This window comes from Hoeflea sp. (assembly GCF_984452065.1).
The window spans coordinates 28,652-75,220 of the sequence record NZ_CFHWAF010000002.1; the positions used below are offsets into that span (position 1 = coordinate 28,652).

The 46,569-nt window shown below is 61.5% G+C and carries 46 protein-coding genes; 28 read left to right on the forward strand and 18 right to left on the reverse strand.

The window, feature by feature from the left end; genetic code table 11:
- The 5 genes from AC5E6N_RS00745 to mnmE all read right to left on the reverse strand — a co-directional run.
- Positions 1-505: ParB/RepB/Spo0J family partition protein (locus AC5E6N_RS00745; protein WP_491746005.1), on the reverse strand; the 505-nt coding region annotated here is incomplete at its 3' end.
- A 35-nt stretch (positions 506-540) separates the two neighbouring features.
- On the reverse strand, positions 541-1,335 hold the full coding sequence (locus AC5E6N_RS00750) for a ParA family protein (RefSeq protein ID WP_491746006.1): 795 nt from the start codon (positions 1,333-1,335) through the stop codon (positions 541-543).
- Positions 1,336-1,395: 60 nt separating this feature from the next.
- Entirely contained in the window at positions 1,396-2,025 is a 630-nt protein-coding gene (rsmG, locus tag AC5E6N_RS00755) for a 16S rRNA (guanine(527)-N(7))-methyltransferase RsmG (protein WP_491746007.1), read from the reverse strand.
- Positions 2,026-2,049: 24 nt separating this feature from the next.
- Positions 2,050-3,945: a tRNA uridine-5-carboxymethylaminomethyl(34) synthesis enzyme MnmG gene (gene mnmG / locus AC5E6N_RS00760; RefSeq protein WP_491746008.1), complete on the reverse strand. Its 1,896-nt coding sequence runs from the start codon at positions 3,943-3,945 to the stop codon at positions 2,050-2,052.
- Positions 3,946-4,050: 105 nt separating this feature from the next.
- Positions 4,051-5,391 carry a tRNA uridine-5-carboxymethylaminomethyl(34) synthesis GTPase MnmE gene (mnmE, locus tag AC5E6N_RS00765; protein WP_491746009.1) on the reverse strand — a complete coding sequence of 447 codons (1,341 nt, stop codon included), beginning with the start codon at positions 5,389-5,391 and terminating at the stop codon, positions 4,051-4,053.
- Between the two features lie 18 nt (positions 5,392-5,409).
- Between mnmE and AC5E6N_RS00770 the strand changes: the two genes are divergently transcribed.
- A complete protein-coding gene (locus AC5E6N_RS00770; protein WP_491746010.1) occupies positions 5,410-7,431 on the forward strand; it encodes a thioredoxin domain-containing protein in 2,022 nt (673 codons plus the stop codon).
- Here AC5E6N_RS00770 and rho read toward each other — a convergent pair.
- From rho to hemE, 3 genes are all read right to left on the reverse strand, one after another.
- A complete protein-coding gene (rho, locus tag AC5E6N_RS00775; RefSeq protein WP_267992787.1) occupies positions 7,428-8,693 on the reverse strand; it encodes a transcription termination factor Rho in 1,266 nt (421 codons plus the stop codon). The genes AC5E6N_RS00770 and rho overlap by 4 nt on opposite strands.
- A 183-nt stretch (positions 8,694-8,876) precedes the next feature.
- Positions 8,877-9,422, reverse strand: coding sequence for a protoporphyrinogen oxidase HemJ (hemJ, locus tag AC5E6N_RS00780; RefSeq protein WP_491746011.1), 546 nt, complete (start codon positions 9,420-9,422; stop codon positions 8,877-8,879).
- Positions 9,423-9,438: 16 nt separating this feature from the next.
- Entirely contained in the window at positions 9,439-10,461 is a 1,023-nt protein-coding gene (gene hemE / locus AC5E6N_RS00785; protein WP_491746060.1) for a uroporphyrinogen decarboxylase, read from the reverse strand.
- Between the two features lie 406 nt (positions 10,462-10,867).
- Between hemE and AC5E6N_RS00790 the strand changes: the two genes are divergently transcribed.
- Genes AC5E6N_RS00790 through dnaQ form a run of 5 tightly spaced genes read left to right on the forward strand, consistent with a single transcriptional unit; the run spans position 10,868 to position 14,459 of the window.
- Positions 10,868-11,689 (forward strand): pyruvate, water dikinase regulatory protein, encoded by an 822-nt coding sequence (locus tag AC5E6N_RS00790; protein WP_491746061.1) that lies wholly within the window; start codon positions 10,868-10,870, stop codon positions 11,687-11,689.
- A 39-nt stretch (positions 11,690-11,728) separates the two neighbouring features.
- A complete protein-coding gene (locus AC5E6N_RS00795) occupies positions 11,729-12,328 on the forward strand; it encodes a Maf-like protein (RefSeq protein WP_491746012.1) in 600 nt (199 codons plus the stop codon).
- On the forward strand, positions 12,321-13,163 hold the full coding sequence (locus AC5E6N_RS00800; RefSeq protein ID WP_491746013.1) for a shikimate dehydrogenase: 843 nt from the start codon (positions 12,321-12,323) through the stop codon (positions 13,161-13,163). Before AC5E6N_RS00795 ends, AC5E6N_RS00800 begins: the two co-directional genes overlap by 8 nt.
- Complete coding sequence (gene coaE, locus AC5E6N_RS00805; RefSeq protein WP_491746062.1) at positions 13,163-13,762, forward strand: dephospho-CoA kinase; 600 nt, start codon at positions 13,163-13,165, stop codon at positions 13,760-13,762. The genes AC5E6N_RS00800 and coaE overlap by 1 nt, the downstream gene beginning before the upstream one ends.
- Positions 13,755-14,459, forward strand: coding sequence for a DNA polymerase III subunit epsilon (dnaQ, locus tag AC5E6N_RS00810; RefSeq protein ID WP_491746014.1), 705 nt, complete (start codon positions 13,755-13,757; stop codon positions 14,457-14,459). The genes coaE and dnaQ overlap by 8 nt, the downstream gene beginning before the upstream one ends.
- Before the next feature lie 74 nt (positions 14,460-14,533).
- On the opposite strand, the gene secB is transcribed toward dnaQ, so the two are convergent.
- Complete coding sequence (secB, locus tag AC5E6N_RS00815; protein WP_491690688.1) at positions 14,534-15,061, reverse strand: protein-export chaperone SecB; 528 nt, start codon at positions 15,059-15,061, stop codon at positions 14,534-14,536.
- 134 nt (positions 15,062-15,195) lie between these two features.
- Positions 15,196-15,705 carry an FxsA family protein gene (locus tag AC5E6N_RS00820; protein ID WP_491746015.1) on the reverse strand — a complete coding sequence of 170 codons (510 nt, stop codon included), beginning with the start codon at positions 15,703-15,705 and terminating at the stop codon, positions 15,196-15,198.
- Between the two features lie 276 nt (positions 15,706-15,981).
- Between AC5E6N_RS00820 and AC5E6N_RS00825 the strand changes: the two genes are divergently transcribed.
- The 4 genes from AC5E6N_RS00825 to AC5E6N_RS00840 are packed head-to-tail and all read left to right on the forward strand — an operon-like array spanning position 15,982 to position 18,721.
- Positions 15,982-16,689, forward strand: a complete 708-nt coding sequence (locus AC5E6N_RS00825; RefSeq protein ID WP_491746016.1) for a Tim44/TimA family putative adaptor protein — start codon at positions 15,982-15,984, stop codon at positions 16,687-16,689.
- Positions 16,690-16,701: 12 nt separating this feature from the next.
- Positions 16,702-17,805, forward strand: a complete 1,104-nt coding sequence (gene mltA, locus AC5E6N_RS00830) for a murein transglycosylase A (protein ID WP_491746017.1) — start codon at positions 16,702-16,704, stop codon at positions 17,803-17,805.
- Positions 17,802-18,368, forward strand: a complete 567-nt coding sequence (locus tag AC5E6N_RS00835; protein WP_491746018.1) for a Smr/MutS family protein — start codon at positions 17,802-17,804, stop codon at positions 18,366-18,368. Before mltA ends, AC5E6N_RS00835 begins: the two co-directional genes overlap by 4 nt.
- A complete protein-coding gene (locus AC5E6N_RS00840; RefSeq protein WP_491746019.1) occupies positions 18,365-18,721 on the forward strand; it encodes a helix-turn-helix domain-containing protein in 357 nt (118 codons plus the stop codon). The genes AC5E6N_RS00835 and AC5E6N_RS00840 overlap by 4 nt, the downstream gene beginning before the upstream one ends.
- 24 nt (positions 18,722-18,745) lie before the next feature.
- Here the strand turns inward: AC5E6N_RS00840 and AC5E6N_RS00845 are convergent, their stop codons facing one another.
- From AC5E6N_RS00845 to hslV, 3 genes are all read right to left on the reverse strand, one after another.
- Positions 18,746-19,720: a DUF1402 family protein gene (locus AC5E6N_RS00845; RefSeq protein WP_491746020.1), complete on the reverse strand. Its 975-nt coding sequence runs from the start codon at positions 19,718-19,720 to the stop codon at positions 18,746-18,748.
- 135 nt (positions 19,721-19,855) lie between these two features.
- Positions 19,856-21,163, reverse strand: coding sequence for an ATP-dependent protease ATPase subunit HslU (hslU, locus tag AC5E6N_RS00850; protein WP_491746021.1), 1,308 nt, complete (start codon positions 21,161-21,163; stop codon positions 19,856-19,858).
- 142 nt (positions 21,164-21,305) lie between these two features.
- Positions 21,306-21,884: an ATP-dependent protease subunit HslV gene (hslV, locus tag AC5E6N_RS00855; RefSeq protein WP_491746022.1), complete on the reverse strand. Its 579-nt coding sequence runs from the start codon at positions 21,882-21,884 to the stop codon at positions 21,306-21,308.
- Between the two features lie 196 nt (positions 21,885-22,080).
- On the opposite strand from hslV, the gene hisB reads away from it, so the two are divergent.
- From hisB to coaA, 7 genes are read left to right on the forward strand one after another with little or no spacing between them, the layout of a single operon-like run.
- A complete protein-coding gene (hisB, locus tag AC5E6N_RS00860; RefSeq protein ID WP_491690680.1) occupies positions 22,081-22,689 on the forward strand; it encodes an imidazoleglycerol-phosphate dehydratase HisB in 609 nt (202 codons plus the stop codon).
- 13 nt (positions 22,690-22,702) lie between these two features.
- On the forward strand, positions 22,703-23,194 hold the full coding sequence (locus AC5E6N_RS00865) for a DUF2628 domain-containing protein (RefSeq protein WP_491690679.1): 492 nt from the start codon (positions 22,703-22,705) through the stop codon (positions 23,192-23,194).
- A 5-nt stretch (positions 23,195-23,199) separates the two neighbouring features.
- Positions 23,200-23,850: an imidazole glycerol phosphate synthase subunit HisH gene (gene hisH, locus AC5E6N_RS00870; RefSeq protein WP_491690678.1), complete on the forward strand. Its 651-nt coding sequence runs from the start codon at positions 23,200-23,202 to the stop codon at positions 23,848-23,850.
- Positions 23,847-24,590 carry a 1-(5-phosphoribosyl)-5-[(5-phosphoribosylamino)methylideneamino]imidazole-4-carboxamide isomerase gene (gene hisA / locus AC5E6N_RS00875; protein WP_491690677.1) on the forward strand — a complete coding sequence of 248 codons (744 nt, stop codon included), beginning with the start codon at positions 23,847-23,849 and terminating at the stop codon, positions 24,588-24,590. The genes hisH and hisA overlap by 4 nt, the downstream gene beginning before the upstream one ends.
- Positions 24,587-25,390, forward strand: a complete 804-nt coding sequence (gene hisF / locus AC5E6N_RS00880) for an imidazole glycerol phosphate synthase subunit HisF (RefSeq protein WP_491690676.1) — start codon at positions 24,587-24,589, stop codon at positions 25,388-25,390. Before hisA ends, hisF begins: the two co-directional genes overlap by 4 nt.
- A complete protein-coding gene (locus AC5E6N_RS00885) occupies positions 25,387-25,710 on the forward strand; it encodes a phosphoribosyl-ATP diphosphatase (RefSeq protein ID WP_491746023.1) in 324 nt (107 codons plus the stop codon). Before hisF ends, AC5E6N_RS00885 begins: the two co-directional genes overlap by 4 nt.
- Positions 25,707-26,699: a type I pantothenate kinase gene (coaA, locus tag AC5E6N_RS00890; RefSeq protein ID WP_491690674.1), complete on the forward strand. Its 993-nt coding sequence runs from the start codon at positions 25,707-25,709 to the stop codon at positions 26,697-26,699. Before AC5E6N_RS00885 ends, coaA begins: the two co-directional genes overlap by 4 nt.
- Before the next feature lie 30 nt (positions 26,700-26,729).
- Here coaA and AC5E6N_RS00895 read toward each other — a convergent pair whose 3' ends face one another.
- From AC5E6N_RS00895 to AC5E6N_RS00915, 5 genes are all read right to left on the reverse strand, one after another.
- Entirely contained in the window at positions 26,730-26,948 is a 219-nt protein-coding gene (locus AC5E6N_RS00895) for a hypothetical protein (RefSeq protein WP_491746024.1), read from the reverse strand.
- 17 nt (positions 26,949-26,965) lie between these two features.
- The gene (locus AC5E6N_RS00900) at positions 26,966-28,459 is read right to left on the reverse strand and encodes an NAD(P)/FAD-dependent oxidoreductase (protein WP_491746025.1); all 1,494 of its coding nucleotides are present in this window, start codon (positions 28,457-28,459) and stop codon (positions 26,966-26,968) included.
- 178 nt (positions 28,460-28,637) lie between these two features.
- Complete coding sequence (locus tag AC5E6N_RS00905; protein ID WP_491746026.1) at positions 28,638-29,270, reverse strand: alpha-ketoglutarate-dependent dioxygenase AlkB family protein; 633 nt, start codon at positions 29,268-29,270, stop codon at positions 28,638-28,640.
- Positions 29,271-29,285: 15 nt separating this feature from the next.
- Positions 29,286-29,720 carry an alternative ribosome rescue aminoacyl-tRNA hydrolase ArfB gene (arfB, locus tag AC5E6N_RS00910; protein ID WP_491690671.1) on the reverse strand — a complete coding sequence of 145 codons (435 nt, stop codon included), beginning with the start codon at positions 29,718-29,720 and terminating at the stop codon, positions 29,286-29,288.
- Between the two features lie 110 nt (positions 29,721-29,830).
- Positions 29,831-31,453, reverse strand: a complete 1,623-nt coding sequence (locus AC5E6N_RS00915) for a phosphoenolpyruvate carboxykinase (protein ID WP_491746027.1) — start codon at positions 31,451-31,453, stop codon at positions 29,831-29,833.
- Positions 31,454-31,781: 328 nt separating this feature from the next.
- On the opposite strand from AC5E6N_RS00915, the gene AC5E6N_RS00920 reads away from it, so the two are divergent.
- From AC5E6N_RS00920 to AC5E6N_RS00970, 11 genes are all read left to right on the forward strand, one after another.
- Entirely contained in the window at positions 31,782-32,489 is a 708-nt protein-coding gene (locus AC5E6N_RS00920) for a response regulator transcription factor (RefSeq protein ID WP_491746063.1), read from the forward strand.
- Positions 32,490-32,506: 17 nt separating this feature from the next.
- Positions 32,507-34,318, forward strand: coding sequence for a stimulus-sensing domain-containing protein (locus tag AC5E6N_RS00925; RefSeq protein WP_491746028.1), 1,812 nt, complete (start codon positions 32,507-32,509; stop codon positions 34,316-34,318).
- Between the two features lie 17 nt (positions 34,319-34,335).
- Complete coding sequence (locus AC5E6N_RS00930; RefSeq protein WP_491746029.1) at positions 34,336-34,815, forward strand: HPr kinase/phosphorylase; 480 nt, start codon at positions 34,336-34,338, stop codon at positions 34,813-34,815.
- 156 nt (positions 34,816-34,971) lie between these two features.
- The gene (locus tag AC5E6N_RS00935; protein ID WP_491690666.1) at positions 34,972-35,373 is read left to right on the forward strand and encodes a PTS sugar transporter subunit IIA; all 402 of its coding nucleotides are present in this window, start codon (positions 34,972-34,974) and stop codon (positions 35,371-35,373) included.
- 3 nt (positions 35,374-35,376) lie between these two features.
- Positions 35,377-35,667, forward strand: a complete 291-nt coding sequence (locus tag AC5E6N_RS00940) for an HPr family phosphocarrier protein (RefSeq protein ID WP_491690665.1) — start codon at positions 35,377-35,379, stop codon at positions 35,665-35,667.
- Between the two features lie 155 nt (positions 35,668-35,822).
- On the forward strand, positions 35,823-37,223 hold the full coding sequence (gene ahcY, locus AC5E6N_RS00945) for an adenosylhomocysteinase (protein ID WP_491746030.1): 1,401 nt from the start codon (positions 35,823-35,825) through the stop codon (positions 37,221-37,223).
- A gap of 274 nt (positions 37,224-37,497) precedes the next feature.
- Positions 37,498-39,960, forward strand: a complete 2,463-nt coding sequence (locus AC5E6N_RS00950; RefSeq protein WP_491746064.1) for a PAS domain-containing sensor histidine kinase — start codon at positions 37,498-37,500, stop codon at positions 39,958-39,960.
- Positions 39,961-39,982: 22 nt separating this feature from the next.
- Entirely contained in the window at positions 39,983-41,488 is a 1,506-nt protein-coding gene (gene tsaE, locus AC5E6N_RS00955; RefSeq protein ID WP_491746031.1) for a tRNA (adenosine(37)-N6)-threonylcarbamoyltransferase complex ATPase subunit type 1 TsaE, read from the forward strand.
- A gap of 24 nt (positions 41,489-41,512) precedes the next feature.
- A complete protein-coding gene (locus AC5E6N_RS00960; RefSeq protein ID WP_491746032.1) occupies positions 41,513-42,256 on the forward strand; it encodes a nucleotidyltransferase family protein in 744 nt (247 codons plus the stop codon).
- Entirely contained in the window at positions 42,253-45,411 is a 3,159-nt protein-coding gene (gene addB, locus AC5E6N_RS00965; protein ID WP_491746033.1) for a double-strand break repair protein AddB, read from the forward strand. Before AC5E6N_RS00960 ends, addB begins: the two co-directional genes overlap by 4 nt.
- A partial coding sequence (locus AC5E6N_RS00970) for a UvrD-helicase domain-containing protein (protein WP_491746034.1) occupies positions 45,411-46,569 on the forward strand: 1,159 nt, incomplete at its 3' end. The genes addB and AC5E6N_RS00970, both read left to right, overlap by 1 nt.

Below are 46,569 nucleotides of genomic sequence, written 5' to 3' on the forward strand. Positions count from 1 at the left end.
TTGCGACATGGCTCCGGCTCTTGCCGATAATGTCCCCGAGATCGTTTTGGGTGTAACCGTGATCGGCGATGAGTTGCTCATATCCAAGTGCTTCGTCCAGCGGATTGAGATCCGACCGCTGCACGTTCTCGACAATCGCGATCTCGAGCGCCATGCGGTCGTCCACATCGCGGATGAGGACCGGGATCTCGACAAGACCCGCCCTTTGAGCCGCACGCCAGCGCCGTTCTCCCGCGATGATTTCGTGGCGTCCCTGCCCCATGGGTCGCACGACGACCGGCTGGACAATGCCATGCTGGTTGATGGAGCGCGCCAGATCCTCCAGATCCGATTCGTCGAAATGCCTTCGCGGATTGTTCGGGTTGCGGCTGACGAACTCGATGGGAACGAACTGGTCGGCCGTCTCCGCGACCGGTGTTTCCTGGACCTCATAGGGCTGATCCATTTCGCCGATCAGCGCGGCAAGTCCCCGGCCCAACCTCTTCCTTGAATTGTCGTCGCTCATCTATACACCGTTAAGTGTTTGATATAAAAGCATTATCATGCCGCTTTCCGCTCGCGTTCCCGCTGAATCACCTCAGACGCCAGCTTCAGATAGGCCTGGCTGCCCGAACACCGCAGATCGTAAAGAATAGCCGGCTTACCATAGGATGGCGCCTCCGAAACACGGACATTACGCGGAATCAGCGTACGGTAGACCTTGTCGCCCAGATAGGAGCGGACATCGTCGACAACCTGCTGCGCCAGATTGTTGCGCGAATCGTACATCGTCATGACGATGCCCTGGATGTCCAGATTGGGATTGAGCGTCGAGCGGACCTGGCCGACCGTTTCGAGAAGCTGGCTGAGGCCCTCAAGGGCGAAGAACTCGCATTGCAGCGGAACGAGGACCGAGTGGGCCGCGGCCATGGCGTTGATGGTCAGAAGGTTCAGCGATGGCGGACAGTCGATCAGGATGTAGTCGTAATCGCCGGCCCGGTAGGCCGCGATCGCGTTCTTGAGGCGGAACACCCGGTCTTTCTGCCCGGATATCTCCATCTCGACACCAAGCAGGTCCATGGTCGAAGGCACGATGGAGAGATTTGGAACGTCGGTCTTCATGGCCGCGTCGGCAATTCCGGTTTCGCCGAGCATCAGATGGTAGGACGATTTGACCCTGTCCTGGCGGTCGATGCCGAGACCCGTGCTGGCATTGCCCTGCGGGTCGAGATCGATGATCAGAACGCGCTCGCCGATGGCGGCAAGCGCCGTTGCGAGATTGATCGCGGTCGTCGTTTTCCCGACGCCACCCTTCTGGTTGGCGACGGTGATAATTCTCTTGCCATTACCCAACATCTGTCAGCGCCTCGTCAGATTGCCTTCGCTCGGCAATTTCACCAACACCTTGATCATCCGTCACATGCGCGTCAGTTTGCCGATCTGCAGGATGACGGAATCCGCATCAACGATACTCTTGTGTTCTATCAGATCGAACGACCAGCTTCTACGGGCTTTATCGATCTCGCGCCGATAATCCCGGCCTTTGTGAAAATAGGCCTCCGCCCCCTGCTCCAGCCAGGGCGCGCAATAGGCGAGCAGCCTGTCAAGATCGGCAACCGCCCGGGCCGAGACCGCATCAAACCCGTCGAGCGTCTGTTGCGCCTGCTCGATACGGATCGCATGAACCGCGCCACACCCGCCGGTCTCGGCAAGCGCCCGCCGCAAGAAGGCGGCCTTTTTCTGATTGCTTTCGATCAGGTCGACATGTCCGCCGCCCGCATCAGCAAGCAGGATCGCTGTCACAATGCCGGGAAAACCGCCGCCGCTGCCCACGTCCAGCCAGGATCGCGGGCCGGGGTTCAAGGCATATATCTGCGCGCTGTCCAGAATGTGACGTTCCCAGATATGCGGCAAAGTCGAGGGTGCGGCGAGATTGATACGGCGCGACCATTTCTCGAACAGCGCGACAAAAACCTCTAGCCGACTCAGTGTTTCACGTGAAACAGGCAGCAGGGACTGCAGGCGATCCTCAATCTGTTTCTGCAAATTTGCCGGCATCGCAATTGAAGATCAGGACACTTTGGCAACATCGGCAGACAGGGACGTCTCCATCTTGCGCAGGCGTGCGAGAATGAGCGTGATGGCCGCCGGTGTCATGCCTTCGATTTGTGACGCATGCGCAATGGTCCTTGGTCTCGACGTGTTCAGCTTCTGACAAAGCTCGTTCGACAAGCCCGGCAGATCGTCATAACTGAACGTTTCGGGTATGAATCGTTCCTCTTCCTTGCGTTGTGCGGCGATGTCGCGCATCTGCCGTTCCAGGTAGACCGCATAGGCTGCCTCCGTCCGGACGGTCTCGGCGATCGTGCTGTCCGCATGCGCCAGTTCCGGCCATATGGCCGACAGGCGCGCGACATCGTTTTCCGTATAGGACAGCAGCGCATAGGCGGAACGCCGCTGACCGTCCTGATTGACCTTGAGCCCGTGCCTTCGCGCCTCGGCGGGCGTCAGCGACAGGGTCCGCAAGCGGTCACGAAACGCATCGACGTCGCTCTTCCAGGCCTCGAACCGTTCACGCCGGGCGGTGCCCACGAGACCGCACGCCATGCCCGCCGGTGTCAGCCGGAGATCGGCATTGTCCGCCCGCAGGGTCAGACGGTATTCCGCCCGCGATGTAAACATGCGATAGGGCTCGGAGACCCCGCGTGTCGTCAGGTCATCGACCATGACGCCGAGATAGGAATCCGTCCGGCTGAAGATCCAGGGATCCTTGCCGGCCACCGCGAGCGCCGCGTTCAGTCCGGCGACAAGACCCTGGCCGCCAGCCTCCTCATAGCCCGTGGTTCCGTTGATCTGGCCGGCAAGATAAAGGCCGGACACCTTTCTGGTTTCGAGTGTCGGATGCAGCTCCCGCGGATCGATATGATCGTATTCGATCGCATATCCCGGCTGCAGGATGGCGACGTGCTCCAATCCGGGAATGGTCCGGATGAAACGGTCCTGGACCTCTTCGGGCAAGGAGGTGGAGATACCGTTTGGATAGACATTGATATCGTCGAGACCTTCCGGCTCAAGAAAAACCTGATGCCGCTCCCGGTCGGCGAAGCGAACGATCTTGTCCTCGACGGACGGACAATAGCGTGGCCCGGTTCCCTCGATGCGTCCCGAATACATCGCCGACTCACCGATATTGTCCGCAATGATCCGATGCGTCTCCGGCGTTGTGTGCGTGACGCCGCAATCGATCTGCGGAACGGTGATACGGTCCGTCATGAAAGAGAACGGCACAGGATCGGTATCGGCGGACTGACGGCCGACGGAGTCCCAGTCGATGGTCCGGGTATCGAGCCGGGCAGGGGTTCCGGTTTTCAACCGGCCGAGCGCAAATCCAAGCCCGGCCAGCGTGGCTGAAAGTCCGGATGCCGGCTTCTCGCCCATGCGCCCGGCCGGTATCTGCTTCCTGCCGATATGAATGAGACCGCGCAGAAACGTCCCGGTCGTCAGCACCGCCGCGCCACAACGCACCACTCTGCCGTCGGAAAGAACGACGCCGGAAATCCGCCCGTCAGCGATGGTGAAATCGTCGACCTCGGCCTCGACAATCTCAAGATTGTCGGTCTCCTCGACCGCCCTGAGCATGGCCTCGCGGTAGAGCCTGCGGTCCGCCTGGGTCCGCGGGCCGCGCACCGCCGGCCCCTTGCTGCGGTTGAGCAGGCGGAACTGAATACCCGATTGATCCGCCACGCGCCCCATCAGGCCGTCGAGCGCATCGATCTCGCGGACCAGATGGCCTTTTCCAAGGCCGCCGATCGCCGGGTTGCAGGACATCACACCGATCGTATCGCGCCGGTGTGTCACAAGAGCTGTGGACGCGCCAAGACGGGCCGCGGCCGCGGCCGCCTCGCAGCCCGCGTGACCGCCGCCGATGACAACGACGTCATAGCCGGATGTGTCCTGTTGCACCATCGTCAACTCCTGTAAGGCCTGAATTCGGATTCCGCGAGGCGTTTGTCAAGGCCTCTGTTTCACGTGAAACACGCAGCCGGCAAAGGAAGAGGGCCGGGGAGCGGGTCATTTCCCGACGCAGAACTCGCCGAAAATCAGATCGAGAAGGTCCTCCACATCGATCCGGCCGGTCAAACGACCGAGAGCATCGCCCGACCGCCGCAGCGCCTCCGCCCGCAATTCTAACGGATCCGAATCGTTTCTGACAGCCTCTTCAAGGGCCTGACGGCAGGCCTGCAGAGACTCCCTGTGCCGCTGCCGGTTCGGCAGCGCACTGGACACACGGCCCGCGGCATCATGCACCCGCTCGCGCAACAGATCGATCAGCGGCGAAAGACCATCGTCCCGTTTGACCGAGATGACGCAGTCCATATCATCCCGCTCCGGACCGGAAACAAGGTCGTGCTTGGTGCCGACACGAAGGCTGCGCACGTCCCGGTCAGGCGCCGACACCGCCTGCGCCGCGCCGCTCAAATCCTCCAGCAGAAGAACGAGATCGGCCCGGCGGGCCGCATCGATCGCCCGGCGGATGCCCTCCCGTTCAACGGCGCCGGCATTGTCCCTTATCCCGGCTGTGTCCTGGAGAACCACCGGATATCCATCGATGTCGAGATGGACCTCCAGAAGATCGCGCGTCGTGCCCTGTTCGTCCGAGACGATCGCGATGTCGCGTTTTGCCAGCGCATTCATCAGGCTGGACTTGCCGGCATTCGGCGCGCCGAGAATAACGACACGATATCCGTCGCGTATGATCTCGCCCGCCTTCGCCGATTGCAGATGGTCGTCAATCTCGGCAAGCAGATCGCGAAGATCCGGCCAGATCGTATCGGCGACGGATCCGGGAATATCCTCCTCATCGGCAAAATCGAAATCGGCCTCAATCAGGGCCCGCGCCCGCACCAGCCTGTGGCGCCAGTCTTCATAAAGGCCGGACAGGGAACCGGATGACTGTTCCAGCGCCAGCCGGCGCTGCACTTCCGTTTCGGCGGCGATCAGGTCGGCCAGCCCTTCAACCTCCGTCAGATCCATCTTGCCGTTCTCAAAAGCGCGGCGCGTGAATTCTCCGGGCTCGGCACTTCTGAAGCCATCAAGCTCCGAAAGGCTTTGAAGAACCGCCTCCACGACAGCCCGGCCGCCATGGACCTGAAACTCCGCGCAGTCCTCGCCGGTAAAGGAGTGCGGGGCGGGAAAATAGAAAACCAGTCCGCGGTCGAGTTCCGTTTTTTGTGCACTATATACGGAGCGAAGGGTGGCGCGACGCGGCTTCGGCACGTCTCCGATCATTGTTTCGAGTCCGAATCGGACACTGGGGCCGGACAGGCGGATAACGGCAACGCCGGAAATGCCCGCGCCACTCGACAACGCAAAAATCGTATCCCTATAGTGATCGTTCCGTTCCACCTTCAACCCCAAAACCGGTGAACCATGACCTCTTCCGAACTGACCAATGTGCTCGGCCAATCAGCAAGCCCCTATCTTCGCCAGCATAAGGACAATCCGGTCCATTGGCAGATATGGGGTGACGCCGCCTTAAAGCAGGCCAAACGCTCCGGCAAGCCCATATTGTTGTCCATCGGCTACGCCGCCTGTCACTGGTGTCATGTCATGGCCCATGAGAGCTTTGAGGATCCGGAGACGGCCGATCTGATGAACGAGCTCTATATCAATATCAAGGTCGATCGCGAAGAGCGTACCGATATCGACCAGATCTATATGGCGGCGCTCCACGCCATGGGCGAGCAGGGCGGTTGGCCGCTAACCATATTCCTTAACCCGGACGGCGAACCCTTCTGGGGCGGAACCTACTTTCCCAAAACCGCCGCCCATGGACGTCCCGATTTCAAAACCGTCCTGAAAAGCCTTTCCAGGATCTATCACGAAGAGCCCGGCAAGATCGACAGCAACACGCACTCCATCCGCGATCACCTGCAGCAACAGCTGGCATCCGACGGCGATGCGCAGCCGCCGGGCGACGATACGCTGCAGCGCCAGGCTGCCGGCATCCTGTCGATCGTCGACCGCAAAAACGGCGGCATCGGCCGTGCCCCCAAATTTCCCAATGCCTCGATGCTGGAATCACTGTGGCGCGACTGGCGTCGCAATGGATCCCGGCATGCGCGGGATGCGGCCCTGGACTGGATCCGCGTTCTGTCCAATGGCGGCATTTACGATCATCTCGGCGGCGGACTGGCGCGCTATTGCGTCGGCGCGATCTGGCTCGTTCCGCACTTCGAGAAGATGCTCTATGACAATGCGCAGTTCATTCGCGCCCTGCTGTGGGCCCATGGCGAGACCGGCGAAGCGCTGTTCCGCCTGCGGATCGAGGAAACCGTCGACTGGCTTGTGCGGGAGATGCGGCTGCCGGACGGCGGTTTTGCCTCCAGCCTCGATGCCGACAGCGAAGGCGAGGAGGGCCGTTTCTATGTCTGGCGGAAGGCCGAGATCGATGCCGCGCTCGGCAGTGACGCGCCGCTCTTTTGCGAGCATTACGACGTCAGCGAAAACGGCAACTGGGAAGGCAAGAATATCCTCAACCGCCTGCGGGCCACCGCCACCGACAATGCCGTGGAAGAAAAGCTGAGCGCCTGCCGCGACATCCTGATGAAGGCCCGCTCGTCCCGCATCCGGCCCGGGCTCGACGACAAGGTTCTGGCCGACTGGAACGGTCTTCTTATCCGCGCCCTGGCGGAGGCCGGAGACCGGCTTGGCAGGCGAGACTGGATCGATCTTGCCGCAGGCGCCTTTGATTTCGTCTCCGAATCAATGTCGAAAGACGCTCGCCTTGCCCATGCCTGGTGCAATGGCGCCGTGACCTACCCGGCACTTGCATCGGACTATGGCGCCATGATCAATGCCGCCGTCGCCCTTTACGAGGCGACCCTGGATGACACCTATCTTGCAAAGGCCGAGGCGTGGCTGTCGCTGCTTGACGATCACTATAGCGACGGGGCAGGCGGCTACTACTTCACTGCCGACGACGCGGACGATGTTCTCCTGCGCGCCCGGCATGAACATGATGACGCCGCGCCGTCCGCATCGGCGCAGATACTCGAAGCCATGGCGCGGCTTTCGGTTCTCTCCTCGGATTTCGACCTGCCGCAGAAGGCGTCGGCTTTTTCCGCCGCGCTATGGGGCCGCATAAGGCAGATGCCGATGGCGGCAAGCGGAACGATCAACGCAATCGATACGGTCGCCGGCCCGAGGAAGCTGGTCCTGATGAATCCGGCCAAGGACATGCTCGACGTCGTTCGCCGCCATATGGACCCCGCCCGTATCGATCTGATCGCCAAGACCGAAGACCAGCTTGCCGGTCTGCTTCCCGGCGGCGGCGAATATGAACCAGGCAAACAAAAAGGGACCGTCGCCTTCCTTTGCAACGGTCCCGTCTGTCTGCCTCCGGTTACCGACGCAAAGGCCCTCGAAGAGCTTTTGCGCCCGATTCTCTAAGCGTTCATCGAATCGAAGAAATCGGAGTTGTTCTTCGTCTGCTTGAGTTTGTCGATCAGGAATTCGATCGCATCCGTGGTGCCCATCGGCGCGAGAATGCGGCGCAGCACGAAGATCTTCTGAAGGTCCTGTTTCGGAATGAGCAGGTCTTCCTTGCGTGTTCCCGATTTCAGGATATCCATGGACGGATAGATGCGCTTGTCGGCGACCTTCCGGTCGAGCACGATTTCCGAGTTGCCGGTTCCCTTGAACTCCTCGAAGATGACCTCGTCCATGCGGCTGCCCGTGTCGATCAGGGCCGTGGCGATGATCGTCAGCGATCCACCTTCCTCGATGTTGCGCGCGGCGCCGAAGAAGCGTTTTGGCCGCTGCAGGGCATTGGCGTCGACGCCGCCCGTCAGCACCTTGCCCGAGGACGGCACAACGGTGTTGTAGGCGCGGCCGAGCCGGGTGATGGAATCGAGCAGAATGACCACGTCACGGCCATGCTCCACCAGCCTCTTTGCCTTTTCGATGACCATTTCGGCCACCTGGACGTGCCGCGCGGCCGGCTCGTCGAAGGTCGAGGAAACAACCTCGCCATTCACCGAGCGCTGCATGTCCGTGACCTCTTCGGGCCGTTCATCGATCAAGAGAACGATGAGATAACATTCGGGATGATTGGCGGTAATGGAATGGGCAATGTTCTGCAGAAGGACGGTCTTACCGGTCCGCGGCGGCGCCACGATCAGTCCGCGCTGCCCCTTGCCGAGCGGCGCGACAAGATCGATGACCCGTGCCGACAGATCCTTCGATGTCGGATCGTCGAACTCCATATTGAAGCGCTCGTCTGGATAGAGCGGCGTCAGATTGTCGAAATGGGTCTTGTGCCTGATCTTTTCCGGATCTTCGAAATTGATCGTGTTGACCTTGAGCAGTGCAAAGTAGCGCTCGCCTTCCTTCGGTCCGCGGATGGGACCTTCGACCGTATCGCCCGTCTTCAGTGAGAACCGCCGGATCTGCGACGGCGAGATATAGATATCGTCCGGGCCGGGCAGGTAGTTCGCGTTGGCCGAGCGCAGAAAGCCGAACCCGTCCTGCAAAATTTCGACGACGCCTTCGCCGATGATCTCGATATCCTGAGCCGCAAGCTTCTTCAGCATCGCAAACATCAGCTCCTGCTTGCGCATGGTGCTGGCGTTTTCCACCTCGAGCGTTTCGGCGAATTCGAGCAGTTCCGTCGGCGTTTTGTTCTTAAGCTCTTGAAGCTTCATTTCCTGCATGAGGTTTCCAGATTCTGAATGGGGCGCTGTAGTCATGGGTATCGGTCAGGCTTGGGGAAATTCTATGACGGTCGAGGATCGTCGCCATATGCAAGGTAGGAATGGGGACGGGCGATTCACGTGAAACGCTCTCAAATGCATATAGTCATCCGCCTGTCGCATATTTTGCGGCAAACGGCAAGCTCAAAACGGTTTGACGATCACCATGATGACGATGAAGACCATCAGCACCGTCGGGATTTCATTCACCTTGCGCCAATGGGCCGCATCGCGGTCGCGGTGATCCGAAGCAAACCGGCGCAGCGACTTGCCGAAATAGCCGTGAACGGCGGACATCGCGAAAACCGCGGCGATCTTCAGCCACAGCCAGAAACCGGCAAAACCGAAGCCGTCATAAGCCAGCCATAGTCCGAGAACCCACGATATCACCATTGCCGGCGTCATGATGACACGGTAGAGCCGCGCCTCCATGACCTTGAACGTCTCGGACTGCTGTGAGCCCACCGCGCTGTCGCTGTGATAGACAAACAGCCGCGGCAGGTAGAACATGCCCGCCATCCACGAGATGATCGCCATGACATGCACGGCCCGCATCCAGTCATAGAGCGCCGGCGGATTCCAGATCATCAGCCCCGCGACCGCCACGCAAAGAACGCCAAGCGCGATCCGCGCCCGCACGGACGCCTTTTTGCCGGCAATCTCGTCTATGTTGGCATTTGGCGAGGTCATGGTCTCCTGCTCGGCCTTACACGGCGCGTACCCGCTTGACGAGCCTCTCGACATGCTTCGGGTCGGCCTGGGGCGTGATGCCGTGACCGAGATTGAATATCAAGGGACCGCTGCCGAGCGCTTCGAGAATGGCGTCCACGCCCTCATCGAGCGCATCTCCGCCCGAAACGACCCGCATCGGGTCCAGATTGCCCTGCACGGGCCCGTCCTTCTGCAGGCCGCGCGCAAAGGACAGCGGAACCGCCCAGTCAAGCCCGATGGCATCCGCGCCGGTTTTTTGCCTGTAACTCTCCAGAAGAATGCCGGCGCCCTTGGCAAAGGCGATGATGCGCGCCTGCGGGTGGCGCTCGCGTACAGCCTTGATAATCTTTTGCACCGGCCTGATACAGAACTTTTCAAATTCCGTCTCACCCAGAACCCCCGCCCACGAATCGAAGATCTGCACCGCATCGGCACCAGCTTCGATCTGAGCACAGAGATAGTCGGCCGACAGATCGGCCAGAAGATCGAGCAACGCCTCAAAAGCCTGCGGCTCGCGATAGGCAAACAGTCTCGCTGGCGCCTGATCCGGCGTGCCGTGGCCTGCGATCATATAGGTCGCGACCGTCCACGGCGCGCCGCAGAACCCGAGCAAAGTGGTCTCATCCGGCAGTTCCTTTCGAAGCCGCGTGACGGTTTCCATGACCGGGGCAAGGTGATCCAGCAACCGCGACCCATCCAGACGAGCAATACCGGCCACATCAATCGGCGTCATCAACGGTCCTCGCCCCTGCTCAAAGCGCACATCGCGATCAAGCGCATCCGGTATGACAAGGATATCGGAAAACAGGATGGCCGCGTCAAAGCCATACCGCCGGATCGGCTGAAGCGTGACTTCCGTTGCCAGTTGCGGCGAATAACACAGATCCAGAAAGCCTCCGGCCCGCTTTCGTGTCTCCCGGTATTCGGGAAGATACCGGCCGGCCTGACGCATCAGCCAGACAGGCGGGGGAAAGACGGTTTCGCCGTTCAACACCTTCATGACCTTGCGGTCCTGCACCATGCAAATCCCTCACCCATTAAAAAAGAAAGGATATTTAAGAGTCTTCTATTTCTTAGAGTCGGTGGGTTTCAAGGATTAAAGACAATCCCGAACTCCTCCACAGTCTGGAAAACCGGCCTGCATTTCCCGATCCATCCCGGCTTGCAAGTATAATATTGTGTAATGAGAAAATTTTTATAATAAATGCAGATAGTTAACAGATATCACTGATTTGACGAAGCTGTGGAATACCTGTGAATCCGATTGCGCGACATGTTGATGCACATCTGTCCACAGGCCTGTGTGTTCTTAGTCCCGGCAAGACGTCCATGTGGACAAACCGGCCCGCTTTCCCGTACCTCTGACAATGACGTTCGAACCATCCAGGTTCATGCACATTTATCAACAGAAGCGAATGAATTTCGTGGATCGGCCGAAAAACTACTTCCATCTGCATCTCATCTCCGATTCGACCGGAGAAACGCTGATCACCGTCGGCCGCGCCGCGGCGGCGCAGTTCACCGGAACGCGGGCGCTTGAACATGTCTATCCGCTGATTCGCAGCACCAGGCAGCTCGAACCCGTGCTCGACACGATCGACGGTGCGCCCGGCATCGTCCTTTATACGGTCGTCGATACCGCGCTGTCCCAGATGATCAGCGACCGGTGCCGGGAAATGGATATCCCCTGCGTGTCCGTGCTCGATCCGGTGATCGCGCTCTTTCAGTCCTATCTCGGGCCCCGCTCCGAACATCGCGTCGGCGCGCAGCACTCGCTGAACGCGGAGTATTTTCGCCGCATGGAAGCCCTCAACTTCACCATGGAACATGATGACGGGCAGCTTCCCGCCAATATCGAGGACGCCGACATCGTGCTTGTCGGCATCAGCCGCACGTCGAAAACACCGACCAGCATCTATCTCGCCAACCGGGGCTACAAGACCGCCAATATTCCGATTGTCCATAATGTGCCGTTGCCCGAGGTTCTGGCGACGGCCGAGCACCCGCTCATTGTCGGGCTGGTGGCGACCGCCGACCGCATCTCGCAGGTGCGCCGCCATCGCCTGCTGGGAACGACACAGGGCTATTCCGGCGAAGACTATGTCGATCGCGTCGCGATCGCCGAGGAACTCAAATATGCCCGCAACCTGTGTGCCCGGCACAACTGGCCGACCATCGACGTCAGCCGCCGCTCGATTGAGGAAACGGCGGCGGCCATTCTTGCACTCGGCGTCAAGTCACGTTAGGCCGGTTTCACATTCGACAAGCGTTTGAGGGATGTTTGCATGCCATCAGATCTGGTTCTGGCCTCCGCCAGCCCTTTCCGTCAGGCGCTTTTGAAAAATGCCGGCCTTTCCTTCAGGGCGCATCCGGCCGATATCGACGAACGGGCCGTCGAGGCGCCGCTGCGCGATGGCGGCGTCGGACCTGAGGACACCGCCCTGGTGCTTGCCGGGGCAAAAGCGCTGGATGTCAGCGGCAAGATGCCCGGCGCACTGGTGATCGGATCCGATCAGACCTTGTCCCTCGGCGATGAGGTCTTCCATAAACCGGCCGATATGGACGCCGCGCGAAGCCATCTGCTCAGGCTCTCCGGTCACACCCATCAGCTCAACAGCGCCGTCGTTCTGGCGCAGGCGGGCGAGACCGTCTGGCGGCACGTGTCGTCGGCGCGCCTGACCATGCGCCCGCTCGATCCCGGTTTCATCGGCCGTTACCTCTCCCGCGTCGGCGACAGGGCGCTTCAAAGCGTCGGCGCCTATCAGCTTGAGGCCGAGGGCATCCAGCTCTTCGAGCGGATCGAGGGAGACTATTTCACCATCATCGGTTTGCCGATGCTGCCGCTGCTGGCGACGTTGCGGGACCGTGGAGAAATCGATGGCTGAACCAAAACGCGCCTTTGTTGCCGGCCATCCGGTCAAACATTCCCGCTCGCCGGTCATCCATCGTTACTGGCTGAAAGAGGCAGGCATCGACGGCCGCTACGATCTTCAGGATGTAACGCCGGAAGCATTCCCCGGCTTCATGCGCCGGCTTGCCGACGGCAGCAGCGGCTTTGTCGGCGGCAATGTCACCATACCGCACAAGGAAGCCGCCTTTCGCCTTGCCGGTTCCGCCGATGCGATCGCCACCGAACTCGGGGCGGCCAATACGCTGTGGCTTGAGGATGGCCAACTGATGGCAACCAACACCGACGGCTACGGATTTTCCAGCAATCTCGATGAGAAGGCGCCGGGCTGGGATGCGGCTGATACGGCTGTCGTCCTCGGAGCCGGGGGCGCGAGCCGTGCCGTCCTGCGGACGCTGCGGGACCGCGGCATCCGGAAGATCCATCTGGTCAACCGTACCGTTTCGCGCGCCGAGGGCCTCGCCGACCGGTTCGGCGGCCCCATCGAGGTCCATGCGCTCGATGCCATCGGTGAGGTGATCGCCGGTTGCGGCCTGTTCATAAACACCAGCGCGCTCGGCATGGAGGGCCGCCCGGTTCCCGATATCGACTTCCCGGCTATGGCTGAAAACGGCATCGTCACCGACATCGTCTATACGCCGCTGATAACACCGATCCTGAAAATGGCGGACAAGGCGGGCCGCCACATCGTCGACGGGCTCGGCATGCTGTTGCATCAGGCCGTGCCCGGTTTCGAAAAGTGGTTTGGCGTCCGTCCTGAAGTGAGCGATGATCTGCGCGGCAGGGTCGTCCGGGATCTGGAGGTGCGATGATGATCGTTCTGGGCCTGACGGGATCGATCGGAATGGGAAAATCGACCGCCGCCGACATGTTTGCCGATCGCGGCGTTCCGGTCATCAGCGCCGACGAGATTGTCCATGATCTCTATTCCGGTGAGGCAGCGCCCCTTATTGAGGCGGAATTTCCCGGTACCGTGGATCACGGTGTCGTCGATCGTGAAAAACTCTCTGCCGCGGTTCTGAACGACGAAACCGCGTTCAGGAAACTGGAATCGATCGTCCACCCGCTGGTGGAGAAGAACCGGGCGCAATTCGTCGAACGGCAGAGACAGGCGCGCGCGCCGCTGGTCGTCCTCGACATACCGCTCCTGTTCGAGGGCAATGGCGAGCAGGCGGTCGACCGGGTCGTGGTCGTGTCCTGCGCCGCGGATATGCAAAGGGAGCGCGTCCTGCGCCGCCCCGGCATGACGGAAGACAAATTTGAGGCCATACTGGCGCGTCAGGTGCCGGATGAACAAAAGCGCGCACGCGCGGATTTTGTCATCGACACATCCGGCACCTTTGACGAGACGCGCCGGCAGATCGACGCGCTTGTCGACAGGCTTCTTGAGAAGGATGGCGGCAATGCGTGAGATTATCTTCGATACCGAAACCACGGGCCTCGACAACCAGACCGATCGGGTCATCGAAATCGGCGGCGTGGAACTGTCGAACAAGTTCCCGACCGGGCGCACCTTCCATGTCTATATCAATGCGCAGGGCCAGAAGGTTCATCCCGAGGCTCTTGCCGTGCACGGCATCACCGATGAATTTCTTCAGGACAAGCCGGTCTTCGGCGATATCGTCGGCGACATGAGCGCACTGTTCGACGGCGCCAGGCTTGTCGCGCACAATGCCGGCTTTGATATCGGTTTCATCAATGCCGAGCTGGCGCGGCTGGGCCTTCCGGCGGTCGATCCCTCACGTGTGGTCGATACGCTCGCCCTTGCCCGCCGCCGGCACCCGATGGGGCCGAATTCACTCGACGCGCTTTGCAAGCGCTACGGCATCGACAATTCACGCAGGACCAAACACGGCGCGCTTCTCGATGCGGAGCTGCTTGCCGAGGTCTATATCGAGATGAATGGCGGCCGCCAGGCGGCCCTCGGCCTGGGCATGGCCGATCGCGATGCGGACAGCCGCGAGGAAACCGCCGGCGAGGAGGTCAAAAGCGCCGGCGTGCGGCCCGTGCCGCTGGCGGCGCGGTTGAGCGAGGAGGAGATCGACGCGCACCGCAAGATGAAGGAAGGCCTCGGAGACAAGGCCATCTGGAACGATTACGCCGGTTAGAGCAAATCTGGTTTAAGCTGGATCAGACGTCCGCGCTTGCCGTTGGACGTCTGATTTGTTTCGGGCCTGCCTGTCTAATTGGTGACCGCCGGTGCCTCGACCTTGGCTTTTGCCTGTTCTTCGGCCATGCGCTGTGCGAACATCTGCGCGAAATCGATCGGATCGATCATCAGCGGCGGGAAGCCGCCATTGCGTGTCGCGTCGGCGATGATCTGACGGGCAAACGGGAAAAGCAGCCGCGGGCATTCGATGAACAGAAGCGGCAGCATATGCTCCTGCGGGAAATCCTGGATGCGAAACACGCCGCCATAGACGAGTTCGACATTGAACACGACCTTCTCGCCGTCCTTGGCCTGCGCGTTGAGTGTCAGCACGACATCGTAATCCGTCTCGGAGAGCGGATTGGCGTTGACATTGACATTGATGTTGATGGCCGGGCCCTTGTCGCGCTGGGTCAGTGACTGCGGCGCATTCGGATTCTCGAAGGAAAGATCCTTGATGTACTGGGCCAGAACATTCAGCGTCGGCGCCTTGCCGTTGCCTGCTTCGGCGCCCTGCGGTGCTGCGCCTGCTGGTGTTTTCGGATCGGGCTGCTTGGCCATGAAACTGTCCTTGATTACTGCAATACCGGCCGGCGGCCGCGTTTCGGCAACTGGCTAGCATTTCACTTGAGTGCATACAACAAAAAAGCGGCCCGTCAGCGGCGATCCCTTGCGGGCGCGTTTTTTGCCGCACATTACCTGCCCTTGCCGTCGGACCGGTCCTTGTTCCACGGGGAATTCGGGTCCGGATCGCGCTTGAAATCCGTTTCGTCCAGATCGATGGTGCCGGGTCCGGGCGCATCGCGGCCCTGGTCGAAATCGCGCGCCCTGAAACCGCCGGCGCGAATGACCGTGAAACGGTTCTTGATCATCGACCAGCCGGCATCGCGGATTGCCGGAACAAAAAGCAGAAAACCGATCGCATCGGTGATGAAACCCGGTGTCAGCAGCAGAACGCCGGCAATCATGATCATCACGCCATGAACGAGTTCGCGGCCCGGGACCCGGCCGGCTTCCATCTCCTGCTGGATGCGTCTGATCAACCCGAATCCCTGGATACGCAACAGGATGGAGCCGAGGACGGCGGTGAAGAACACCATCGCCAGCGTCCAGAAAACGCCGTTTTCCCGTCCGATGACGATGAAGGCGCCGATTTCGGCGAGCGGGACAACCAGAAGAAGAAGTGGGACGATCGAAAAAGGCATGAACGGCATTTCCTGTGTGGCCTGCGGCGCGTGGCGCAACGGGTGCCGCGGCGAAACAATCCGTCACCCGTTAAGCATTAATGCCTGTTATATAGAGATGTATCGGGCCCGTTTGGGCAAAAACCGGCGCATATATGCGAAAATGCCCCGAATTTCCCATCATTGCGCGGTTGTATTGACCGGGAAAGAGGATTTGAATGATCAGCGTCGACGGACTATATGAAAGAGACGGGGGCAAGGCTCCCGGCATCAGTCTCCATACCGGTATCAGGCATTATGGGCTCCTTTGATTTTGTAACAGTCTTTTTCTTCGTGGCGGCAGTCATCATTTTTCTGCAGCTGCGTAACGTGCTCGGCCGCCGCACCGGCAATGAGAGGCAGCCTTTCGATCCCTACAGCGCCCGTGACGGCGATAATCTCGCCGGCGACGGTGACGACGACAGCAAGGTCATCACGCTGCCGCGCCGTGACGGCGACCGGCAGGCCGATGACCGCTTCGCGGCGGCGGACGACTACTGCGATGCCGGAACGGATCTGAACAAGGCCATTCGCTCGATCATCAACGCTGATGCCGATTTCGATCCGCGCGAATTTGTTGCCGGCGCGAAGACCGCCTATGAGATGATCGTCAACGCCTATGCCGAAGGTGACAAGAAGACGCTCAAGCAATTGCTGTCAAAAGAGGTCTATGAAGGCTTCGTTGCCGCGATAAAGGACCGCGATGCCCGTTCCGAGACGATCAAGTCGTCTTTCGTCGGTATCGGCAAGGCCGATATCGTCCAGGCCGAGATGAAGGGTTCCGAAGCCAACGTCACCATGCGGATCTCCAGCCAGTTGATCACCGCCACCTATGACAAGGACGGCAATGTCGTCGACGGCGATCCCGACAGCGTCGGTGAGGTCAACGATGTATGGACCTTTGCGCGCGACACCCGTTCGCGTGACCCCAACTGGAAACTGATCGCGACCGAATCGGAAGACTGATCGGATCCTCGCATGCAAGCAGACCTGATTCCGGTGTCCTTCGATGATCTGCCGGACTGGTCGCTTGACGATCCGCGCGACGTTCTGGCCGGGTTTCTCGACTGCGCCGGTCATGCGGAAAAGATCAAGCCGTACAGAACGGGATCGCTTGGTCTGCAATGGTCCGACTTTGCGCCCGTGTCTCAGCTCCTCCGCGAGCGCTCCGCCGCCAATGCGGCGGATGCACGCGACATCTTCGAACGGCATTTTACCCCTTTCAAGGTCCACCCGTACGACGGCTCTAAGGGTTTCGTCACCGCCTATTACGAACCCGAGGTCGAGGTGGCGCGAGAGCGGACCGGACCCTATCGTTTTCCTTTTCACAACCGGCCGGACGATCTTGTCGCGGTCAATGGGGAAAATCGCCCCCGGGATCTTCCGGCCGACTTTGCTTTCGCCAGGAAGGCGAACGGCGAATTGTGCGAATATCCCGACCGTGCCGCCATCGAGAGCGGCTTTCTTGACGGGCGCGGCCTTGAGATCGCCTGGGCGAAGGACCGGATCGACGTGTTCTTCGCTCATATCCAGGGCGCGGCGCGCTTGCGTTACAGCGACGGCACGGTCGAGCGCATCACCTATGCCGCCAAGACCGGCCATCCGTTTACCGCCATCGGCAAGGTGCTGATCGCGATGGGCGAACAGGACCCCGCGACCGTCTCCATGCAGAGCCTCCGGCGATGGCTCGCCGAAAACCCGCAACGCGTCGATGAGATTTTATGGAAGAACCGCTCCTATATCTTCTTCCGGACCGCGCCGGTTGCCGATCCGCGCCGCGGACCGGTCGCGGCGGCCAAGGTTCCCCTGATCGCCGGCCGGTCCCTCGCCGTCGACAGGCACATCCACACGTTCGGCACGCCGGTCTTCGTTCAGGCCGATGATCTCACCCACCTGAGCGGTGGTCCGTTCCGCCGCCTGATGATCGCGCAGGACACCGGATCGGCAATCGTCGGGCCCGCCAGGGGCGATATTTTCACCGGCTCCGGCGCGAGCGCCGGCGAACTGGCCGGAACGGTCAGGAACGCCGCGGTTTTCTTCGTGCTGGTGCCAAACGGGGCGGCAGCGAGGTATGGTCCGTGAGCGGCGGCGGCAAGAAGAAGCTGACCGCGGAGGATCGGATCCTGTGGGGTCAGGTGGCCCGCACCGTCGATCCGCTGCCCGGCCGCATGGATGCGCTTTTGTCCTCCGAAACCGATAAGACACCGCCGGAAAGAGCCGGCGGGCCCGGGAAGACACCTTCGATCAAGACGCCCGGAAAAAAGGCCGATCAGGTACGAAAACCGTCCAAATCCGGCGCTTCGGGCACCCTCCATCCGATCGACAAACCGGTGTATGACAAGATCGCGAAAGGCCGCCTGCCGCTCGAGGCGCGCATTGATCTTCACGGGCTCAGGCAGGATGAGGCCCATGACATGCTTTTCGGGTTTCTTCACAACGCCCATGCCCGTGGTTTGCGCCATGTCCTGGTGATAACCGGCAAGGGATCGTCACCCGGCGGCGGTGTTTTGAGACGCGCGGTTCCGCGCTGGCTGACATCGGCACCGTTCCGCGGGCTGGCGTCGGGAGTGGAGCCCGCCGCCCGCGGCCATGGCGGCGACGGCGCCCTCTATGTGAGGCTGAAGAGGAAGGCACGGGAGACATGACGCCCTTCGGTATGAAAATTCGCGCTTTACGCTCGGAACGCGGCATCACGCAGAAACAGATGGCCCGGGCCATCGGCGTATCGCCCGCCTACCTGTCGGCGCTCGAACACGGTCACCGGGGACAGCCGAGCTGGGAGCTTCTGCAGCGCATCATCGGCTTCTTCAACATTATCTGGGACGATGCGGAGGACCTGCAGCGCCTGGCCGCCGTTTCGCATCCGCGCGTCACCATCGACACGGCCGGCCTGTCCGCCGAGGCGACGGCGCTCGCCAACAATCTGGCGAAATCGATTGCGCGGCTGAAGAAAGACGATATCGAGCGGCTTCAGTCGGTGCTTGACGAAACGGCTTGAGCCCTTGCGCGCGCCGGCGTCGTATCAGAAAAGCTGCCGCAGCTCGTCCAGCTTGTCGTTGACCAGCCAGCCGTAATAGTTCTCTTGCGGATAGAGCGCCCGCTGGCCCTGCGCCCGGCGCTGTTTGTTCTTGCGCGCCAGCGTGCGCGCCCGCTGATCCGGGTTCCCGACATTGTAAAGCGTCGCGGTGATTCCGGGGTTTTCCGAGATGTCGAAGCCGGCAATATCGCCGTAGACGTCTATGGCATGGCGCAGCGTCGCGGCGACATAGGCAAGCGTGATGTCCGGATTCATGATTGCCTCGTAGACGTCCTCGCCATTTTCATGGGTGAGTTTCGCGTAGCCCGAAACCCGGTTCACCATATCGGTCAGCTTCAGCGCCGTCAGCGGATTGAGCTGGCCGAGGCCGAATGTCTGGCCGGCATAAAAGGGCTGAAAGAAGACCGCGCTGAAACGGTCGTCCGGATAAAGTTTTCCGTCCACGTCCCGGTTACGGAAATCCTTTTCCCAGACGGTTTCGCGGCAGGACCACACGGCAAAGGAGCCGGAAAGACTTTCACAGTCCGAAAACTCCTCGCGCTGAATGAACGTCCCGATATTCTCGCCGTCATACCTGAAATCGATGCCGCCCGTGGCGTAGGACATCGCCTTGACGTAATAGGACTGCAGACGGTCATACGCGTCGACATTGTAGGTGTGTTCGCCGACAAGCGCGCCGACGATATGCAGCGGATCGATATCGTATATGTCCGCGACCGCCGTGATCTTTTCCCGCAATTTGGTATCGTGCTTCAGAAGATCGTGGATTTTCCGGTATTTGCGGTCGAAGGTCGATTTGGTCTGCTTCGTTCGTTTGACCGACGCGCCGGGGATATTCGGCTGGACTTCGTTGCGGTTTCCCTCCGGCACCATGACGAGCTTCGCACTGGCCACCGGCGCGAACAGGACCAGACTGCTGACAATGACGGCGGCTGCTTGAAGCAGATGGCGTCGCACCATCCACGGGCTCCCCGGGGCAATTCTTAACCTTGCCGGGACTCTAAGAAAAATACTTGGAAAGTCGAGTATTTCTTCCGCAGCCGGCAAGGGCCGGCAGCGGCATATTATCTTCTTTTCAGAACCGATGCGTAAAAGTCACAGAATGTAGCGCGACAGATCCGCGTCCTTGGCAAGATCGCCGACATGCTTGCGCACATAGTCCGCGTCGATGACAAATTCACTGCCGGACTTATCGGGCGCTTCATAGGAGATGTCGTCGAGGACCCGCTCCATCACCGTCTGAAGACGGCGTGCGCCGATATTCTCGACGGACCCGTTCAGTTCGACGGCGACATCGGCAAGCGCGTCGATCGCATCCTCCGTATAGGTCAGCGTCACCTCCTCGGTCGCCATCAGCGCCACATATTGCTTGATGAGGCTGGCTTCGGTTTCGGTGAGGATGCGGCGGAAGTCTTCTTTCGTCAGGGCGCGCAGCTCCACGCGGATCGGCAGCCGGCCCTGGAGTTCGGGCAGAAGATCCGACGGTTTGGAAACGTGGAACGCGCCGGAGGCGATGAAAAGGATATGATCGGTTTTCACCGGGCCGTATTTTGTCGCAACCGTCGTGCCTTCGACCAACGGCAGCAGGTCGCGCTGCACGCCTTCGCGCGAGACGCCCGCGCCCATGCCGCCGTCGCGGGCGGCGATCTTGTCGATCTCGTCGAGAAAGACGATGCCGTCGTTCTGCGCGATGCGCATCGCTTCCTGGGTGATCTGGTCCTGATCGAGCAGCTTTTCCGACTCGTCATTGATCAGCTGTTCGTAGGATTCCTTCACCGTGGTGCGGATCTTTTTCTGCGGCTGGCCCATGGCCTCGCCGAGCATCTCGGAAATGTTGAGGACGCCGATATTGGCGCCCGGCATGCCCGGTATCTCGAAATTCGGCATGCCCGAGCCGGTATCGGCCACCTCGATCTCGATTTCCTTGTCGTCGAGCTGGCCGTCGCGCAGCTTGGTGCGGAAGGATTCGCGCGTCGCCGGCGAGGCGGTCGATCCCACCAGCGCATCGAGGACGCGTTCCTCGGCGTTGATATGGGCCTTTGCCTTGACCTCTTCGCGCTTGCGGTCCTTCACCAGCGCGATACCGACTTCCACGAGATCGCGCACGATCTGTTCCACATCGCGCCCGACATAGCCGACTTCGGTGAATTTCGTCGCCTCGACCTTGATGAACGGCGCACCGGCGAGCTTGGCGAGCCGGCGCGAGATCTCGGTCTTGCCGACACCGGTGGGCCCGATCATCAGAATATTCTTCGGCATCACCTCGTCGCGCAGGCTGTCATCAAGCTGCTGGCGCCGCCATCGGTTGCGCAGGGCGATGGCGACGGCGCGCTTGGCATCCTTCTGGCCGATAATGTAGCGGTCGAGTTCGGAAACGATCTCGCGCGGTGAATAGTTTGTCATGAAATTCAAACCTGTTCTTGACACACGGCTTGGCGCGCGCCGTGCAGTGCTTGGCTACGAAATAGGGTTTAATCGGCCATATGCCAACCGTCATCAGGGCAAAGCGCGGCGACGGCCGGGCCCCGATCGACCGGCATATGGCTCACGATGAGCTGCTTTCCATTGTTTCGACAATGATATTGCCGTTGGTGTAAACGCAGATGTCGGCGGCGATTTCCATCGCTCTTCTTGCAATCTCTTCGGCGCTTTTGTCGGTATCCATCAATGCCCGCGCGGCCGCATAGGCGTAATTGCCGCCGGAGCCGATCGCCATCGTGCCGTGTTCGGGTTCGAGCACGTCCCCGGTTCCGGTCAGGGCAAGCGTCGTTGCCGGATCGGCAACCAGCATCATCGCCTCTAGGCGCCGCAGATACCGGTCGGTGCGCCAGTCCTTGGCAAGCTCGACACAGGCGCGCATCAACTGACCCGGATACTGTTCGAGCTTTGCTTCCAGCCGCTCCAGAAGGGTAAAGGCATCGGCCGTCGCACCGGCAAATCCGGCGATCACATCGCTTCCGCCCGTCTTGGCCGATCCGATGCGGCGCACCTTGCGCGCATTGCCTTTCATGACCGTCTGCCCGAGGCTGACCTGGCCGTCGCCCGCCATCACGACCTTGTTGCCCTTGCGGACCGTGATTATGGTTGTGGCATGCATCGTGCCGTATGGATCGTGTTCGCTCATCGGCTCTTTCCTTCGACAAATGGATCGCAGCTTTCGGTGCATCCGGCTTTCCTATGTAAGATGTCGGCGCGACATTGCAAACTTCATTCCGCATTAGGGCTTTAGACCGTCGCCCGCTTTGCCGGCCCATGCTTTTCTGGATATTTTGTCGCCGCCCTGTTATGCAGCCCGCATCAGATCCCATGGAGTTTGCCGAATGGTCCAGAACCGGCAGGATCGCGTCGCCGACGTGGCCCGAAAGACAAATGAGACGGATATATCGGTCAAGGTCAATATTGACGGCGACGGAACGTCGAAAATTGCCACCGGCATAGGCTTCTTCGACCATATGCTGGAACAGCTTTCACGTCATTCGCTGATCGACATGGACGTGACGGCAAGGGGCGACCTCCACATCGACGATCACCACACCGTCGAGGATACGGGCATTGCCATCGGCCTCGCGCTTGCCAAGGCTCTGGGCGACCGACGCGGCATCGTGCGCTACGCATCGCTCGATCTCGCCATGGACGAGACGCTGACAATGGCGGCCATAGACGTGTCCGGACGGCCGTTCCTGGTCTGGGACGCGGAATTCTCCTCGTCCAGGATCGGAACCTTCGATACCGAACTGTGCCGTGAGTTCTTTCAGGCGCTTGCCCAGAACGCCGGTATCACGCTGCATGTCATCAACCGTTATGGTGCCAACAATCACCATATCGCCGAGACCTGTTTCAAGGCGGTTGCGCGCGTGTTGCGCGCGGCGACTGAAATCGATCCGCGCCAGGCGGATCGCATACCGTCCACCAAGGGAACGCTGGCATAGCGTATAGTTGAAAATGGCGAGTTATGTTGTTCTGACGCCACCGGACGGCAGCGACAAGGCTGAACGCGCCGTGCTGATACGCGACGGCTTTTCGTTCTGGGCGCTTGTCTTCCAGCTCCTCTGGCTGCTCTGGAACCGTCTTTGGTTTGCCGCGGCGATCGTGTTTTTCGTCTCTGCCGCACTTTCGCTGGCGGCGGCGCAATGGACCTCCTGGTCCGTTGTGTTCTCGGCGGCCGCCTTTTTTGTCGCCCTCTTCATTGCCCTTGAGGGAAATGGCTGGCGGATCTCCAAACGCGAGGGTCAAGGCTGGGAGATGCAAGGCGTCATCGAGGCGCCGAACCACGCGACGGCGGAGGAGATCTTCTTCTCAAATGGACGGTCCGCCGCGGACGGCGAGCGACCCCGCACGGAACCGAAACCGGTGTTCGGCAAGCAGCGGCCGGAGCGCGCACCAGCCGTGTCCGGACCGGCCCTCGGGCTGCTCGACTACGACAACAAGGGCTGAGGGATATGAGGGTCGCCATGATCGACTATGGCTCCGGCAATCTGCGCTCGGCCACAAAAGCCTTCGAGCGGGCCGCCTATGAGAACCGGATAGATGCCGATATCGTGCTCACCAGCGATCCCGATACGGTTGCCGGGGCTGACCGCATCGTGCTTCCGGGCGTCGGCGCCTTTGCCGACTGCCGCGGCGGTCTGGCCGCGGTTGACGGGATGGAGGAGGCGCTTTTTTCCGCTGCCGGGGAAAAAGCCCGGCCGTTCCTCGGCATTTGCGTGGGCATGCAGCTCATGGCCACCCGCGGACTGGAGAAGACGGTCACCGCGGGATTCGACTGGGTCGCCGGCGATGTGCGTCTCATGGAGCCGGACGACGCCACGCTGAAAATACCGCAGATCGGCTGGAACACCCTGACCTTGCGGCATGCGCATCCCCTGTTCGACGGCATACCCACCGGTACGGACGGGCTGCACGCCTATTTTGTGCACTCCTATTATCTCGACGCCGTAAATGACGGGGATGTCGTCGCCGAGACCGACTATGGCGGTCCGCTGACGGCCGTTGTCGCGCACGAAAATCGTGCCGGCACGCAATTCCACCCGGAAAAAAGCCAGAAACTGGGTCTGGCGCTGATCGCCAATTTCCTGAGGTGGGCGCCATGATCCTCTTTCCGGCCATCGATCTGAAAGACGGCGAGTGCGTGCGCCTCAAGCTTGGCGACATGCAGGAGGCAACCGTCTACAACGCCGATCCGGCCGCCCAGGCGTCGGCATTTGAGGCACAGGGCTTTGAATGGCTGCATGTCGTCGATCTGAACGGCGCGTTTGCCGGCCAAAGCGTCAACGGTGACGCCGTCGATGCCATCCTCGCGGCGACAAGGAACCCGGTGCAGCTCGGCGGTGGAATCCGCACGCTGGAGCACATCGAGGCGTGGCTCGAAAAGGGCCTTGCGCGTGTCATCCTCGGCACCGTCGCGGTGAGGGATCCGGCTCTGGTCAAGGAGGCTTGCCGCAGGTTTCCGGGCCGGGTCGCCGTCGGCATCGACGCCCGGGGCGGAAAGGTCGCCGTTGAAGGCTGGGCCGAGGCCTCGGAACTCGAGGCCGTCGAACTTGCCGCCCGCTTCGAGGGCGCGGGCGTGGCGGCCATAATTTTCACCGATATCGACCGCGACGGCGTCCTGACGGGCATCAATTGGGATTCGACCCTGTCATTGGCCGACCGTGTCGATATTCCCGTTATCGCATCGGGCGGGCTTGCCTCCATGGCCGATATCGTGCGCATGACCATGCCCGATACCGCCCGGCTGGAAGGGGCCATATCCGGCCGCGCGCTCTATGACGGCCGGATAGACCCGGCGGAGGCTCTTGCGGTGCTGCGCGATGCACGGGAGAACAGCGCATGACCCTCAAGGCCCGCATCATTCCCTGCTTGGACGTCAAGGACGGCCGCGTCGTCAAGGGCGTCAACTTTGTCGATCTGATCGACGCCGGCGATCCGGTGGAATCCGCCCGCATCTATGACGCCGCCGGCGCGGATGAGCTGTGCTTTCTCGATATCACCGCGTCATCAGACAACCGCGATACGATTTTTGACGTCGTCGCGCGCACCGCCGAACAGTGTTTCATGCCGCTGACGGTCGGAGGCGGCGTGCGCACGGTCGCGGATATCCGCAAGCTGCTGCTCGCAGGCGCCGACAAGGTGTCGATCAACACTGCCGCCGTCAAAAACCCGGCGTTTGTCGCGGAAGCCGCCGACAAATTCGGCAATCAGTGCATTGTCGCCTCGATCGACGCGAAGAAGGTCTCGAATGAGGGCGAAGTGGACCGCTGGGAGGTTTTCACCCATGGCGGCCGTACGCCGACGGGTATCGATGCCGTTGATTTCGCGCGCAAACTGGTTGAACTCGGCGCCGGTGAAATCATGCTGACATCGATGGACCGCGACGGAACCAAGGTCGGCTACGACATACCGCTGACGAGAACCGTCGCGGATGCCGTCAGCGTTCCGGTCATCGCCTCGGGCGGCGTCGGCGAACTGGATCACCTTGTCGAGGGCATACGCGACGGCCGCGCGACCGCGGTTCTCGCGGCCTCGATTTTTCACTTCGGCACCTATACGATTGCGGAAGCCAAACAATACATGGCCGATGCGGGTATCGCCATGCGGCTTGTTAGGCCGACGGATCGTACGGAGCAGCCATGAGCGACTTTACGCTTGCTGATCTTGAGAAAATCGTCGCGGCGCGCGCCGTTGCGCCGGTCGGGGAATCCTGGACCGCGAAACTTGTGTCCAAGGGGCAGAAGAAGGCCGCCCAGAAGCTCGGCGAGGAGGCCGTGGAAGCGGCCATTGCCGCCGTCGATGGCGACCGGAAAGAGCTGACGGCCGAGGCGGCGGACCTGCTCTATCATCTGATGGTGGTTCTCAGAATCGCCGAAATACCGCTTTCTGACGTGCTGACTGAACTTGAGATCCGGACCGGCAGGTCGGGCATCGAGGAAAAGGCCGGCCGCGAAAAGACATGAATGACGACGTGAAAAACCGCCCTGAGGACGAGCTCAATCATTTTGAGCCGGGCGACTATTCGCCCTACCGTTTCTTCTCGGCCGACCGCTGGGCGGATTTTCGCGACGACACGCCGCTCACCCTGACCGAGGACGAGGTGTCACGGCTTCGTTCGCTCAACGACCCGGTCGATCTCGATGAGGTGCGCCGTATTTACCTGTCGCTGTCGCGGTTGCTTTACGCCCACGTCGAATCCTCAAAACTGCTTTTCGATCAAAGACGAAATTTCCTGTCGTTGCCCAATATCAGCAAGACGCCGTTTATCATCGGCGTTGCCGGCTCCGTCGCCGTCGGCAAGTCGACGACCGCGCGCATATTGAAAGAGCTCTTGACCCGCTGGTCCGGAAGCCCAAAGGTCGATCTTGTCACCACGGACGGTTTTCTCCTGCCCAACGATGTGCTGCGGCGGGAGAACCTGATGGACCGCAAGGGTTTTCCCGAAAGCTACGATGTCGGTTCGGTGCTGAAATTCCTCTCCGACATCAAGGCCGGCCGGCCGAACGTCAAGGCGCCGTGTTATTCGCACCTGACCTATGATGTCATCCCCGGCGAGTTTGTCACCATCGACCGCCCCGACATTCTGATCTTTGAGGGCATCAATGTCCTGCAGGTGCGCGATCTTCCCGAGGACGGAAAGATCATACCCTTCGTCTCCGACTTCTTCGATTTTTCCATCTATATCGACGCCCATGAAGACCGCATTCATCAATGGTATGTGGAGCGCTTCATGCGCCTGCGGGAAACGGCCTTCAAGAATCCGGCCTCATTCTTCCACCGCTACTCGACGATCTCGCACGATGCGGCGTTGGCGATCGCCCACGGTCTTTGGGAAAACATCAACCTGAAGAACCTGCGCGAGAACATCCTGCCCACCCGCCCGCGCGCCGACCTCATCCTGCGAAAAGGCGAGGACCACCTAGTCGAACAGGTGGCCATGCGCAAGCTTTAGATTGGCTGGTGTTTCGTCGGTTACTTTGGCTCAACTGCAATCGTGGACGTGGAACTCGGACGCGGCGACCAACGATCTGGGTTTCCCGTTTTTGATCATGAACTGCCGGCTTTCATGTTCCGACGTCCATATGGAGCCGGGATCGAGTTGTTTGAATGCATCCTCTGAAAGCTGCCACTTCGGCACAATGACCCAGGCGGGCGCATCCGGTGCGGAAAGGCCGACGCGCGCCCGCGCTTCATATGCCATACCGGACAGCGGCATCCTCAGGTGACTTTCCGGGGCATCAGGCGCTCGCTCTTGAGCGCCTCCATCGCACCCGATATCCCGGCCTCCGAATACTCGGCGTCTTCGTTGACCTGCCATGTATCGAAGCGGATCTCGCCGGCGATGATGTTCTGGGCTGTCAGGATGCCCGTCATCATCGCGTGGTCCTGATTGTTGTATTTGTGCATGCCGTTGCGGCCGACCAGATGCAAATTCGAGTAGTTCATTTCCAGGTCGCGCCGGATGGTCGCCACGTGTTCGGCATAGGCGTCGTCATAGACCGGATAGGCCTTGGGCTGACGCACCACGCAGGCATCCCGCACATCCGCCGCGCGCATGAGGCCGATCTTGTCGATCTCACGCTTTGCCGTCTCGACCAGGGCGTCATCCGAGGAAGCCCACAGGCCATCGCCCTCGAAGCAGAAATATTCAAGGCCGAGGCATGTCGAGGTGCCGTCGGGGATCATTTCCGGTGACCAGGACCGGAAATTCTGAACACGCCCGACAGTCACATCCGGATCGTGAATATAGACCCAGTTGTCGTCGAGTTCGATGTCCGACGTTCCGATGAGGACCACGGTCAGGAAGTCGCGGTACTTCAGTTCGCGGGCCTGCAGCAGGCTGATCGGTGCAGGCTGCATCATGTCCATAAGCTCGCGCATTGGCGCCGACGAGACCACATTGCAGGCTTTGAACGTTTCGGTTGATCCGTCCGCAGTTGCCGCGGTGACCATCCAGATTTTTGCATCCGCATCCCGGGCCAGTCCGCAGACCGAACGGCCCATCAGCACCTCGCCGCCGAGATCTGTTATCTTCTTCGCCGCTGCTTCCCACATCATTCCCGGTCCCTTGCGCGGGTAGCGGAAGGATTCGATCAGGGTTTTTGCGGTTGCCTTGCCGCCCTTGTTCAGCCCGGCGGAGCGCTTGAGGGCATCGAGCAGGGCTGCTGCCAGGTCCAGTCCCCTGATCCGCTGCGCCGCCCAGTCGGCCGAGATCTCGTCACAGGACATGCCCCAGACCTTCTCGGTATAGGTCTTGAAAAAGATCGAAAACAGGCGTTCGCCGAAATTGTTCCTCACCCACTGGTGGAAGGTTTTCGGCTCCCTGACCGGCTTCAAACGCGCCCAGGCGTAGGACAATGTGCACAGCGCGCTCTCGATCGGCCCCAGCTTCCAGAATGCCTCGAACGCCTCGAGCGGGTATGAGAAAAACTTGCCGCGGTAATAGATCCGCGAGAGTCTCGGTCTCTCAATGAAATCGTCAGGCAGGATCTCATCCCACAGATCGACGATCTCCTTGGATTTGGAAAAGAAACGGTGGCCGCCGATGTCGAACAGAAAACCCTTGTAGTTGACCGTACGGCTGATGCCGCCGACATAGTCGCGGTCCTTTTCAAGGACAAGAACGTCCCGGCCGGCTTTTGCCAGCGTGTAGGCGGTGGTCAGACCCGCGGGCCCGGATCCGATGACCAGCGTTTCTACCGTTTGACGCATAACGCATACCCCTGAAGACTGTGTTAACCACCTTCTATCTCGTCCAGATAGTTGAAAGACTAACAGAATCAGTTTTGTGAGTAGATGTCGCGAAAACAACTTTCAAAGGGCGTATTGCGACGTCTATCGGGTCCGTCAGATTATTTACACTATTGGAAGGTTCCACCTGGTATGAGGGTTAAATGGCTGCTTCCGAGGCAACAGGCGTCACCCTTCTCAGCGTCAGGTTCACCCGCCCGCCATCCTTCAGCAGCGTTGAGGTCGCCGGATAGATCCGGTCCACGCCGTGATAGCGCAGTCGGGAGACCCCGCCCAGAATGAGCACGTCCCCGCTCTTGAGCCGAATGGACTGCGTCGGCCCGCCGCGTTTTGTGCCGCCGATCCGGAAAAGACAGTCGTCGCCCAGGGAAACGGAAACGACGGGTGCGTTGAATTCCTTCTCGTCCCGGTCCTGATGCAGGCCCATTTTGGCGCTCTCGCCATAGAAATTGATCAGGCACGCCTCGGGCGGGGCGTCAAAGTCGGAGACGTCCTGCCACAGGTCAAGCAGTTGAGGCGGCATCGCCGGCCACGCGGCGCCGGTCTTCGGATGTGTCGCCTGATAGCGATAGCCTTTGTGCCTGTCCGTAACCCAGCCGAGCGCGCCGCAATTGCTCATGCGCACATGCATCGGCTTTCCGGTGCGTGGCATCTCGGGCACAAAAAGCGGTGCCTGTCTGATCACATCGCGCACATCCTCCAGAAGAGCCTCCTGCGCCCGGCGGTCGAAATATTCTGGCAGATGGACGATGCCCTCAGGCAGCCCTTTCATGTTTTCAGCCCCTTTTCAGTCCGCATCGATCGACCGGCGAAGCTTCTTGATCCCGGACCGGTTGGCCTTGGCTTTCAGGCGGCGTTCGACGGAACCCCTGGTCGGTCTCGTCTTTTTGCGCTTTGGCGGCGGTGGCGCGGCGGCCTGCCTGATCATCTCCGCAAGGCGCTCGCGCGCATCGGCCCTGTTGCGTTCCTGCGTTCTGTGCCGGTCGGCTTCGATCACGATCACCCCGTCTTTTGTCATGCGCCGTCCCGCGATCCGCGCAAGGTTGCCCTTCGCGCGCTGTGGCAGCGAGGGCGAGCCGCGGGCGTCGAAGCGCAACTGGACGGACGTCGCCACCTTGTTGACGTTCTGTCCGCCCGGGCCCGAGGCGCGGATGAACTGTTCCGTCAGTTCCCATCCCGCGATGGTGATGGTGTCATCGATGAAGAGAGGTTCGCTGGCCATGGCGCGCCCGGTCCGTTTTCCAGGGGAAATCAGTTCCATTTTAGAGCAAGTCTGGGCCAAACGAAAAACCCGCGGATTGCTCCGCGGGTCTCCACAGCATTTTTGCCGGCCTATTCCGCTGCTTCCGCCATTCCGGGAGCCGCGCACATGACGTCCGGCCCGACGTGATCCTCGAACTTGGCGAAATTCTCGATGAACATGTCGACAAGCCGCCGGGCCTGGCGATCATAGGCGTCCTTGTCGTCCCAGGTCTGGCGTGGATCGAGTATGGCGCTGTCCACGCCGTCGACCGCAATCGGGACGCGGACACCGAAATTCGGGTCGGTGCGGAAGGGCGCGTCGGCGAGCGATCCGTCGAGTGCGGCCGAAAGCAGCGCCCGCGTCGCCTTGATCGGCATGCGGCTGCCGGTGCCGTAGGCGCCGCCGGTCCATCCCGTATTGACCAGCCAGCAGTCAACGTCGTGCCGGGCGATCAGGTCGCGCAGAAGGTTGCCGTATTCCGACGGGTGACGCGGCATGAAAGGCGCGCCGAAACAGGTCGAGAACGTGGCCTGCGGCTCGGTGACGCCCTTTTCGGTGCCGGCAACCTTGGCCGTATAGCCGGAAAGGAAATGATACATCGCCTGCGCAGGGGTCAGACGGGCAATGGGCGGCAGGACGCCGAAGGCATCAGCCGTCAGCATGATGATGTTGCGCGGCTGGCCGGCGCGTCCCGTCGCGCTGGCATTGGGAATGAAGTCGAGCGGATAGGCGCAGCGCGTGTTTTCCGTCAGCGACCCGTCATCGAAGTCCGGCTGGCGGTGCTCGTCGAGCACGACATTTTCCAGCACGGTGCCGAACCGCTGCGTGGTGGCGTGGATTTCCGGCTCGGCCTCTTGCGAAAGGCGGATTGTCTTGGCGTAGCAGCCGCCCTCGAAATTGAATACACCGTCATCGCTCCAGCCGTGTTCGTCGTCGCCGATGAGCGTGCGCGACGGATCTGCGGAAAGGGTCGTCTTGCCGGTGCCCGAAAGGCCGAAAAAGACGGCCGTGTCGCCGTCCGGGCCCTGGTTCGCCGAGCAGTGCATCGGCATGACGCCGCGCTCCGGCAGCAGATAGTTCAGTGCGGTGAACACCGACTTCTTCATCTCGCCGGCATAGGAGGTGCCGCCGATCAGCACGAGGCGCCGCTCCAGATCGACGGCGATGACGGTGTCCGTGCGGCAGCCATGACGCCCGGGCTCCGCCTTGAAGCCCGGAAAATCGATAATCGTGAGTTCCGGTGAGAACGTGTCGAGTTCATCACGCAACGGCCGTATCAGCAGATTGCGGATGAACAGGGAATGCCAGGCATATTCGGTGACGATACGGGACGGCAGTGCGTGAACCCGGTCCGCGCCGCCGATCAGGTCCTGTACGAAGAGCTCTTTTCCAACGGCATAGGCACGAAAATCGGCAAGCAGTGTTTCGAACCGGTCCGGCGACATCGCCTTGTTGTTGTCCCACCAGATGGCCGGTCCGGTCACGGCATCGCGGACCACGAATTTGTCCATGGCGGAGCGGCCGGTGTGCTGCCCGGTCAGGGCCCGCAGTGCACCCTGCGCCGTCAGTATGGCCTCCGAGCGGCACAGCGCCTGCTCGTAAAGCTCCACCTCGTTGAGATTGTAATAGACATGTTTGGGATCGATCAGGCCGACGGTCTCGATACCGTTGGAAAGATTGCGTTTTCCGGTTTCCTGTCCCGTAACATCCATGGTTTTGGCCGCCTTTTGTCTGCCGGTTCCCGAGTAAATTTGCGGGACCATAGGGATGAAATTTAAATTCCGCAACAGACAAAATTCGAAAAGATTAATAATATCAAGATATTAATCGATTTAAAAAAGTGGCGGGAATTTTAAATCGTTTTAAAGGGAATGCCGGGTCGGGGCCGCCATGTCCTGGTTTTTGTCGACCGGCACGGCGTTGAAATGACAATCGAAGCGTTCTGTGCCACATTTTGTTCCACCTTTGGCCTCATGACACGCCGACACTTTCCGACACCACTGGAGCGGGTGGTCGGGCATGACTGACGGAGAAGAGAAAATGCAGACAATCGCGCTCGTCGATGACGACCGCAATATCCTGACCTCGGTTTCAATTGCCCTGGAATCGGAAGGATATCGTGTCGAAACCTATACCGATGGCGCTTCGGCGCTCGAAGGGCTGGTCGCACGGCCTCCGCATCTGGCCATCTTCGATATCAAGATGCCGCGCATGGACGGCATGGAACTGTTGCGGCGGCTCCGTCAGAAGCTCGATACGCCCGTCATTTTCCTCACGTCGAAGGACGAGGAGATCGACGAATTGTTCGGCCTGAAGATGGGAGCCGACGATTTTATCACCAAGCCTTTCTCGCAGCGCCTGCTGGTCGAGCGGGTCAAGGCGATTTTGCGGCGTTCCACCGGCAAGGATGCGGCCGCGCCGCCCAAACCGGGTGACGTGGAGGCCGCCAGCCTCGAGCGCGGTCAGCTCGCCATGGACCAGGAGCGTCACACCTGCACCTGGAAAGGTCAGCCGGTCACCCTGACGGTGACCGAGTTTCTCATCCTCCATTCGCTCGCGCAACGTCCGGGTGTGGTCAAGAGCCGCGATTCACTCATGGATGCGGCCTATGACGAGCAGGTTTATGTTGATGACAGGACAATCGACAGCCACATCAAACGCCTGCGCAAGAAATTCAAGATGGTCGACAATGATTTTGATATGATCGAAACGCTTTACGGGGTCGGCTACCGGTTCCGGGAAGACTGACACCGGTCCGGACAGGCATGACGGCGAGTTTTGATCACGACGAGGCACCGAGGCAACGCAAGAGCGAAGTAGACGAGGTCGAAACGCCGGAGGAAAAGGAGTCCCGATCCTGGGCCTATCCTTTTGTGCTGATCGGCCGCGCTCTGAGCCGTGTCATCTTCTCCAGCCTGACCCGGCGTATCCTGTTCCTGAACCTTGCCGCGCTGCTGGTGCTTCTGTCCGGCATTCTCTACCTGAACCAGTTCCGCGAGGGGCTGATCGATGCGCGTGTCGAGAGCCTGCTGACCCAGGGCGAGATCATTGCCGCGGCGATTGCCGGCTCGGCGAGCGTCGAAACCGATGCGATCACCATCGATCCGGAAAAACTGCTCGAGCTTCAGGCCGGCGAAAGCATCTCGCCCGGAAGAGACATCGACGATCTGGAGTTTCCCATCAATCCGGAGCGCGTCGCGCCGGTGCTGCGGCGGCTGATATCGCCGACCCGCACGCGCGCCCGCATCTATGACCGCGATGCGAGCCTGCTGCTCGATTCCCAGCATCTTTATTCCGCCGGCCAGATTCTGCGTTACGACCTGCCGCCGCTCGATGAGGAGATCCTGCCCTTTGCCGAGCGTCTCATGGCGGCGCTCAACCAGCTTATCCAGAGAGCCGATCTGCCCATTTATCAGGAACAGCCGGGTGGTGACGGAACCCTCTATGAAGAGGTCCTGACCGCATTGACCGGTGGCCGCAGCGCCGTGGTGCGCGCCACCGACAAGGGCGAGCTTATTGTCTCGGTCGCCGTTCCCGTTCAGCGTTTTCGCGCTGTTCTCGGCGTCCTGCTCCTGTCGACGCAAGCCGGCGATATCGACAAGATCGTCCGCGCCGAACGCCTCGCCATTGTGCGGGTCTTCATCGTCGCGGCGGCGGTGACCATCCTTCTGTCGCTGCTTCTCGCCGGCACCATCGCCAACCCGCTGCATCGTCTCGCCGATGCCGCCCAAAGGGTGCGGCGCGGCGTCAGGATACGGGAGGAAATTCCCGATTTCTCGGCCCGCCAGGATGAAATCGGCAACCTGTCCGCCGCCCTGCGCGACATGACCAATGCGCTCTATGACCGCATCGATGCGATCGAGAGTTTCGCCGCCGATGTCAGTCACGAACTGAAGAACCCGCTGACGTCGCTGCGCAGCGCGGTGGAAACCCTGCCGCTGGCGCGAAATGACGACTCGCGCAAGCGGCTGCTGGATGTGATCCTTCACGACGTGCGCCGCCTTGACCGCCTGATCAGCGATATCTCCGACGCCTCGAGGCTGGATGCGGAGCTTGCGCGCCAGGACGCGACGCCCGTCGACCTCAAACATCTTCTCGAGGACCTGGTCAGCATCTCCGGTCAGATCCGCAAGCGCGCCAAGGCGGTGGCCATCGAGCTCGAGATCGACCGCGCCAGCCCGGCCAAGGGCGGCTTCATCGTTTCCGGCCACGATCTTCGCATCGGCCAGGTCATCACCAATCTGATCGAAAACGCCCGCTCTTTCGTGCCCGACATCGGCGGGCGCATCAAGATACGCCTGACGGCCACCCGCAATGCCTGTCTGATCTATATCGAGGACAATGGCCCCGGTATCAGCGCCGAGAACATCGATCATATCTTCCGCCGCTTCTATACCGACAGGCCCGAAGGCGAGGCCTTTGGACAAAATTCGGGCCTCGGCCTTTCGATCAGCCGGCAGATCATCGAGGCGCATGGCGGAAAGCTGACGGCCGAGAATATCCTCGATGAAAAGACCGGCGCGCGCCTCGGCGCCCGGTTCATCGTCCGCCTGCCGCTGCGGCGTCCCGAGCGTTGAGCCGCCATGGGGATCCGATGAGCGGTGCAAAGACTTCGCTGAAAGCCCGGCCGCCGAATATCCACGCGACCGCCCTTGTGGTCGGCGAGACCGGGATCCTGATCCAGGGACCGGCGGGCAGCGGCAAGAGCCGTCTTGCCGCGGGCTTCATCCAGGCGGCCGGCGCGGCCGGCCGCTTTGCCGCGCTGGTGGCGGACGATCAGGTTCTGATCAGCGCCGCCGGCGGGCGCATCGTCGCCCTTGCTCCGGAACCGACGGAGGGCCTGTTTGAAATCCGCGGCGCCGGCATTGTCCGCGTTCCTTTCCTGCGGCGTGCGGTCATGCATATTGCCGTCGCGGTCGGCGAGGTTTCGGCGGCAGGCCGCCTTCCCGACCCGGCGCTGCGCAGCGAGCTGATCGATGGCTTGTCGCTGCCGCTCTTATATCTGCAGCCAAATCGCCTCGCCGATCCCTATGAAATCGTCGTTGCGCGGCTGGAAGACCGGTTGCTCGGCTGAAAACCGCCGAATTGTGTTGAAATGCGGATGCGGCGCAATTAAGCGTTAACGATCAGTCCGTTGAAGCTGCGCGGAATTGCGGTAACCGGCAGCCTGTTGAAGCGGATTTTGATCGGTCATATGATCCGGCCCAGCCGGACGCAGGAGCAGGTGCAGATGATAGGACTAGTGCTTGTCACCCATGGCAAGCTGGCCGAGGAATTCCGCAACGCGCTGGAACACGTTGTCGGGCCCCAAAAACTGCTGGAAACGGTGTCCATCGGCCCGGAAGACGATATGGACCAGCGCCGCATGGATATCATCGAGGCCGTGTCGAAGGCCGATGACGGCGACGGTGTCATCATCCTGACCGACATGTTCGGCGGCACGCCATCCAACCTGTCCATATCGGTGATGGATGGCGGTCAGACCGAGGTCGTCGCCGGCGTCAACCTTCCGATGCTGATCAAACTCGCCAGCGTGCGCTCGGAAAACGACATGGAAAAGGCGCTGGCCGAGGCACAGGAAGCCGGCCGCAAATACATCAATGTCGCAAGCCGCGTCCTCAGCGGAAAATAGCGTATGGATGAGGTTGTGACCGGGCAGAAGGTCCGCACATTCTGTATCGTCAACAAGCGCGGTCTGCATGCCCGTGCATCGGCCAAATTCGTGCAGCTTGCCGAGAGTTTCGACGCCGAAATCCTTGTCAGCAAGGACGGCGTCAGCGTCGGCGGGACATCGATCATGGGCCTGATGATGCTGGCCGCCAGCCCCGGCTGCAACATCAGCGTGTCAGCGTCAGGGCCGGATGCGGAAAAGGCTCTGGATGCGCTGGACGCACTCATCGCCGGCCGCTTTGGCGAGGAAAGCTGAACAGCCGCGCCGCCCACTGAAGCAAGCCATATAAAGACTTCTTTATATCTTATTGCCCTTTTGCCGCCGGACTGCTAAAGGCGGCGGTGAGAGGATTGTCTTGCCGCAATGAAGCGGCGCGGGCAAAGCGCCCGACATCGCATTCGGAGTATGAGATGAGCACTGCTGAAGACTTTGTAGTCGCCGATATCGGTCTTTCCGATTTCGGGCGCACCGAAATCGAGATCGCCGAGACGGAAATGCCCGGTCTCATGGCCTGCCGCGAGGAATTCGGCGCCAGCCAGCCGCTCAAGGGCGCGCGTATTTCCGGTTCGTTGCATATGACCATCCAGACGGCGGTTCTGATCGAAACGCTTCAGGCCCTCGGCGCTGAGGTTCGCTGGGCGTCATGCAACATCTTCTCGACGCAGGATCACGCCGCCGCGGCAATCGCCAGGACCGGCACGCCTGTCTTTGCGGTCAAGGGTGAGACGCTTGAGGAATACTGGTCCTACACCGATCTTATCTTTCAGTGGGCCGATGGCGGCGTATCGAACATGATCCTCGATGATGGCGGCGACGCGACCATGTATATCCTGCTCGGCGCGCGTGCCGAGGCCGGCGAAAACGTGCTGACCGATCCGGGTTCGGAGGAAGAGGAGGTCCTGTTCGCGCAGATCCGCAAGCGCCTGGAGCAGTCTCCCGGTTTCTTCACCCGCCAGCGCGACGCCATCAGGGGCGTCACCGAAGAGACGACGACCGGCGTCAACCGCCTCTACCAGCTGCAGCAAAAGGGCCAGTTGCCCTTCCCGGCGATCAACGTCAACGACTCGGTCACCAAGTCGAAATTCGACAACAAATATGGCTGCCGAGAGTCGCTGGTCGACGGCATCCGCCGTGCGACCGATGTGATGATGGCCGGCAAGGTGGCCGTGGTCTGCGGCTACGGCGACGTCGGCAAGGGGTCGGCCGCCTCGCTGCGCGGCGCCGGCGCCCGCGTTCAGGTCACCGAGATCGATCCGATCTGCGCGCTGCAGGCCGCCATGGACGGCTTCGAGGTCGTCCAGCTCGAGGACGTTGTCGCCACCAGCGACATCTTCATCACCACCACCGGCAACAAGGACGTGATCCGCATCGACCACATGCGCGACATGAAGGACATGGCCATCGTCGGCAATATCGGCCATTTCGACAATGAGATCCAGGTCCAGGCGCTGAAGAACCACAAATGGCACAACGTCAAGCCGCAGGTCGACATGATCGAGTTTCCCGACGGCAAACGCATGATTCTCCTGTCCGAGGGCCGTCTCCTCAATCTCGGCAACGCCACCGGCCACCCGTCCTTCGTCATGTCGGCATCATTCACCAACCAGGTGCTCGCGCAGATTGAACTCTACGGCAAGGGCGAAAAATACGGCAAGGAGGTCTATGTGCTTCCCAAGCATCTCGACGAGAAGGTCGCCAAGCTGCATCTGGACAAACTCGGTGCCAATCTGAGCGAACTTTCCGAAGAACAGGCCGATTACATCGGCGTGACCAAAAAGGGTCCGTTCAAGCCGGAACACTACAGATACTGATTTTTGAAATCTTGCCCACAATATATAGTGGCCGCGCCCTTGACAAAGGGCGCGGTTTCTTTTTTGGGCCCGCATCTTCACCATGATTCGCGAACAAGTTACTATAAAGACACAATGATTCGTGGGCTTGACGGGAACATGCCGGTCCGCGGATGGGGCTGTCTTGGCAGGATGCGGCAAAGAGGAACAAGACATGCCGGAGACCGAATCGTCTCGGACGGCGGGCGCCACGCCGGTGGCGTACGGGGAATGTAAAAAGGACGGACGGGGCCGGATGGGCAACGCCATGGGCGGGCTTGCGCTGACGGCGTCGACGTTCCTGTCCGGCGCGGCGGCCGCGCAGACCCTGGTCGACGGCCCGGTGTCCAACAGCCACGGGCTGTTCGTGAATTCCTTCGAAGTGATGAATTTCGCCCTGGTGCTCGGCGCCGTCTCCGCTGCCATGATATCGGCCATCTGGGTGATCCGCGAGCGCGCCAGGGTCTCACTGCACAATGAACGGCTCTCGGCGGCTCTCAGCGAAGCCAAGGCCCAGTTGACGCGCCTGGATACGCTGGTTGTCGAAAAGGACCGCTGTTATGTGATCTGGGACGGACAGTCTCCGGTGCAGTTCCTCGGCAGCCTGCCCATGCACTCCGGCGCTCCGCCGTCCAACCCGGACTTTCTGGCCTTTGGCCGCTGGCTCGAACCCGCGAGTGCCGCGCGCATCGACCATGCGATCGATTCGCTGCGCAGCCATGCCAATGGTTTCGACATCGAGATCGAGACCCGGCGCGGCCACCATCTCGAGGCGCAGGGCCGCACATCGGGCGGACGCGCCTTTGTGCGGTTTTCACCGCTAGCCAACACCCGCGCCGAACTTGCCGGCCTGCAGGCCGAACACGACCGGCTGGTCGCGGCCATCGATACGATGCGCACGCTTCTCAATTCGCTCGACATGCCGGTCTGGCATCGCGATTCCGAGGGCCGCCTGATCTGGGTCAACCAGTCCTATGCCGCCGCGGTCGAGGCGGTGGACGGCTCCGATGCGGTTGAGCGCAATCTTGAACTCCTCGGCACGCAGACCCGCTCGCGCGTCGCGGCGGAAAGACTGCCCGACAGGCCTTTCATCGATATGGTTTCCACCGTGGTGCACGGCCATCGCAAGTTTTTTGAGGTCACCGATGCGACCAGCGTCTCGGGATCGGCCGGCCTTGCCCACGACGTCAGTGAAATCGAGGCTGTGCGCGAGGAACTCGAACGCACCCTCGACAGCCATTCGCAGACACTGGACCATCTGGCGACACCGGTGGCGATCTTCGACAGCGATCAGCGGCTGCGGTTCTACAATCAGGCCTTCCAGAGCCTTTGGGAACTCGACACGCCCTATCTTGAATCAAAGCCGACCAATGGCGAGTTCCTCGAACGTCTGCGCACGAACGGCCGTCTGCCGGAACCGGCGGCCTGGCGCGAATGGAAAGACGCCATCTTGTCGGTCTATCAGTCGGTCAATCCCCAACCCGACCTTTGGCATCTGCCGGACGGGCAGACGCTCAATGTCTTTGCCAATGTGCATCCGCGCGGCGGCGTGACCTGGGTGTTCGAGAACCTGACCGAAAAATACGATCTGGAAACGCGCTACAATACGCTGGTCGAGGTCCAGGGCGAAACGATCGACCATCTTGCCGAGGGCGTTTGTGTCTTCGGCGCCGACGGAAGACTGAAACTGTCCAATCCGGCTTTCAGGGCGCTGTGGGCGATCCCGGAGAAGTCGGCCGAAGCCGGCGCGCATATCAACGAGATCAGGGAGATTTGCAGCCCCTCCTACGACCAGCCGGACGGGTGGGAGCTTTTTTCCGCAATCATCACCGGTTTCGACGAGGAGCGCGAGACCCGTGAGGGCCGGCTGGAACTCAACAGCGGCATCGTGCTCGATTATGCGGTCGTGCCGCTGCCCAACGCGCAGATCATGCTGACCTTCGTCAATGTCACCGACAGCGCCAGGGTCGAAAAGGCGCTGAAGGACAAGAACGAGGCGCTGCGCAAGGCGGATGCCCTGAAGAACGATTTTGTCCAGCACGTATCCTACGAGTTGCGCTCGCCGCTGACCAACATCATCGGCTTCACCGATCTTCTGAAGACGCCGCAGATCGGCGAGCTCAATCCGCAGCAGGCCGAATATGTCGATCATATCTCGACCTCTTCCGCGCTGCTTCTGACCATCGTCAATGACATTCTCGATCTGGCGACGGTGGATGCGGGCATCATAGAGCTCGATATGCACCGCCTCGATCTGCGGGAGCTGACCGCCGAGGTCGCCGAACTGATCGACGCGCGGCTGAAGGAAAACGGCATTACTCTGGAGATCGACATCGGTGAGGGCGCCGAGGCCATTACCGCCGACGCACAGCGCCTGAAACAGATCCTGTTCAAGCTTTTGAGCAATGCCGCCAATTATGCACCTGAGGGCAGCACCGTCGGCCTGGAGTGCCGCCGGGAAGGCGACGAGATCGTCATCGCCGTCAGCGATACGGGCCCGGGCATTCCCGGCGATATCCTCAAGACCGTCTTCAATCGCTTCGAGGCCCATAGCGGCACCGGACGCCGCGGCGGCGCGGGGCTTGGCTTGTCCATTGTTGACAGTTTCGTCAGCCTGCATAACGGTAAGGTGACCGTCAGCAGCGACGAGGGTTCCGGTACCCGCGTTGCCTGCCGTTTGCCCGAAAGCCCGCCGCTTCCCTCACAGGCGGCCGAATAGCAGGAAACCTCCCGGATTGGCCGTGCCGCCGATTGATATCTCCTTGAAGACCGAGCAGGCCACCCGGCGGCTCGGACAGGACATTGCCCTTGCGCTGCAGCCGGGCGATTGCCTGGCTTTGCGCGGTGATCTCGGGGCCGGCAAATCGACCCTCGCCCGCGCGATCATAAGGTGCCTGGCTGACGATGAAGGACTGGAGGTTCCGAGCCCCACATTCACGCTGGTGCAGAGCTACGGGCTGCGCATCCCGGTTTCCCATTTCGACCTCTACCGCATTTCCGACCCGGACGAGCTGGAGGAGCTTGGCCTAGACGAAGCATTGGAAGATGGCGTCGCATTGATCGAATGGCCGGAGCGGGCCGGCGGGCAATTGCCGCCGCAGACCGCCGAATGTGCTCTGTCGGAGGACAAAGACGAGGTGCGGCTTGTCTCCGTCGCCGGCCCGCCGTCCTTCATGGAGCGCTTCGAGCGATCGCGGCTGATCCGCAGGTTCCTCGAAACGTCGGGATTTGCGGATGCTGACCGGGCCTTTCTGACAGGCGACGCCTCGACCCGCGCCTATGAACGCATCGATACCGCGAACGGCGATCATCTTGTTTTAATGAACGCGCCAGAGCGGCTGATCGGACCGGTGCTGAAGGGCGGAAAGCGTTATGCGCAGATCGCCCATGTGGCCGAGGGCATTCGTCCCTTTGTCGCCATCGCCGGGTTTTTGCGCAGCCATCACTTCAAGGCGCCGGATGTCCATGCCCGCGACCTCGACAACGGACTTCTTCTGCTGGAGGATCTCGGCGAAGACCTGATCGTCGATCGCGAGGGCAAACCGATTGTCGAGCGCTGGGAAGCCGCGATCGACTGTCTGGCCGCTCTGCACCGCATGTCCGTGCCGGGCGTGCTGCCGGTGGCGGGCGACACGGTCCACCGCATCCCGCCCTTCGACCGCGACGCGATGCTCATTGAGGTGGAATTGCTGCTGCGCTGGTATTTGCCCCACCGGCACGGACAAGCCCCTTCAGCGGAACTTGAAAAGGCCTTTTTCGCCCTATGGGATGACCTTGTCGGCCGTCTGGCGCAGGCCGAGCAAAGCCTCGTCCTGCGTGATTTCCATTCACCGAATATTCTCTGGCAGGCCGGTGAAACGGGTCTTCGAAGGGTCGGGCTGATCGATTTCCAGGATGCCATGATCGGACCGGTTGCCTATGATGTCGCATCCCTGGTCCAGGACGCCCGCCTCACCATCGAACCGGCACTTCGCGACCGTCTGGTTCAACGCTACGAGGCGGTCCGCGCGAAGGACCCGGGGTTTGATCCGGCAGGGTTCCGCGAGGCGCTCGCCATCATGCAGGCCCAGCGGGCAACCAAGATCCTCGGCCTCTTCATCCGTCTCAAACAGCGGGACGGAAAACCGGGCTATGTGCGCCACCTTCCGCGGATCGAAGCCTATCTTGAACATGCGCTCGCCCATCCGGTCCTCAGTTCACTGCGGGCATGGTATGCACAGGTTGGAATGATCGAAAGCGAATCGTAAAACAGCCAGGGAGGCGGCTCAGCCATGCCGGATACAGCGATGATCCTTGCCGCCGGGCTTGGCAAGAGAATGCGCCCGCTCACCGACACGGTGCCCAAGCCGCTGGTTCCGGTCGACGGCAAACCGATGATCGACTATGTGTTCGACAGCCTTCAGCAGGCGGGCATCCGGCGTATCGTCGTCAATGTCCACTATCTCGCCGATCAGCTTGTCCGCCATATCTCGGCGCGGATGGGCGATGATGTCGTCATTTCGGACGAACGCGGCGAATTGCTGGAATCAGGCGGTGCGATCGTCCGTGCGCTGCCGATGATCGGAACCGAACCCTTCTATGTCCTCAACGCCGATACGTTCTGGCTCGAACCGCCCGGCGAAATGGCGCATCTTTCGTCACTGGCAGCGGCGTGGGAGCCCGAAAGAATGGACATGCTGCTGACGGCCGCGCCCATGGACCGCGTCGTCGGATATGGCGGAAAGGGCGATTTCCTGTTGCATGCCGACAGCCGCATATCGCGCTATGACGGCATGTCGCCGGACCCGCATGTCAACATGGGGGCCGCGATCGTCAGTCCTTCCATATTCGACAACGCACCGGCGGGACCGTTCTCCCTCAATCACTGTTATGACCAGGCGATCGCCGCGGGCCGACTTTTCGGGTTGCCCGGCCGCGGGCTCTGGCTGACCATCGGCACGCCGCAGGCCATCGGCGAGGCGGAAGAGGCGATGCGTGACTTTCGCCGCGAGCGGGCGGCAGGCCCGCACATATGAGCGGTCCCCGGCTTTTCACCATTGCACCCGGCATACCCTTTCTTCGCCGGCTGGCGGACGCTTTGTGCGATGGCGAATTGATAAAGGGGTTTGCCCGGCGCCCGGACGATCCGCTCGCTCTTGCCGGCGCGACGATCTATGTTCCGACCCGCCGCGCCGCCCGTGCCCTGCGCTCCGAATTTGTCGATGCCGCGCGCGGAAAATCCGCGATTTTGCCGACGATCAGGACACTCGGTGAGAGCGAGGACGATACCGGCTTTCTCGAGGAAGACGATCCCGCGCTGCTTGATCTTTCGCCTCCCGTGGACACGACGGAACGCTTGCTGGAACTGGCGCAGCTCATCATGGCATGGAAACGCAACCTGCCGAAGGCCGTGTCCGAGTTTCATGGCGACAACCGTTTGATCGCACCGGCCAATCCCGCCGACGCGGTGTGGCTGGCGCGCGGCCTTGCCGAACTTCTCGAGGCCATGGAGACCGAGGGCCGGCCCTGGTCAGCCCTCGGCGATATTGTCGGCGAGGATCATGCGGCCTGGTGGCAGCTGACGCTGGAATTCCTGAAGATCGCGTCCGGCTTCTGGCCCGAACGCCTTGAGGAACTCGGCCGAACCGACCCCTCGGCGCACCGCAATGCCGTTCTGCTGCGTGAAGCCGAACGCCTGTCGCAAAGCCCCCCCGACGGCCCGGTTATCGTCGCCGGTTCAACCGGATCGATCCCGGCCACGGCGGAGCTCATGAAGGTGGTCGCCTCGCTTCCTTCGGGTGCGGTTGTGCTTCCCGGCCTCGATACCGGTTTGGAGGCGGAGGCCTGGACGCTTGTTGAGGGTTTCGCACCGGACGGCCGTCTCGAGCCCGCGACCTGCGCCCATCCGCAATATGGTCTGGCGCTTCTGCTTCGCCGCTTGCGGGCAACGCGCCAGGACGTCCTGCCGCTCGGTGCGCCGCCGCCCGCCGTTGAAGCGCGAAACACTGTTGTTTCCCGCGCCCTGATGCCGGCCGAGGCGACGGCGCGTTGGGCGTCTTTCGAGCCGCCGGATACGCAATCAGCCTTTGCCGATGTGGAACTGATCGAGGCATCCAACGAGCGCGAGGAGGCATTGGCCGTCGCCGCGGCCATTCGCCTTGCCGCGGATCGCCCGGAAGTGTCGGGCGGCGGCAAGGGGGAAGGCGCCCCGCCGCAGATTGCGCTGGTCACACCCGACAGGAACCTTGCCCGCCGTGTCGCTTCGGAGCTGCAGCGCTTCGGCGTTGATGCCGATGATTCCGGCGGCACCCCGCTGTCGCTCAGCCCCCAGGGCACCTTGCTTCAGCTGCTGCTGCAGTGCGTTTTCGCAACCGAAAGATCGGTTGCTCTGGCCGGGCTCCTCAAACACCCGCTTGGCCGTTTCGGCATGCAGCCGGCTGAGGCCCGCCACGCTGCGCGGCATCTGGAACGCGTTGCCCTGCGGGGCGGCACGGGCGAGGCCGGTCCGGGCCTTCTGCTCGAGCTCTTCGAGCGCCGGCTTGGCGAGCGGCTTGCCCAAAAAAGGCATGCGCCGAACTGGCAGCGCCGTTTGTCCGCGAAGGACATCGCCGCGGCACGACATCTGGCGCAGGCCGCCGATGAGGCCCTTCGACCGCTTGTGCCGGCGAAGGAGCGCACGATCGCCGACTGGGCCGGTCAAACGGCCGGTGTCCTTGAACATATCGCCGCGGATCAAAATGGTGACCTCACCGGCCTTTGGGGCGACGAGGCCGGCGAAAAGCTCGCCTCGCTTCTGTCATCGGCAATCGAGGACCGGTCGGGGTTCGCCTGCAGCGGCCCGGAATGGGCGCAGGCGGCACCGGCGCTGATCGCCGGCGAACTGGTCAAACCGCGCGCCGGCGGCCACCCGCACATCTTCATATGGGGCGCGCTGGAGGCGCGGCTCCAGCATATCGATACGCTGATCCTTGCCGGTCTCAACGAGGGCATCTGGCCCGGCGGCATAGCCGGCGATCCGTTCCTGTCGCGGGCCATGAAGGCCTCGATCGGTCTGGAGCCCCCGGAGCGGCGCATCGGCCTTGCCGCCCATGATTTCCAGATGGGCCTTGGCGTGCAGCATGTGGTGCTGAGCCGCTCGGCACGCGCCGCAAATGCCCCGACCGTTGCCTCCCGCTGGCTTCAGCGCCTGTCGGCGGTGCTCGGTCAGGAGGAAACCGGCCGTTTGCGCGCGCGCGGCGAGCGCTATGTACGCTGGGCGGCCATGCTCGACGAGGGCGATGACCGGCCTTTGGCGACGCGTCCGGCGCCCCGGCCGCCACAGGACGTGCAGCCCAAACGCTACTCGTTTTCCGAGGTGGGTATCCTCAGGCGCGACCCCTATGCGATCTACGCCAGGCGGGTGCTGAGGCTCGATCCCGCCGAACCGCTGCTGCGCGAGCCCGGGCCGGCCGAAAGGGGCACGCTCTATCATCGCATTCTGGAGCGTTTCATCGCGGAAACGGACGATCCCGGCACGCCGGATGCGCTGGACATTCTCGGCGCGGTCGCGGATCGGGAATTCGACGCCGAAAATCTTCCCGATCATCTCGCGCTCATCTGGCGGGCGCATTTCGACAAGGTTGCGGCGGCTTTTGTCGACTGGGAACGGGGTCGTTCGGCCGGCGTGACCGCGCGCTTCACCGAATGCCGTGCGCAAATGGATATCGCGGCCTGCGACATCACGCTCTCGGGCATTGCCGATCGCATCGATATCGGCGCCGATGGCCGGGCGGAGATATTCGACTACAAGACCGGCTCATCGCCAAGCCGCAAGGTCGCCTGGACCTTGCTCGACCCGCAGCTTCCGCTCGAAGCGGCAGCGCTCAGGTCAGGCGCTTTCAACGGCCTTGGCCCTGTCGAACCGGCAAGCCTTGCCTATGTCCGGCTAAAGCCCGATCCGGTGCTGAAAGTCGAGGCGATCGAGGGGACGGTCCAGGCCAGCGACAAGACGAAATCGCCGTCCGATCTTGCCGAGGAATCGATTGAACGCCTGAGCGATCTCGTCGCCGCGCTGGCCGATGGCCGGCTCGGATTTGCCTCGCAGATCATCCCGCGGCCGGGCGCGATCTACGGCCGCGATTACGATCATCTCGCCCGGTTGCGCGAATGGTCGTCGGCCGATGCCGGCGACGATGGCGGAGGCGACAGCTGATGCCGCGCCCGACACCGCCGAAACCCGGAGAATTTGTCGAGCGGGATCTCGACTGGACGGCCCGCCAGCAGGGCCTGGCATCCGATCCGGACCGCTCGGCATGGGTGTCGGCCAATGCCGGCTCCGGCAAGACCCATGTCCTGTCGCAGCGCGTCATCCGGCTGCTGCTTGCCGGCTGCCGGCCGTCGGCGATCCTGTGTCTGACCTATACGAAGGCCGCCGCCTCCGAAATGGCCAACCGGGTCTTCGCACGCCTGGCTGAATGGACGGTGCTTTCCGATGTCGAATTGACTGAGCGGATAAGCGGCCTTGAGGCAAGAAAGCCCGACGCGGCTGATCTCGCTTTTGCCCGCCAGCTCTTCGCGCGCGCGCTCGAAACGCCGGGCGGGCTGAAAATCCAGACCATCCATGCCTTCTGCGAGGCCGTGCTTCATCAGTTCCCGCTGGAGGCCAATGTCGCCGGTCATTTCGAGGTCATGGACGAGGCGGATTCGGCGCGGCTTCTCACCGAAGCCCGCGAGGCGCTGCTGTCCGAAGTCGCTTCAGGTACCGATGATGATCTCGCGGACGCATTCCGCACGGTTCTTGACATGGGCGGCGAATGGGGCCTCGAGGAGCTTTTTGCCGAGCTTGTCAGGCAGCGTCGGCCGGTCCGCGATTTCATCGCCGCGGTGCAGCGGTTCGGCGGGCCGGATCCGGTCTTGCGCAAGGCGCTCGGTCTCGGCGCGGATGAAAGCGACGATCGGATCATCGCCAAGGCATGGCCCCTGCCCTCCCTGTCGGCGAGCGACATATCGGTTTACCGGGCAGCGGCTGCCAACCGGAAGGCGCAAACGCCAAAGACCATGGCGTCTGCCCTCGCGGATATCGCGTCTTTGAAGGAGGACGAGGAACGGTTCGACCGGCTGACGGCCCTCTTTCTCAAGCAGGACGGCCAGCCGCGCAGTTTTTCCAAGGCCGCGTCGAAGGATGTCCGTGCCGTCTTCCCCGAGATCGAGGACAAGCTCAACGCGGCGGCGCTTCACCTGCAGGCCCTCATCGATCGCCGGCGCACGCTGCGTCTGGTCGATGCGACCTGTGCGGCGCTGGTCCTCGGCGTTCGCCTGGACAGGGAATATGAGAGCCTCAAGCGGCGCGGCGGGCGGCTGGATTTCGAGG

Bases quoted from the DNA above. Each gene is read 5' to 3' on its own strand.
- AC5E6N_RS00845 (WP_491746020.1), bottom strand. From the start codon at position 19,720: ATGGTGCGACGCCATCTGCTTCAAGCAGCCGCCGTCATTGTCAGCAGT.
- AC5E6N_RS00900 (WP_491746025.1), bottom strand. From the start codon at position 28,459: ATGCGTCAAACGGTAGAAACGCTGGTCATCGGATCCGGGCCCGCGGGT.
- AC5E6N_RS00950 (WP_491746064.1), top strand. From the start codon at position 37,498: ATGGGCAACGCCATGGGCGGGCTTGCGCTGACGGCGTCGACGTTCCTG.
- AC5E6N_RS00935 (WP_491690666.1), top strand. From the start codon at position 34,972: ATGATAGGACTAGTGCTTGTCACCCATGGCAAGCTGGCCGAGGAATTC.
- rho (WP_267992787.1), bottom strand. From the start codon at position 8,693: ATGCAGGAAATGAAGCTTCAAGAGCTTAAGAACAAAACGCCGACGGAA.
- AC5E6N_RS00960 (WP_491746032.1), top strand. From the start codon at position 41,513: ATGCCGGATACAGCGATGATCCTTGCCGCCGGGCTTGGCAAGAGAATG.
- AC5E6N_RS00825 (WP_491746016.1), top strand. From the start codon at position 15,982: ATGGGCTCCTTTGATTTTGTAACAGTCTTTTTCTTCGTGGCGGCAGTC.
- AC5E6N_RS00865 (WP_491690679.1), top strand. From the start codon at position 22,703: ATGGCGAGTTATGTTGTTCTGACGCCACCGGACGGCAGCGACAAGGCT.
- AC5E6N_RS00795 (WP_491746012.1), top strand. From the start codon at position 11,729: ATGCCATCAGATCTGGTTCTGGCCTCCGCCAGCCCTTTCCGTCAGGCG.
- dnaQ (WP_491746014.1), top strand. From the start codon at position 13,755: ATGCGTGAGATTATCTTCGATACCGAAACCACGGGCCTCGACAACCAG.
- AC5E6N_RS00885 (WP_491746023.1), top strand. From the start codon at position 25,387: ATGAGCGACTTTACGCTTGCTGATCTTGAGAAAATCGTCGCGGCGCGC.
- AC5E6N_RS00925 (WP_491746028.1), top strand. From the start codon at position 32,507: ATGACGGCGAGTTTTGATCACGACGAGGCACCGAGGCAACGCAAGAGC.
- AC5E6N_RS00915 (WP_491746027.1), bottom strand. From the start codon at position 31,453: ATGGATGTTACGGGACAGGAAACCGGAAAACGCAATCTTTCCAACGGT.
- arfB (WP_491690671.1), bottom strand. From the start codon at position 29,720: ATGGCCAGCGAACCTCTCTTCATCGATGACACCATCACCATCGCGGGA.
- coaE (WP_491746062.1), top strand. From the start codon at position 13,163: ATGATCGTTCTGGGCCTGACGGGATCGATCGGAATGGGAAAATCGACC.
- secB (WP_491690688.1), bottom strand. From the start codon at position 15,061: ATGGCCAAGCAGCCCGATCCGAAAACACCAGCAGGCGCAGCACCGCAG.
- hisH (WP_491690678.1), top strand. From the start codon at position 23,200: ATGAGGGTCGCCATGATCGACTATGGCTCCGGCAATCTGCGCTCGGCC.
- mnmG (WP_491746008.1), bottom strand. From the start codon at position 3,945: ATGGTGCAACAGGACACATCCGGCTATGACGTCGTTGTCATCGGCGGC.
- hslU (WP_491746021.1), bottom strand. From the start codon at position 21,163: ATGACAAACTATTCACCGCGCGAGATCGTTTCCGAACTCGACCGCTAC.
- AC5E6N_RS00820 (WP_491746015.1), bottom strand. From the start codon at position 15,705: ATGCCTTTTTCGATCGTCCCACTTCTTCTTCTGGTTGTCCCGCTCGCC.
- AC5E6N_RS00905 (WP_491746026.1), bottom strand. From the start codon at position 29,270: ATGAAAGGGCTGCCTGAGGGCATCGTCCATCTGCCAGAATATTTCGAC.
- hisA (WP_491690677.1), top strand. From the start codon at position 23,847: ATGATCCTCTTTCCGGCCATCGATCTGAAAGACGGCGAGTGCGTGCGC.
- AC5E6N_RS00920 (WP_491746063.1), top strand. From the start codon at position 31,782: ATGCAGACAATCGCGCTCGTCGATGACGACCGCAATATCCTGACCTCG.
- AC5E6N_RS00930 (WP_491746029.1), top strand. From the start codon at position 34,336: ATGAGCGGTGCAAAGACTTCGCTGAAAGCCCGGCCGCCGAATATCCAC.
- AC5E6N_RS00940 (WP_491690665.1), top strand. From the start codon at position 35,377: ATGGATGAGGTTGTGACCGGGCAGAAGGTCCGCACATTCTGTATCGTC.
- AC5E6N_RS00800 (WP_491746013.1), top strand. From the start codon at position 12,321: ATGGCTGAACCAAAACGCGCCTTTGTTGCCGGCCATCCGGTCAAACAT.
- AC5E6N_RS00770 (WP_491746010.1), top strand. From the start codon at position 5,410: ATGACCTCTTCCGAACTGACCAATGTGCTCGGCCAATCAGCAAGCCCC.
- coaA (WP_491690674.1), top strand. From the start codon at position 25,707: ATGAATGACGACGTGAAAAACCGCCCTGAGGACGAGCTCAATCATTTT.
- addB (WP_491746033.1), top strand. From the start codon at position 42,253: ATGAGCGGTCCCCGGCTTTTCACCATTGCACCCGGCATACCCTTTCTT.
- mltA (WP_491746017.1), top strand. From the start codon at position 16,702: ATGCAAGCAGACCTGATTCCGGTGTCCTTCGATGATCTGCCGGACTGG.
- AC5E6N_RS00750 (WP_491746006.1), bottom strand. From the start codon at position 1,335: ATGTTGGGTAATGGCAAGAGAATTATCACCGTCGCCAACCAGAAGGGT.
- AC5E6N_RS00895 (WP_491746024.1), bottom strand. From the start codon at position 26,948: ATGGCATATGAAGCGCGGGCGCGCGTCGGCCTTTCCGCACCGGATGCG.
- hisF (WP_491690676.1), top strand. From the start codon at position 24,587: ATGACCCTCAAGGCCCGCATCATTCCCTGCTTGGACGTCAAGGACGGC.
- hisB (WP_491690680.1), top strand. From the start codon at position 22,081: ATGGTCCAGAACCGGCAGGATCGCGTCGCCGACGTGGCCCGAAAGACA.
- hemJ (WP_491746011.1), bottom strand. From the start codon at position 9,422: ATGACCTCGCCAAATGCCAACATAGACGAGATTGCCGGCAAAAAGGCG.
- ahcY (WP_491746030.1), top strand. From the start codon at position 35,823: ATGAGCACTGCTGAAGACTTTGTAGTCGCCGATATCGGTCTTTCCGAT.
- AC5E6N_RS00840 (WP_491746019.1), top strand. From the start codon at position 18,365: ATGACGCCCTTCGGTATGAAAATTCGCGCTTTACGCTCGGAACGCGGC.
- hslV (WP_491746022.1), bottom strand. From the start codon at position 21,884: ATGAGCGAACACGATCCATACGGCACGATGCATGCCACAACCATAATC.